At 71.8% G+C, this 54709-nt stretch carries 56 protein-coding genes and 1 tRNA gene (2 of these 57 cut by a window edge); 30 read left to right on the top strand and 27 right to left on the bottom strand.

Annotation, left to right across the window (positions count from 1 at the left end; translation table 11 throughout):
• Positions 1-239, top strand: the end of a protein-coding gene (locus BLT59_RS20180; RefSeq protein WP_091784462.1) for a hypothetical protein. The gene continues 562 nt to the left of window position 1, outside the view; 239 of the gene's 801 nt are visible here — the last part of the coding sequence; its start codon lies off the left edge, out of view; its stop codon occupies positions 237-239.
• An 18-nt stretch (positions 240-257) separates the two neighbouring features.
• On the opposite strand, the gene BLT59_RS31895 is transcribed toward BLT59_RS20180, so the two are convergent.
• On the bottom strand, positions 258-602 hold the full coding sequence (locus BLT59_RS31895) for a hypothetical protein (RefSeq protein ID WP_244514063.1): 345 nt from the start codon (positions 600-602) through the stop codon (positions 258-260).
• Positions 603-612: 10 nt separating this feature from the next.
• On the opposite strand from BLT59_RS31895, the gene BLT59_RS20170 reads away from it, so the two are divergent.
• Positions 613-876 (top strand): adenine nucleotide alpha hydrolase family protein, encoded by a 264-nt coding sequence (locus tag BLT59_RS20170; RefSeq protein ID WP_091784459.1) that lies wholly within the window; start codon positions 613-615, stop codon positions 874-876.
• 91 nt (positions 877-967) lie between these two features.
• Here the strand turns inward: BLT59_RS20170 and BLT59_RS20165 are convergent.
• From BLT59_RS20165 to BLT59_RS20150, 4 genes are all read right to left on the bottom strand, one after another.
• Positions 968-1057 (bottom strand) — tRNA-Ser (locus BLT59_RS20165).
• A 79-nt stretch (positions 1058-1136) separates the two neighbouring features.
• Positions 1137-2255 carry an ATP-dependent DNA helicase gene (locus tag BLT59_RS20160; protein ID WP_091784456.1) on the bottom strand — a complete coding sequence of 373 codons (1119 nt, stop codon included), beginning with the start codon at positions 2253-2255 and terminating at the stop codon, positions 1137-1139.
• Positions 2252-3184 carry an oxygen-dependent coproporphyrinogen oxidase gene (gene hemF / locus BLT59_RS20155; RefSeq protein ID WP_091784453.1) on the bottom strand — a complete coding sequence of 311 codons (933 nt, stop codon included), beginning with the start codon at positions 3182-3184 and terminating at the stop codon, positions 2252-2254. Before hemF ends, BLT59_RS20160 begins: the two co-directional genes overlap by 4 nt.
• A gap of 103 nt (positions 3185-3287) precedes the next feature.
• On the bottom strand, positions 3288-3701 hold the full coding sequence (locus tag BLT59_RS20150) for a PaaI family thioesterase (protein WP_091784450.1): 414 nt from the start codon (positions 3699-3701) through the stop codon (positions 3288-3290).
• A gap of 436 nt (positions 3702-4137) precedes the next feature.
• Here BLT59_RS20150 and BLT59_RS20145 point away from each other — a divergent pair, with 436 nt between their 5' ends.
• The gene (locus BLT59_RS20145) at positions 4138-4653 is read left to right on the top strand and encodes a Ros/MucR family transcriptional regulator (RefSeq protein ID WP_091784446.1); all 516 of its coding nucleotides are present in this window, start codon (positions 4138-4140) and stop codon (positions 4651-4653) included.
• A gap of 76 nt (positions 4654-4729) precedes the next feature.
• Here the strand turns inward: BLT59_RS20145 and BLT59_RS20140 are convergent, their stop codons facing one another.
• Entirely contained in the window at positions 4730-4912 is a 183-nt protein-coding gene (locus BLT59_RS20140) for a hypothetical protein (protein WP_091784442.1), read from the bottom strand.
• Between the two features lie 236 nt (positions 4913-5148).
• Between BLT59_RS20140 and BLT59_RS20135 the strand changes: the two genes are divergently transcribed.
• The 3 genes from BLT59_RS20135 (at position 5149) to BLT59_RS20125 (ending at position 7293) form a co-directional block, all read left to right on the top strand.
• Positions 5149-5610, top strand: a complete 462-nt coding sequence (locus BLT59_RS20135) for a GNAT family N-acetyltransferase (protein WP_091784439.1) — start codon at positions 5149-5151, stop codon at positions 5608-5610.
• A 70-nt stretch (positions 5611-5680) separates the two neighbouring features.
• Positions 5681-6037, top strand: coding sequence for a hypothetical protein (locus BLT59_RS20130; RefSeq protein ID WP_091784436.1), 357 nt, complete (start codon positions 5681-5683; stop codon positions 6035-6037).
• A gap of 125 nt (positions 6038-6162) precedes the next feature.
• On the top strand, positions 6163-7293 hold the full coding sequence (locus tag BLT59_RS20125) for a DUF2336 domain-containing protein (RefSeq protein ID WP_091784433.1): 1131 nt from the start codon (positions 6163-6165) through the stop codon (positions 7291-7293).
• A gap of 11 nt (positions 7294-7304) precedes the next feature.
• On the opposite strand, the gene BLT59_RS20120 is transcribed toward BLT59_RS20125, so the two are convergent.
• A complete protein-coding gene (locus tag BLT59_RS20120) occupies positions 7305-7646 on the bottom strand; it encodes a hypothetical protein (RefSeq protein WP_091784551.1) in 342 nt (113 codons plus the stop codon).
• Positions 7647-7914: 268 nt separating this feature from the next.
• Here BLT59_RS20120 and BLT59_RS20115 point away from each other — a divergent pair, with 268 nt between their 5' ends.
• Together BLT59_RS20115 and BLT59_RS20110 are read left to right on the top strand one after the other, a co-directional pair.
• On the top strand, positions 7915-9792 hold the full coding sequence (locus BLT59_RS20115; protein ID WP_244514062.1) for a sensor histidine kinase: 1878 nt from the start codon (positions 7915-7917) through the stop codon (positions 9790-9792).
• Between the two features lie 27 nt (positions 9793-9819).
• Positions 9820-10563 (top strand): peptidoglycan-binding domain-containing protein, encoded by a 744-nt coding sequence (locus BLT59_RS20110; protein WP_091784426.1) that lies wholly within the window; start codon positions 9820-9822, stop codon positions 10561-10563.
• A gap of 63 nt (positions 10564-10626) precedes the next feature.
• Here the strand turns inward: BLT59_RS20110 and BLT59_RS20105 are convergent, their stop codons facing one another.
• A complete protein-coding gene (locus BLT59_RS20105; protein WP_091784423.1) occupies positions 10627-10917 on the bottom strand; it encodes a hypothetical protein in 291 nt (96 codons plus the stop codon).
• 322 nt (positions 10918-11239) lie between these two features.
• On the opposite strand from BLT59_RS20105, the gene BLT59_RS20100 reads away from it, so the two are divergent.
• Positions 11240-11578: a DUF1491 family protein gene (locus BLT59_RS20100; RefSeq protein ID WP_091784420.1), complete on the top strand. Its 339-nt coding sequence runs from the start codon at positions 11240-11242 to the stop codon at positions 11576-11578.
• Positions 11579-11721: 143 nt separating this feature from the next.
• Here the strand turns inward: BLT59_RS20100 and BLT59_RS20095 are convergent, their stop codons facing one another.
• From BLT59_RS20095 to BLT59_RS20075, 5 genes are all read right to left on the bottom strand, one after another.
• The gene (locus BLT59_RS20095; protein ID WP_091784417.1) at positions 11722-12771 is read right to left on the bottom strand and encodes a ketopantoate reductase family protein; all 1050 of its coding nucleotides are present in this window, start codon (positions 12769-12771) and stop codon (positions 11722-11724) included.
• A 384-nt stretch (positions 12772-13155) separates the two neighbouring features.
• Complete coding sequence (gene dgcA, locus BLT59_RS20090) at positions 13156-14139, bottom strand: N-acetyl-D-Glu racemase DgcA (RefSeq protein WP_091784414.1); 984 nt, start codon at positions 14137-14139, stop codon at positions 13156-13158.
• Positions 14140-14299: 160 nt separating this feature from the next.
• Entirely contained in the window at positions 14300-15313 is a 1014-nt protein-coding gene (gene dgcN, locus BLT59_RS20085) for an N-acetyltransferase DgcN (RefSeq protein WP_091784411.1), read from the bottom strand.
• Positions 15314-15632: 319 nt separating this feature from the next.
• The gene (locus tag BLT59_RS20080) at positions 15633-16184 is read right to left on the bottom strand and encodes a GNAT family N-acetyltransferase (RefSeq protein WP_091784408.1); all 552 of its coding nucleotides are present in this window, start codon (positions 16182-16184) and stop codon (positions 15633-15635) included.
• Between the two features lie 129 nt (positions 16185-16313).
• Positions 16314-17480 (bottom strand): type III PLP-dependent enzyme, encoded by a 1167-nt coding sequence (locus BLT59_RS20075; protein ID WP_091784405.1) that lies wholly within the window; start codon positions 17478-17480, stop codon positions 16314-16316.
• A gap of 719 nt (positions 17481-18199) precedes the next feature.
• Here BLT59_RS20075 and BLT59_RS20070 point away from each other — a divergent pair.
• The 6 genes from BLT59_RS20070 to BLT59_RS20045 all read left to right on the top strand — a co-directional run bounded on the left by BLT59_RS20070 (position 18200) and on the right by BLT59_RS20045 (position 28440).
• Positions 18200-18706: a GNAT family N-acetyltransferase gene (locus tag BLT59_RS20070; RefSeq protein ID WP_091784402.1), complete on the top strand. Its 507-nt coding sequence runs from the start codon at positions 18200-18202 to the stop codon at positions 18704-18706.
• Between the two features lie 102 nt (positions 18707-18808).
• Positions 18809-20251, top strand: a complete 1443-nt coding sequence (locus BLT59_RS20065) for a lipopolysaccharide biosynthesis protein (protein ID WP_091784399.1) — start codon at positions 18809-18811, stop codon at positions 20249-20251.
• Between the two features lie 145 nt (positions 20252-20396).
• The gene (locus BLT59_RS20060) at positions 20397-21584 is read left to right on the top strand and encodes an FAD-binding protein (RefSeq protein ID WP_091784396.1); all 1188 of its coding nucleotides are present in this window, start codon (positions 20397-20399) and stop codon (positions 21582-21584) included.
• Positions 21585-21732: 148 nt separating this feature from the next.
• Complete coding sequence (gene glcF / locus BLT59_RS20055) at positions 21733-23061, top strand: glycolate oxidase subunit GlcF (protein WP_091784394.1); 1329 nt, start codon at positions 21733-21735, stop codon at positions 23059-23061.
• An 835-nt stretch (positions 23062-23896) separates the two neighbouring features.
• Positions 23897-27025, top strand: a complete 3129-nt coding sequence (locus BLT59_RS20050) for an Rne/Rng family ribonuclease (RefSeq protein ID WP_091784391.1) — start codon at positions 23897-23899, stop codon at positions 27023-27025.
• Positions 27026-27195: 170 nt separating this feature from the next.
• A complete protein-coding gene (locus BLT59_RS20045; RefSeq protein WP_091784388.1) occupies positions 27196-28440 on the top strand; it encodes a methyl-accepting chemotaxis protein in 1245 nt (414 codons plus the stop codon).
• Positions 28441-28477: 37 nt separating this feature from the next.
• On the opposite strand, the gene uraD is transcribed toward BLT59_RS20045, so the two are convergent.
• The 4 genes from uraD to BLT59_RS20025 all read right to left on the bottom strand — a co-directional run bounded on the left by uraD (position 28478) and on the right by BLT59_RS20025 (position 30904).
• Entirely contained in the window at positions 28478-28987 is a 510-nt protein-coding gene (gene uraD, locus BLT59_RS20040; RefSeq protein WP_091784385.1) for a 2-oxo-4-hydroxy-4-carboxy-5-ureidoimidazoline decarboxylase, read from the bottom strand.
• 299 nt (positions 28988-29286) lie between these two features.
• A complete protein-coding gene (locus BLT59_RS32260) occupies positions 29287-29586 on the bottom strand; it encodes a DUF2934 domain-containing protein (RefSeq protein ID WP_091784383.1) in 300 nt (99 codons plus the stop codon).
• Positions 29587-29599: 13 nt separating this feature from the next.
• Positions 29600-29770, bottom strand: coding sequence for a DUF3606 domain-containing protein (locus BLT59_RS20030; protein ID WP_091784380.1), 171 nt, complete (start codon positions 29768-29770; stop codon positions 29600-29602).
• A 123-nt stretch (positions 29771-29893) separates the two neighbouring features.
• Positions 29894-30904, bottom strand: a complete 1011-nt coding sequence (locus BLT59_RS20025) for a 2-keto-3-deoxygluconate permease (protein WP_091784377.1) — start codon at positions 30902-30904, stop codon at positions 29894-29896.
• A 182-nt stretch (positions 30905-31086) separates the two neighbouring features.
• On the opposite strand from BLT59_RS20025, the gene BLT59_RS20020 reads away from it, so the two are divergent.
• From BLT59_RS20020 to pdxA, 3 genes are all read left to right on the top strand, one after another.
• Entirely contained in the window at positions 31087-31911 is an 825-nt protein-coding gene (locus BLT59_RS20020) for a FadR/GntR family transcriptional regulator (RefSeq protein WP_091784374.1), read from the top strand.
• Between the two features lie 105 nt (positions 31912-32016).
• Positions 32017-33120: a four-carbon acid sugar kinase family protein gene (locus BLT59_RS20015; protein WP_091784372.1), complete on the top strand. Its 1104-nt coding sequence runs from the start codon at positions 32017-32019 to the stop codon at positions 33118-33120.
• Positions 33117-34142, top strand: coding sequence for a 4-hydroxythreonine-4-phosphate dehydrogenase PdxA (pdxA, locus tag BLT59_RS20010; protein ID WP_175544070.1), 1026 nt, complete (start codon positions 33117-33119; stop codon positions 34140-34142). The genes BLT59_RS20015 and pdxA overlap by 4 nt, the downstream gene beginning before the upstream one ends.
• Positions 34143-34269: 127 nt before the next feature.
• Here pdxA and yidD read toward each other — a convergent pair whose 3' ends face one another.
• Complete coding sequence (yidD, locus tag BLT59_RS20005; RefSeq protein WP_091784366.1) at positions 34270-34602, bottom strand: membrane protein insertion efficiency factor YidD; 333 nt, start codon at positions 34600-34602, stop codon at positions 34270-34272.
• Positions 34603-34606: 4 nt separating this feature from the next.
• On the bottom strand, positions 34607-35050 hold the full coding sequence (locus tag BLT59_RS20000) for an iron-sulfur cluster assembly scaffold protein (RefSeq protein ID WP_091784547.1): 444 nt from the start codon (positions 35048-35050) through the stop codon (positions 34607-34609).
• 241 nt (positions 35051-35291) lie between these two features.
• Between BLT59_RS20000 and folE the strand changes: the two genes are divergently transcribed.
• The 4 genes from folE (at position 35292) to BLT59_RS19980 (ending at position 39288) form a co-directional block, all read left to right on the top strand.
• A complete protein-coding gene (gene folE, locus BLT59_RS19995) occupies positions 35292-36110 on the top strand; it encodes a GTP cyclohydrolase I FolE (RefSeq protein WP_091784363.1) in 819 nt (272 codons plus the stop codon).
• 20 nt (positions 36111-36130) lie between these two features.
• Entirely contained in the window at positions 36131-36553 is a 423-nt protein-coding gene (hisI, locus tag BLT59_RS19990) for a phosphoribosyl-AMP cyclohydrolase (protein WP_091784360.1), read from the top strand.
• Positions 36550-37533 (top strand): patatin-like phospholipase family protein, encoded by a 984-nt coding sequence (locus tag BLT59_RS19985; protein WP_091784358.1) that lies wholly within the window; start codon positions 36550-36552, stop codon positions 37531-37533. Before hisI ends, BLT59_RS19985 begins: the two co-directional genes overlap by 4 nt.
• 183 nt (positions 37534-37716) lie before the next feature.
• On the top strand, positions 37717-39288 hold the full coding sequence (locus BLT59_RS19980) for an alkaline phosphatase D family protein (RefSeq protein WP_091784545.1): 1572 nt from the start codon (positions 37717-37719) through the stop codon (positions 39286-39288).
• A gap of 178 nt (positions 39289-39466) precedes the next feature.
• Here BLT59_RS19980 and BLT59_RS19975 read toward each other — a convergent pair whose 3' ends face one another.
• Both BLT59_RS19975 and BLT59_RS19970 read right to left on the bottom strand, forming a co-directional pair.
• On the bottom strand, positions 39467-39898 hold the full coding sequence (locus BLT59_RS19975) for a CBS domain-containing protein (RefSeq protein ID WP_091784355.1): 432 nt from the start codon (positions 39896-39898) through the stop codon (positions 39467-39469).
• Between the two features lie 131 nt (positions 39899-40029).
• Entirely contained in the window at positions 40030-40851 is an 822-nt protein-coding gene (locus tag BLT59_RS19970; RefSeq protein WP_091784352.1) for a rhomboid family intramembrane serine protease, read from the bottom strand.
• A gap of 361 nt (positions 40852-41212) precedes the next feature.
• Here BLT59_RS19970 and BLT59_RS19965 point away from each other — a divergent pair, with 361 nt between their 5' ends.
• On the top strand, positions 41213-41812 hold the full coding sequence (locus BLT59_RS19965) for a PAS domain-containing protein (RefSeq protein WP_091784348.1): 600 nt from the start codon (positions 41213-41215) through the stop codon (positions 41810-41812).
• 242 nt (positions 41813-42054) lie between these two features.
• On the top strand, positions 42055-42696 hold the full coding sequence (locus tag BLT59_RS19960; RefSeq protein WP_091784344.1) for a PilZ domain-containing protein: 642 nt from the start codon (positions 42055-42057) through the stop codon (positions 42694-42696).
• A 27-nt stretch (positions 42697-42723) separates the two neighbouring features.
• Here the strand turns inward: BLT59_RS19960 and BLT59_RS19955 are convergent, their stop codons facing one another.
• Positions 42724-43305 carry an SCO family protein gene (locus BLT59_RS19955; RefSeq protein WP_091784340.1) on the bottom strand — a complete coding sequence of 194 codons (582 nt, stop codon included), beginning with the start codon at positions 43303-43305 and terminating at the stop codon, positions 42724-42726.
• Positions 43306-43410: 105 nt separating this feature from the next.
• Positions 43411-43914 (bottom strand): PRC-barrel domain-containing protein, encoded by a 504-nt coding sequence (locus BLT59_RS19950; protein WP_091784337.1) that lies wholly within the window; start codon positions 43912-43914, stop codon positions 43411-43413.
• Between the two features lie 178 nt (positions 43915-44092).
• Between BLT59_RS19950 and BLT59_RS19945 the strand changes: the two genes are divergently transcribed.
• The 4 genes from BLT59_RS19945 to BLT59_RS19930 all read left to right on the top strand — a co-directional run bounded on the left by BLT59_RS19945 (position 44093) and on the right by BLT59_RS19930 (position 47196).
• Positions 44093-44542, top strand: coding sequence for a tRNA (cytidine(34)-2'-O)-methyltransferase (locus tag BLT59_RS19945; protein WP_091784543.1), 450 nt, complete (start codon positions 44093-44095; stop codon positions 44540-44542).
• 206 nt (positions 44543-44748) lie between these two features.
• On the top strand, positions 44749-46176 hold the full coding sequence (locus BLT59_RS19940; protein ID WP_091784334.1) for a protein adenylyltransferase SelO: 1428 nt from the start codon (positions 44749-44751) through the stop codon (positions 46174-46176).
• 417 nt (positions 46177-46593) lie between these two features.
• Positions 46594-46821 carry a hypothetical protein gene (locus BLT59_RS19935; RefSeq protein WP_091784331.1) on the top strand — a complete coding sequence of 76 codons (228 nt, stop codon included), beginning with the start codon at positions 46594-46596 and terminating at the stop codon, positions 46819-46821.
• Positions 46822-46839: 18 nt separating this feature from the next.
• Positions 46840-47196 carry a hypothetical protein gene (locus BLT59_RS19930; protein ID WP_091784328.1) on the top strand — a complete coding sequence of 119 codons (357 nt, stop codon included), beginning with the start codon at positions 46840-46842 and terminating at the stop codon, positions 47194-47196.
• Here the strand turns inward: BLT59_RS19930 and BLT59_RS19925 are convergent.
• From BLT59_RS19925 to BLT59_RS19910, 4 genes are all read right to left on the bottom strand, one after another.
• Positions 47132-48325, bottom strand: a complete 1194-nt coding sequence (locus BLT59_RS19925; protein WP_091784324.1) for a GNAT family N-acetyltransferase — start codon at positions 48323-48325, stop codon at positions 47132-47134. The two genes, BLT59_RS19930 and BLT59_RS19925, sit on opposite strands and share 65 nt — an antisense overlap.
• A 10-nt stretch (positions 48326-48335) precedes the next feature.
• Positions 48336-49751: a lipopolysaccharide biosynthesis protein gene (locus tag BLT59_RS19920; RefSeq protein WP_091784320.1), complete on the bottom strand. Its 1416-nt coding sequence runs from the start codon at positions 49749-49751 to the stop codon at positions 48336-48338.
• Between the two features lie 132 nt (positions 49752-49883).
• Entirely contained in the window at positions 49884-51395 is a 1512-nt protein-coding gene (gene gpmI, locus BLT59_RS19915) for a 2,3-bisphosphoglycerate-independent phosphoglycerate mutase (RefSeq protein WP_091784541.1), read from the bottom strand.
• A 243-nt stretch (positions 51396-51638) separates the two neighbouring features.
• The gene (locus BLT59_RS19910) at positions 51639-52706 is read right to left on the bottom strand and encodes a glycosyltransferase family 2 protein (RefSeq protein ID WP_091784317.1); all 1068 of its coding nucleotides are present in this window, start codon (positions 52704-52706) and stop codon (positions 51639-51641) included.
• Positions 52707-53087: 381 nt separating this feature from the next.
• Between BLT59_RS19910 and BLT59_RS19905 the strand changes: the two genes are divergently transcribed.
• Positions 53088-53906 (top strand): ABC transporter permease, encoded by an 819-nt coding sequence (locus BLT59_RS19905; protein ID WP_244514061.1) that lies wholly within the window; start codon positions 53088-53090, stop codon positions 53904-53906.
• Positions 53906-54709, top strand: partial view of an ABC transporter ATP-binding protein gene (locus tag BLT59_RS19900; protein ID WP_091784310.1) — the 5' portion only. Its footprint extends 432 nt past the window's final position; only the first 804 of its 1236 coding nucleotides appear in the window; its start codon is at positions 53906-53908; its stop codon lies beyond the right edge, outside the window. Before BLT59_RS19905 ends, BLT59_RS19900 begins: the two co-directional genes overlap by 1 nt.

Below are 54709 nucleotides of genomic sequence, written 5' to 3'. Positions count from 1 at the left end.
GCTGGCCGGAGACCGCGCAGGAGCACGGCGGAGCGGCTGTCCCGCTCCCTGTGTCCGGCGCCTACGTCGTGAATAGTTCCGTGAACCACTCGGAGGTTCACGGCCCCTTCAGTTCCTGGCGCCGCAGCTTGAGCAAGGCGGTTGGGGAAGCCGGCTTTCCAATGGATGATGATTTTCTGTGTGATTTTGGGCTGACATCACACGAGGTCGCTCAAGCTGTCGGATGTCATCTGCGGTGATTGTCGGTGCAGATCGGTTCAGCCACGAACTCGCTCCGGCCCTGGTCGGCTCGCGGCCACGAGCGAAACTTCGTTTTCGACCGAAAAGCGGCCCTTTCGCCTCGCGCCCAACAGACCAGATCTTGTTATTGAACACTGTGAGGAAGTCCGATCAGCCGGCCGGGCCGCGGCGCGACGGACCGTCGAGCGCGCGGCCTCGATCGTCACCGTGGCGGCGCCGAGCAGCCGCGGCTCCGCCGGTCTGTTCAGGGCGTGGCGGGCGATGCCCGCCGCTAGGTCGTCGACCTCGACCGCGATGGCGTCCAGACGGTCCCGCTCGGTCTCTCGCCGGGCGGTCGAGCGGAGTGCGAGCAGGCGCGCCACGGCAGTCCAGGTGCTGCGGGTAGCCGAGGACGGGTCTGAGGTCGAGGACGTGACGCGCTACCTCGCGCCCCACGACGTGAATGCGACGACGCGGCAAGTCGCAGTCTCGGCTTCGACCGCCGCCGAGGACCTGCAGAGAGCGGCGGTCGACGCAGATGCGAACCTGATCGTGAGCGGCGCCTTCGGTTACAGCCGCCTGCGCGAGTGGTTCTTCGGCGGAATCGCGCGCGACCTGCTCGCCGAGGCGGCGGCCTGCTGTCTGATGAGCCACTGACCGGAGGAGGCCGGCTTCCCATGCGCCGGTGGGGCGAATGGTGCGGCAAACGTCAAATCAGACGAAAAAAACGTGATAAATCAACGGTAACTGGCGGAGAGGGGGGGATTCGAACCCCCGATGCCCTTGCAGGCATGCCGCATTTCGAGTGCGGTGCATTCAACCGCTCTGCCACCTCTCCGCGAGGTGCCTCGATGAGACGGGCGGTGCCTAGCACGCGCGGCCCGGCTTCACAAGCGACGTCACGCGCCTCGGCCGGCTCAGACCACCACGGTGATCGCCTGCGCCGCGCGGGTGAGGCCGGTGTAGAGCCAGCGCGCCCGGTGCTCGCGGAACGCGTAGGATTCGTCGAACAAGGTCACCCGGTCCCATTGCGACCCCTGCGCCTTGTGCACCGTCAGCGCGTAGCCGTAGGTGAACTCATCCGTCTCGCGCCGCAGGAACAGCGGGATCTCCTCGTCCGTGCCGGAGATCATCGCGCGCAGCACCTTGATGTCGGTGGGTTTCCGGCGCAGCCCCGGGTCGTCCTCCGGCACCACGTCGAGGCGGATCAGGTCCGGCCGCGGCGGCGCGCGCAGCGCCTGGACCGTCCAGGTCGAGCCGTTGAGCAGGCCCTTCACCCGGTCGTTGCGCAGGCAGACCAGCTTCTCGCCGATCGCCGGCATCGGATCCGTGTGGCCGGCCAGTTCCCGGAGCCGGGCGTTGTAGAGGCGGCGCGTCTTGTTGAGGCCGACCAGCACCTGGTCGCATTCGAGCACCTCGGCCGGATCCAGGGCGCGGCGCGACACGACCCGGCTCTGCCCGTATCGGCCGAGGTCCAGCCGGCCACCCTCGCGGATCGTCATCGCCATGCGGACGATCGGGTCGTCCTTGGCCTGCCGGTGAACCTCCGTGAGCATCACGTCGGGCTCGGCCTCGGTGAAGAAGCCGCCGCCGCGCACCGGCGGCAGCTGGGCCGGGTCGCCCAGGACGAGCACCGGCCGCTCGAAGGACAGGAGATCGTTGCCGAGGTCGGAATCGACCATCGAGCACTCGTCGATGATGATGAGATCCGCCTTGGCGGCCGGGCCCGACCGGTTCAGCGTGAAGGTCGGGCCGCCCTCCTCCGCCTCCTTGGTGCGGTAGATCAGCGAGTGGATCGTCGCGGCGTCGTAGCAGCCCTTCTGGCGCATCACCGAGGCCGCCTTGCCGGTGAAGGCCCCGTAGACCACCGTGCCGTCGACATCCTCGGCGATCCGGCGCGCGAGGGTGGTCTTGCCGGTTCCGGCATAGCCGAACAGCCGGAACACCTGAGATCCCCCCTCCCGCCGCCACGCGGCGATCGCCTTCAGCGCTGCGTCCTGCTGCGGGGCGTAGGCGGCCGGCAGACCCGCACTCACGGCCAGCGCACGGTCGGCGGCATCGAGGACAGGATCGAGGCGACGTTGCCGCCGGTCTTCAGGCCGAAGATCGTGCCCCGGTCGTAGAGCAGGTTGAACTCGACGTAGCGGCCGCGCCGCACCTGCTGCTCGTGGCGGTCCGCCTCGGTCCACGGCGTGGCGACGTTGTCGCGCACGATCTTCGGATAGGCCTCGAGGAAGGCCCGACCGACGTCACGCGTGAAGGCGAGGTCGGCCTGCGGATCCCCGCTCCAGCGATAATCGTAGAAGATCCCGCCGATGCCGCGCGGCTCGTTCCGGTGCTTGAGGTGGAAATACTCGTCGCACCACGCCTTGTAGCCGGCGTGATCGATGCCGTGCGCCGTGCAGGCCCGCTCCAGGCAGGCGTGGAAGTGCCGGCTGTCCGGATCGTCCTGGTTGCGGCGCCGCTCGAGCACCGGGGTCAGGTCGGCCCCGCCGCCGAACCAGGCCCGCGTCGTCGCGACGAACCGGGTGTTCATGTGCACCGTCGGCACGTGCGGATTCCACGGATGGGCGATCAGCGAGATGCCGGTGGCGAAGAAGCGCGGGTCCTCGGCGGCGCCGGGCATCTGGGCCCGGAATTCCGGCGCGAACTCGCCGTGCACCGTCGAGATGTGCACCCCCGCCTTCTCGAAGACGCGGCCGCGCAGCATCGCCATGACGCCGCCGCCGCCGGGCCGGCCGGTATGGTCGGTCCGGTTCCATGGGGTCTTCTCGAACGTTCCGGGGCCCTCGGGCGCGTCGGGATGGAACGGGCCCGCGGCCTCCGCCTCCAGGGCCTCGAAGGCCGCGAGGATGCGGTCACGCAGCGTCTCGAACCACGCGGCGGCCTCGGACTTCATGGCCGTCACGTCGGCCTCTGAGGGAGGCGCAACCAGGGCTGCGCGCGCATCATCCGGCTTCGTCATGACACAGGCTTTTCCACCCTGCCGGTCGCACGTCAATGCAAACGCGCCCCCCGCACGAGCGCGCAGGGCTCCGGCGCCGTCATTCACGCCGGCGGCGCGCCGTCTAGGCCGTCGCCGACCGCTCGCCGACGGGCTTGAGCAGCCCCGTGGCGGTCGCCACCAGATCCCCGGCCGCATCGCGGATCTCGGCCTCGCAGAAGATCACCGACCGGCCCGCCCGGGTGACCTGACCCTCCGCAATCAGGACGCCGCGCCCGGGCGTGAGGAAGCGGGTCTGCATGTCGAGCGTCACCACGGGGCGCCCCGCCCGCAGCCGGGCCGCCGTTCCGAGGGCGACGTCGAGCAGGGTGCAGAGCGCGCCGCCATGGGCGATGCCGAGATTGTTGGAATGCTCCGGCCGCAGGGCGAGGCGCAGGCGCGTCCGGCCCGCGCGCACGTCGAGGGCCTCGATCCCGCAGTAATCCACGAACGGGATGGCGGCGCCGAAGACGGTGCCCGGTTCCGATTGCTGGTCCACGTCGATCGCCCCGGATCCCGCCCCGTCCGAAACCTTATGGCCCGGACGCGGCCGAGGCCAGGACCGGACCGCTGCAGATCAGGTGACAGTCCGGTCGAAACGTTCGTTCCGCCTGGACGGACTGACGGCACGTCGCAACGGGCCGCGGCGTGAAGTTCCGGGCGTCTCATCAGACCCGAGACCGATCTTCGCAGAGGAAGCCGGCGCCGTGATCGCGGCAGAAGGCATAACCGGCCCCTTCCGCACGCCCCGGTCTCATCCAACCTCGCCTCCGGCGTGTCGGTTTGCTCGACGGTCGATTTCAGCTGGACCGACGGCTTCAACAATATGCGTGTTCACGACCGGGGCATTGTGTAGGGAAATGCTCGACGACGACTTGATTTTGCTGCACAGACGTTAGAACCGTCACACCACGGTCGGATAGAGGGAATCATCGATGGACGACAACGCGACTGAGCAGCAGCAGACCTTTATCGAGCAGGCATCGGACATCGTCTCGGCCTATGTCTCGAACAATTCCGTGCCCATCAGCGAGCTGCCCGGTCTGCTCGCCGGCGTTCACGCGGCGCTGACGAAGCTCTCCGCGCCCGCCGCGACGGTCACCGAGACGGCCGACAAGCCGACCCCGGCCCAGATCCGCAAGTCGGTGACGCCGGACGCGCTGATCTCCTTCATCGACGGCAAGCCGTACAAGACGCTGAAGCGTCATCTGTCGCGCAACGGCCTGACGATCGAGCAGTATCGCGAGCGCTTCGGGCTGCCGCGCGACTATCCGTCGACGGCCGCGAGCTACTCGGCTCAGCGCTCGGAACTCGCCCGCAGCCTCGGCCTCGGTCAGCAGCGCCGCAAATCCGCCGCCCCGGCGCCGGCGCCGGTGCCGGAGCCCGTCGAGGAGGTGGCCGAGAAGCCGAAGCGCGCGAGCCGCCCCCGCAAGGCCAAAGAGACGGCCTGAGATCGGCCTGAGCCCGGCACGGGCACGGGCCGGGCTCCTGGATCCCGGCCGGCGTGCAGCCCGCGCGCCGGCCGGATCACGCGAAATCGGCGAGATCGTCGGCGACGTCGCCGGCGGCGATCTCCGTCTCGGCCTTGTGCCGCTCGACCGGATCCGCTTTCCCGTTCGGCTCAGGCTGCGACACCGTCCGCCCGGTCTCCGGCGGCGGCGGCACGCCTGCCTCCGCATCGTCGGATTGATCCGTCACCCGACCCGCCATTCTGCCGCTCCCTGATCTTCGACAGACAAGCAAAGCCCCAGGTTGCGAGCGCGTTCCGGCCCGGAAACCTTGCGGGCGACTTCGCCGAATGGGGATCCCGAGCGGCCCATCGGCATTTGCGACTCCGCCGCACCCTTTACCCACGGCCCGGATGCCGCCCCTGCGAGCCGCGCCCGGAGGCGACGGATCGCGCTGCGACGCGTTGAACGCCCGGGCAGGCCGATCGGGAGCGGGATTTGAGCAATCGCTACGGGCTGGAGATCCGCGCCGCCGCCGGCGCGGACGCAGCCGGGCTCGCGGCCCTGCTGGGCGAGACGGGGATCGCGGTCGGTGCCGCGGATCTCGCAGCCCGGCTCGAGGCCCTGCAGCGGGACGGCGGCACCGCCCTCGTCGCGGTGGAATGGGGACCGCCGAGCGGCCTCATCACCGTCGCCCCCATCCGGACCCTCGAGGCGCCGCGGCCCTTCGGCCTGATCACCAGCCTCGCGGTCGCGGCCGAGTCCCGTCGGCGGGGCATCGGCCGGGTGCTGCTGAAGGCTGCCGGCCGGGCGGCACGGCAGGCGGGCTGCGACCGGCTTCTCCTGGCCGCGGGGCCCGACCAGGCGGCCCTGCGCGCCTTCTGTGCCGCGGCGGGCTTCAGCGACCAAGGGCAGATGCTCGCACGGCCGCTGCTGAAGCGCGGGGCCGGGGAGAGCTGAGATCCGCGACATCCTGGCCGCAGCCGACCGGGCCGCCCGGGCGTTGACTCCGTAGACTGGAGCCCCGCCGATGACGTTGCGATCCGAGACCCCGCCGCCGCCCGGGAACCTGCCCTGCGATCCGCCGCCGGATTCCGAGGCGCCGACCACCGCCCAGCTCAAGGGCGACATCGACAGCGGCCGCACCGCCGACAAGACCCCGCATATGGATATCGGCGCGGCCCCGCTCGGGACCTGCGAGGAGGCCGGCGGGACGCCGCCGACATCCCAGGAGGTCCGGATCGCCCGGCAGAACGAGCGGGCGCCCTCGGAGCGGGCCGCGAAGGGATACGTGCACCAGCGGCAGCCCTGGGTGCTGCCGCTCTATATCGGCTTCATCGTCGCGGCGGCGGTGGGACTTGGCCTCATGCTCTGGCTGACGCGCTGAGGCCTGGCCCGGATGCGGGCCACCATGATGCAGGACGGCACGGCCGTGGCGGAGGCGGTTTAAAGGTCGATTCACGTCGATGCGGTTAGCGTGACCTTACTGCAGTCTTGCGTAACCGATCCTCCATGCCCTCATCCGTCGATGCTCCGCCGGACCTGTCCGGGCTCCTCGAACTGTCACGCATCGAGAATCTCGATCTCAAGCCGGTGATCCTCCGGGTTCAGACGGATCTGTTCGTCCGGGCCGCAGCCCGGGACAGAACCGAGATCGAGATCTTCGAATCCCTGGCCTGCGGCCTGATCCCGACGGTGGATGAGGAGACGGCCCGGGTGGTGGCCCGCAAGCTGGCCCCCTGCCCAGAGACGCCGCCGGCGGTTCTGGAGGCGCTGGCGCGGCGCGGCGGCGAGGCCCGCGACGCCGTGGTGGAACTGGCCCCGACCCTGAGCCATCGCCTGATCGAGGCGGCCCTGGCCGAGGGGTCGGATATCGCCGCCCGCATCGCGGCCCGGGCCGGGCTGAGCCGCGAGGCGGTGGACGAACTCTCCCGCGAGGGCCGCCCCGAGATCGACCGCGCGCTGGCGGCCAATCTCGGCCATACCCTGCGGGGGGCAGCCCTGGCGCGGCTCGTAAACCGCGGCCGCAGCGCCCCCGACCTCGCCCGGCTCCTCCTGGTCCGGCCCGACGTCTCGGCCGCCGACCTCGTGCCCCTGTACCTGCACGCCGATCCGATGCGCCGCACGGTGATCGGCCGGACCGTCGAGGCGACCGCAGCCCTGCGCCCCTGTCCGCCGCCGCCCCGCGGCCTCGGCGAGACCCTGACCGGCCTGTCCGCCACCCGCGACGTGCCGGCCTTCATGGCGTCCCTGGCCGACGGCCTCGGCCTGCCGCGCGATTTCCTGACCGTGGTGGCCGATCCGAGCGCGCGCTACGACCTGCTGACCCTCGGCCTGCGGGCCGCCGGCCTGCACGAGGAGGAGGCGGTCTACATCTTCCTGACCCTCAATCAGGGGGTGGCCCGCTCGGCCGAGCGGGTGGCCGACCTCGTGCGGCTGTTCCGCACCGTGAGCCGGCCGGCATCCCGGGACCTGATCGCCGCGATCCTCGACCGGCCGCTCGCCGAGCGCGGGCGCAGCGAGGCCCACCAGCCCCTTCACGGCCCGGAAGCCAAGCTGCGCCAGGGCGCCGAGCGCGTCGCCGCGCAGCGGCCGCCCCTGCCGGCGCGGGCGAGGGCGTCGGGCGGAGGGGAGCCGGCCTGACCGGCGGGCCGTCAGCGGGGTTCGAGGCGCGGACCAGGCTGCGGATCGGCCTGCGGATCGGCACCCCGCCAAGCGGGTTGCCGGTCGGTCTCCTGGAGGGTGTCGTTCGAGGGCACCGGCTCAGCGGCGCGGCGGCTCAGCTCCGCCATCAGGCCGCGGGCCAGGACGGCGCGCACCGCCCGCTCGCGGGTTTCGGGCGGCACGGCGTCGAGGGCGGCCGGCAGCGCCGCCTGGGCGCTCGGCACCGCGCCGGCAAGTCTTCGAGCTTCGGCGGCCGGATCCGCACCGGTGCGCAGCAGGGCGAAGTAGGAGAGCACGCCGATCACCAGCGCGGCGCGCAGCAAAACGGTCATGGGACGGTTCCTCCGCTCCAGGTCGAACGGAAGCATTCGACGGATTTCGTGAACCGGGCCTCTACCGAGCCGAGCTTTCCGGCGCGATGGTGAACGAAGCTTGTTCGCGATCGGTTGGTTACCTCGCGGAAAGCATCCCGATCATTCGGACAAGATCCGCAACACTCGTTTAAGCCGGCTCTGCGACCGTCCGGAAGTCGTTCGAAGTCGAACTGGAGGCGCGACGGATGCGGGAACGCATTCTGCGCGGCGCGTGCCAACCTTGACCATGAAGACTGTCCTGACGTCGTTGATCGACGACCGGCTCGCAGGTCTCGTCCACGAATCCGTGGCCGACAATCCGGCTGCCCGCGCGCGCCACCAGCGCTTCCTGGTGTCGCGTCTGGCGACCGGCGCGGTCATGATGGCCGGGCTGCCGCCCTACCTGCTCTGGCGCGGGGTACCGTCGGGCTTCGAGGTCCTGGCGATCGCGAGCCTGCTGCTGCCGGTCTTCGCCGCCGTCCTGCTCGCCCGCACCGGATCCCTCTGGGTCGCCCACGCGGTCTCCTCGGCGGGCCTGACGGGGCTCGTCGTCGCCCTGGCGGGCGTCACCGGCGGTGCCGCCTCGCCCGCCGCGGTCTGGCTGGTGGCGATCCCCCTGGAAGCGCTGGTCTCCGGCTCGCTCCGCGCGACGATCGCGGCCTCCGTCATAGCGATCCTCGGCGTGCTGGCCGTGGTGGCCCTCGGCGCCTGGGCCGATTCCCTGCCGGTCATGGACATCTCGGCCGCCTACGCCCTGCCGGCCTTCGCGATCACGGCGATCGGCCATGTCGCCGCCCAGGCTCTCGAGCACATGCGCAACGAGGGCGTCTGGCGCGAGCGGCTGCGCGACAACGAGGCCCGCGATCGGCTTCTGCTCTCGGCGATCGACGACCTCGTGACCTGGCACGACCGCAACGGCCGGGTGCTGGAAGCCTCCGTCTCGGCCATGCGCCTGCTGGGCAGCGATCCGGTCCGGCTGCGCGGCCACGGGCTGCTGGAGCGGGTCCACGTGGCCGATCGGCCGGCCTTCCTCAAGGCGGTGAGCGACGTGGCCGCGACCGGCCGGCCCGCGACCCTGCCGCTGCGCCTGCATGTCGAGTCCGCAACCGGGCGCGCCGACGGCGCGAGCCTGATCCACGCCGAGATGCGCGCCCACCGGATCGAGCACGGGCCGCACGATGCCGCCATGGCGGTGGTGGCGGTCACCCGCGACATGACCGAGCACCACCGGCACGCCGTGGAGCTGGAACGCGCCCGCGCCGAGGCCGAGCGGGCCGACGCGATCAAGGGCCGGTTCCTGGCCAACGTCACCCACGAGCTGCGCACGCCGCTCAACGCGATCATCGGCTTCTCCGAGGTTCTGTCGGGCGAAGGCGCCGTCAGCCTCGGCCCGGATCAGGCGCGGGAATATGCCGGGATCATCGGCGCCTCCGGCCACCACCTGCTCGGCGTCGTGAACACGCTGCTCGACATGAGCCGGATCCAGAGCGGCAACTTCGACTGCGCGCCGGAATCCTTCGACATCGCGGGCCTGCTCCAGGCCTGCTGCGACCTGATGCGCCTGAAGGCCGACGCCGCCGGAATCGTCCTCACCGCCGCCCCGTCGGGGCCGGTGGAGATCACGGCCGATCCCGCCGCCTGCCGGCAGGTCCTGATCAACCTCATCTCGAACGCCGTGAAGTTCACCCCGCGCGGCGGCCGGGTCGACCTGTCCCTGCGCCGCGGCGCGGGCAGCCTGGACATCGTCGTGGCCGATACCGGCCTCGGCATCGGTGCGGACGACCTGCCCAAGCTCGGCACGCCGTTCTTCCAGGCCGGGAGCGGCGACTACAAGCGCCAGCACGAGGGGACCGGCCTCGGCCTGTCGGTGGTGCAGGGCCTGGTCGGCCTGCATGGCGGCACTCTCCTGATCGAGAGCGCGCCGCAGGCCGGGACCGTCGTGACCGTCACCCTGCCCCTCGTCTGCCGGGCTCCCTCGCTTGCCCATGGCCCGGCGCCGATCCGCACCGCCGTGCGGGGCGCCCCGACACAGCGCCGGGTGGTGCGCCTGCCGCTCGGCCTGTTCGACGCGGAGCCGGGCACCGCCTCGGCCCCGGCCGACCCGGTCCTGCGCCGCACCGGCTGATCCGCAGATCCCCCGGAAGGAGATAGGATGTCAGGCTACCGCGAGATCACCGTACCGGGCGAACCCGGCCGCGCGCGCGCTCCCGGGCCGCGCCGCGCCACCGTCCAGGGCGATTGGCGCGCCGTCCTCGTCGGCGCGCTGAAGGCGACGGGAGCCACCTGCCGGACCAGCCCGGGCACCGTTCTCGGCAGCCTCGTCGCCGTGGCGGCTGCGGGCTTCGTCTGCGTCAACGCCCTCGGTTACCAGTCCGGACGCCATCCGGCGCCGATCCTGCCGAAGCTCGCCCAGAAGGCACCTGCCCCGCGGGAGGCGGTTCCGGCCGCCAAGGAGCCCGTCCGGGACGCGGGGCGGGATCCGGTTCGCGTCATCGAGGCCGACCGCGCCGCCGCGCCGCCCCCCGCCAAGCCGGCGGCCCGGGACGCGATCGGCGAGCTGATCCGGTCGGAGGAGACCACCGCCTCGGTCACCCCGCGAGCGTCGCCGGTCCGGGCGGCGGCCAAGCCCGCTGCGAAGGAGACGAAGGACGCCAAGGTGGCCAAGTCCGAGACGGCTAAGCCCGAGACGGCCAAGTCCGAGACGGACCGCGATCCGGTGCTGCGGGTGCAGAAAGCCCTGTCGAAGCTCGGCTACGCGGTGAAGCCCGACGGCGCGATGGGCCCGGGCACGCGCGCGGCGATCGAGAAGTTCGAGCGCAGTGCCAAGCTGCCGGTGACCGGAGAGGCGACGGGCCGGACCCTGCGCGAGTTGATCGCCCGGGCGGGCCACGGCTAGCGCGATCGGGCGGCCCCCGCGCGGGCGCGGGGGCCGATCATGGGGCGTTCGGAGGCGCAGCCCTCAATATTGCGTGCCGGTGAACCGGCAGATCGTCTTGCAGCGCGGACCGCCATTGGCCTGCCAGGACTTCGCGTGGCCGATCGATCCGGTCATGTCCTGCGTGGGATTACCGCCGGGCCGATGCACGACGATGTTGCAGCGATCCTGCGGCGTGCGCTGGTAGCGCGGGCAAGACGCGGAGTCGCGGTTGTCCAGTAAATTCATGAGCGTCTCCGAACGGGCGTGGGCCGACGGCGCAACACCGCACAGGCAGGCGACGACCAGCGTCGCGAGCGAGGTCATTCTCCACATCGGAGTGCTCCTTAAATCATCGTGACATGCGAATTCGGGCGCCCTTTGCTCAGTTAATCAGCAGGAAATACTATAGATGTGCGCCAACACACATCGTTCAGTTCTTTTTTAATCCCGAAAAATACTGATTTTTTCGGCGGAATATTCTGCGCCTGGAACCGTTGCGGCTTCAGGGAGCCGTGCGGCGCGCCCGAGGTTGCTCGAACGGGCGCTTTCGCGCATGGCGGATGCAGCACCGCTCTGGACCCCGGGGTTCAGGATCCGACCGCCGTATCGGACCGCCCATCCTGCGGCGCGCCGATCTTCACAGGGCCACAGACGCATGCGCCTGCGCTCCGATTTCTGGGTTTCGGCCCATCTGCGGCGCCTGGACGTCGCGGGCATCCCGGCCGTGCTGCGCCGGCGCGGATCCGCGGAGGCGGGCGCGATTTTCGTGAAGGTCGATCGGCTCGACGGCAGCGCCGACCTCTACGGACCGGCGCCGCAGGCCCTGTTCGAGGCCGAGGAGAGCGGTGACCGCCGCTTCGCCGCGATCGTCACCGGCGGCAGCCCGCTCGACGTGGAGGAGCGCCTGACCAAGGAGATCCGGTTCGATTCCGATCTCTGGATCATCGAGATCGACGACCGGCAGGGGCGGCACTTCCTGGATCTGGCGGAGTAGGACGGCTCGCAGGCCGTCTCTGCAAGCGGAGCGAAGCGATCGAGAAGCGCCAGGCCGACTGACGGCGCGCCGTTCCGGGTCACGGCGCTACGCTCGTGCTGACGGCGCGACGCCGCGCGGCGTCGCGCCCGAGGACGCGCCCGTTAGCCCTCGATGATGCGCTCGTCGAGCTTCCGGTCGACGGTCTCGACGGTGCGGTCGATCTCGGCGTTCGGCTCGCCGAGCTGGTGCGAGATCAGCTTCACCAGCAGGTCAACGCGCTCGATGTAGGGCGCCCCGTTCGCCACGGCGCGCGCCGCAGAGGACGGCTTCAGCAGGCTCTCGGCGGCCTTGGCGTATTTCTCGAACGGTACCTGATCGGCGGGATCCGCACCGAGCTTCCGGGCGATCCCATCGACATGGTCGTAGATCGCCCGCGAGCGCGCCAGATCGCCGTGGACGGCGTCGTGGATCGATTGCGGCTCGCCCGGGGTGATGCAGCGGTAATTGCCGGTGAGCAGCATCGACCATTTGGCGAGCGGCACGAACAGCGAGTCGAACACCTTGAGCTTCACCGGCACGTCGTGCCCGTCGAGGCGCACGGCGTCGATATCGGCCTCCAGCTCGCGGAGAAGCGTGTTGTGCGCCTCGTCCTCGAAGGTCGCGGCCTTGAAGTTCGTCGGCAGGCCGACGTGGAGGACATTGGCCTCCTCCTCGGGCGGCCGGAAGGCCTGCGGATCGGGGGAGCAGAGCGACACCAGGCCCGGCTCGAACCGGTCCCACACGCCGGCATTGGTGTAGGCGTCCTCGAGGTCCATGGCGGCGAGCGCCGGGATCCGCTTGAGGTAGGGCAGCGGCGGCATGTTCATGATCGACAGGCACGGCAGCTTCGCCGCCGCGATCTTGATCATGAGGACGCGGATCGTGTGGTTGTTGTATTGCGGCTCCTGCATGGCGAGGCCGACGAGGTCGTAGCGCGACACGTCGACGTCCTCCGGCGGCATCGCGTCGACCTTGCCGGGCAGGTCGCGCGAGTGGATCGCGCGGTGTTCCTTCTCGTCGCGCAGCTTGATGCGGACCTCGGTCCCTTCGCGGTTGATCAGGTCGGCGGTCTTCCTGCGGCAGACCAGGGTCACGTTGTGACCGGCCATCAGGAGCTTGGTTCCGAGCAGCGAGCCGTAGGAGGCCCCCAGGATCAGGATGTTTCTGGCCACGTCGTTCCTCCCCAGCATTGAAGACTGCTGTGTGTTGTCTGGCTGCTGGGAACAGCGCGTCTCCGCCGCGGCCCCCATCGCACCCGCGATGGATGGCAGCCGGGCGGGCGGAACGCAAGCCTTCTGGTATACCTAATCCCAAACCCTTTGTGATGCCCCGGCGGTGACAGCCGGGGCGATCCCTATCCTCGCACCCGGGGATCTCCACAGGGCGGGGCACCGCCTTCCGGCCAGCGACCGGCCATGCCGCCGTCATCCCGGGGCTGCAGAGAGGAGCCCGGATGACGACGTGGCGGAGCGGGTGAAAAGCTTCGGAGGCGCGGCTTAGGACGCGGCCATCGACCCCGTCCTAAGCCGACCGGGAACGGCGCGAGCTTATCTGCCCTACCCCCACAGCTCCGGCGTGGGCGGGTGCATGAGGCTGCCTTCGTAGCGGAGCGGGGGGTCGCGGTCGCGGGCCAGCAGCAGCGGCCCGTCGAGATCCACGAAATCGGCTCCCTCGGCCAGAAGCGCCGCGGGTGCCATGCCGAGCGAGGTGCCGAGCATGCAGCCGACCATGACCGAGAGCCCCCGCGCCCGCGCCTCGCGAGCGAGGAGCACCGCCTCGGTCAGGCCGCCGGTCTTGTCGAGCTTGATGTTGATCGCGTCGTAGCGCCCGGCGAGCGCGTCGAGCCCGGCGCGGTCGTGCAGGCTCTCGTCGGCGCAGACCGGCACCGGATGCGCGATTTCGGCGAGCAGGGAATCGGCATCGGCCGGCAGTGGCTGCTCGATCAGCGCGACGCCGGCCTTCAGGCAGGCGGCGAGATTGGCCTCCACGTTTTCCGGCCGCCACGCCTCGTTGGCATCGACGATCAGCCGGGATTTGGGGGCACCTTCCCGCACGGCGGCGATGCGCTCCGGGTCCCCACCCCCGCCGAGCTTGACCTTGAGCAGCGGCCGGTGCGCCGCCGTGCGGGCGGCCGCGCCCATGCTCTCGGGTGTGCCGAGGCTCAGCGTGTAGGCGGTGATGGCCGGACGCGGCGCCGGCAAGCCGGCGATCGCCCAGGCGGGGCGGCCCTGGAGCTTCGCCTCAAGGTCGAACAGCGCGCAGTCGAGGGCGTTGCGCGCCGCGCCGGCCTTCATGCGCGCCATCAGCGCGTCCCGGTCGATCCCGGAAGCGATCGCCTCCGCCTGCACCTCGATCAGGGCGCTGACGCTCTCGACGCTCTCGCCGTAGCGCGGATAGGGCACGCACTCGCCGCGCCCGATCCGGTCCCCGTCGGTGATCGTCGCCACCACCACGGCGATCTCCGTGCGGCTGCCGCGGGAGATCGTGAAGGCCCCCGCGATCGGGAAGCGCTCGACGGCGAGGGTCAGACGGCGGGCCATGGCGTCGGGTTTCCCGGTTGGAGCCTTCGGTCGATGCAGTCCGCGCCGTCATCGCGAGCGAAGCGACCCGGTGATGCGCGGCGCTGGAGCCCGTGGCGCTACCCTGGATCGCCTCGCTGTGCTCGCAAAGACGGTGTCGGAGCCAGCGCAGGCAGCGGTATCAGATCGCCGGGAAGTCGGCGACGATCCGGTCGACCAGCCCGTCGACGCCGAAGCGCACCGGGTCGGTGGCGGGGAGGTCGTGCTCGGACGCGAGTGTCTCGAGGAGCGCCCGGGCCTCCCCCTCGGCGAGCGCCTGGGTGTTGACCGCGATGCCCACCGGCTTGATCGCCGGGTTGGTCAGGCTGCCGAGCTGCACGGTGAGGTCGATGACCTGCCGGATGGTCGGCAGGGGGTGCTTCACGCCGCGCATCGTGGTGCGGGTCGGCTCATGGCAGACCACGAAGGCGTCGGCCTGCGCGCCGTGCAGCAGGCCGAGGCTCACGCCGGCGAAGGACGGGTGGTAGAGCGAGCCCTGACCCTCGATCAGATCCCAGTGGTTCGGGGCGGCCTCCGGCGAGATCGTCTCGACGGCCCCGGAGATGAAGTCGGCCACGACGGCGTCGATGGCGACGCCCTTGCCGGAGATGAATACGCCGGTTTGGCCGGTGGCGCAGAAATCCGCGTCGAGGCCGCGCTCGCGCATGCCGCGCTCCAGGGCCAGCACGGTGTACTTCTTGCCGACCGAGCAATCGGTCCCGACGGTGAGCAGGCGCCGCCCCGCCCGCTTGGTACCCTTGCCCGTGGGGAAGCGCTCGTCGGTGTGGCGGACATCGTGGAGCTGGCGGCCGCGCCGGGCGGCGGCCTCCGCGATGGCCGGCACCGCGCCGAGCTTGACGTGCAGGCCGCTCGCCACGTCGAGACCCGCCTCGATCGCCGCGACGATCTCCTTGACCCAATGGTCCGGCAGCACGCCGCCGGCATTGACGACGCCGATCACCAGGGTCCGGCAGCCCTTCGCCAGGGCCTCGGGCAGGGTCATGTCGGGGATGCCGAGATCGGCGGCACAGCCCGGCAGGCGCATCTGACCGACGCACCATTCGGGGCGCCAGTCCTTGATCCCGTAGGCGGTCTTGGCCGCCAGCGTGTCGGGCACGTCGCCCAGGAACATCAGGTAGGGCGTGGCGATCTGCATCGGTCGAACAACCTTCTCCGGAGGCCGGCGCCCCGTCTATGCGGGATCGCGGGCGCCCGGCGCAATGCATGAGGCCGGCCAGGGCCGTGGACGCGGCCATCGACGGGCGCATGCCGGGGCTGCGCCATCCGGGGCGGGCGCCCGTCCAACCCTCTCCCTCGTCCCGAGGCGCCGGAGCGCGGCGGAGGCCCCGGAGGAGGCCTCCAGGGATCGCGCGCCTGGCGGGAGGGCTCCTTCGAGGCCCGCTCACGCGGGCACCTCAGGATGAGGTCGCGTTTGGGAGAGCCGATCTGACCCCGGCGGCGCGTGGCGTCCGCGCTCAGGCGGCGCGTCGTCGCGCGACCTGGGCCTCGTTCGCCACCGCCTCGACCGGCGACAGCACGCCGGTCGCCCGGACCAGCCCCTCGGCCCCCGCCAGGGCGCCCGCGCGCAGTTCCAGCCCGAGGAAGCGCGCGCGCTCGAACGGGCCCGGCAGGGTCAGGCCCTCCGCGAGCGCCCGGTCGAAGCCGAAGCGGGCATAGTAGGGCGCGTCGCCGACCAGCAGCACGGCGCCGTGGCCCAGCGATTCGGCCCGGCCGAGGGCCGCCTGCATCATCACCGAGCCGAGCCCCTGCCCCTGGATCGCCGGATCGACCGCGAGCGGGCCGAGCAGCAGCGCCGGCCGGGCGAGCCCGGCCTCGACGTGCCACAGCCGCAGGGTGCCGACGAGCCGCCCGGCGCGCATCGCCGCGAAGGCGAGGCCGCGGGCCGGCAGACGGCCCTCGCGCAGGCGCTCCGAGGTCTTGGCGCGTCGGTTGCCGGGAAAGCACGCGTCGAGCAGGCGCTCGCGCGCCGGGACGTCGTGGCAATGCTCCGCGCGGATCTCGATCATGGCTGTGCCCTCCCCGGGCCGGAAAGCGGGAGAAGCGACGGTGTGACGGACGGTCGAGCGCCTTCCGTCAGTGCGGCAGCGGGAGATCAGTCCCGGCAGCCGAGGGCTGCCGGGATCTTCTGCAGCAGGTCAGATGACGATCTGCTGAAGGGGCGGGAAGCCGTTGAAGGCCACCGCCGCGTAGGTCGTGGTGTAGGCGCCCGCGCCCTCGATCAGCACCTTGTCGCCGATCGAGAGCGAGACCGGCAGCGGGTAGAGCTGCCGCTCGTAGAGCACGTCCACCGAGTCGCAGGTCGGACCGGCGATGACGCAGGGCTCGGTCGCGTCCCCGTCCCGCGCGGTGCGGATCGGGTAGCGGATCGCCTCGTCCATGGTCTCGGCCAGGCCGCCGAACTTGCCGATGTCGAGATAGACCCATCGGACCTCGTCGGCTTCGGCGGACTTCTTCGAGACCAGCACGACCTCGGCCTCGATCAGGCCGGCATTGCCGACCATGCCGCGGCCCGGCTCGATGATCGTCTCGGGGATCTGGTTGCCGAAATGCTTGGTCAGGCCCCGGAAGATCGCCTCGCCGTAGCTCTCCACGCCCGGCACCGCCTTGAGGTACTTGGTCGGGAAGCCGCCGCCGAGATTGACCATCGACAGGCCGATGCCGCGCTCCGCGCACTCGCGGAAGATCGCCGCCGCCGAGCCGAGCGCCCCGTCCCAGGCCTCGGTGTTGCCCTGCTGCGAGCCGACGTGGAACGAGATCCCGTAGGCCTCGAGCCCCTGGCGATGGGCGTGTTCCAGCACGTCCGCGGCCATCTCGGGCACGCAGCCGAACTTGCGCGAGAGTGGCCAGTCGGCGCCCGCGCCGTCGCACAGGATGCGGCAGAACACCCGCACCTCGCCGGCCGGCACGCCCAGCGCGTCGGTGGCCCGGGCGATCTTCTCGACCTCGGCCTGGCAGTCGACCGCGAACAGGCGGATGCCGAGCTTCAGGGCGCGGCCGATGCAGCGCTCCTTCTTGATGGTGTTGCCGTAGGAGATCCGGTCGGCGGTGGCGCCGGCGGCCAGCACCATCTCCATCTCGGCGACCGAGGCGGTGTCGAAGCAGGAGCCCATCTCGGCGAGCAGGCGCAGCACCTCGGGGGCCGGGTTCGCCTTCACGGCATAGAACACCCGGGTGTCCGGCAGGGACCGCGCGAAGGCGGTGTAGTTGTCGCGCACGACGTCGAGATCGAGGACCATCACGGGGCCTTCGTCCTGACCGAGGTCGCGGCGCACGCGCAGGAAGTCACGGATGCGGTCGGTCATGGTCGTCTCCCGGCACGGGTTCGCGAGCGCCCTTACGCGGGGCGCGCTGTCGAAGATGACGGCCCGAACGGGCCGCCGGCGTCAGGGGGCGATGCGTCGCGCGGACCCACGCGCTTTGGAGACGCGTGCATCAGTGCGGGCGCAGAGCACCCGGAAGCTGCCGTGGATTGGAAGGGAGGACCCCCACCGCACGCCGGGCAAAGAGAAACAAGCCTCTTCGGTGCCGGCCTGTGGAGGGCCGACGAGACCAAAAAAGCCCGTTCGTCGTTGCTTTAAGCTGCGTCCCCCGTGGAGAGCGGGGTTCGCCGGTTTCGCCTCCGGCTGCCGGTTGTTGTCGGGGTCCGGTGTTGCCACCTGGATGCCGGCCGTAGGGATCCACCCTTGCGACCATCGATCCTTTAAGACCCCTGGCGGCTGTCCGGCAGTTGACCGGATGCCCACCAACCGACACGCGGCCACAGGCACGTGCGAAATTGGGCAGGGCGCATATACGGAGACGAGCCCCGCGCGGCAAGGGGAAGAGGCTCCGCAACGCCCGCTTTTCCGCCCGGAATTCACACCCTGCGCGGCCCGTTGCAAAAACGCCGCATCTCGCTGGCGCCGATCCGGCCGTCCGGACTTCCCAAGCGGGGCGGAAGCGGGCATCTGACCGGTCGGGCAGAAGACGCAGGCGAGCACAAGATGGCCGGGCCGATCAGATCCTCCGCAACGGCGCGGGCGTGAGCGCGCCCCTGCGCAATCCAGTCGGCGACGGGTGCCCCGAGCCGAGGATCCGCACCGCCACGCTCGCCGATCTCGACGCCCTGGTCGCCCTGGAGCACGCCGCCTTCGCCACCGACCGGGCCGAGCGCCGGGCGATCCGCCACGCGATCCTGTCGCCCACCATGGACGTGCTGGCGGCGCTGATCGATGCGCCGGACGGGGATCCGACCCCGGTCCTGGTTGGTGCCGCAGTGCTGGAGCGGCGGCGCAGCAGCCGGATCGCCCGCCTGGCCTCGATCGCGGTGGCGCCGAACCGCGGCGGCCTCGGCCTCGGCGGCCGGCTCCTGGACGCCGCGGAGGCCCGCGCCCGCGCCCAGGACTGCGATCGGCTCCGGCTGGAGGTGCGCGCCGATAACGGCGCCGGCATCCGCCTCTACCAGCGCCGGGGCTATACCCGCTTCGCGGTGCGGCCCGATTATTACGAGGACGGGATGGAGGCTTGGCGCTACGAGCGGGCCTTGTGAGGCCGTCCGCCCTGATCCCGCCCGGTTAGGAGAGTTTTACGGCTCCCGCGCTACAGCGCGCGGGATGACCCGAGAGATCCCGCAGCTCATGAGACGCCGTCCATGGCCGTGATCGTCGCCTTCGTCATCAATGCGGGGCTCAACTTCGTCCTCGGCCTGCTGATCGCCAAGCTGCTGGGGCCGGCCGATTTCGGCCGGTTCGCCTTCGCGACCACCGGCGCCATCGTGCTGAACACGGTGCTGTTCGAGTGGCTGCGCCTGTCGGCGACGCGGTTCTACTCGGGACGCGTGCGCGTCGACGAGCCCTGGATCCGCCACGGACTCGACCGGGCCTATCTGCGCATCGGCCTGCTGCTGCTCGCCGCCGCCGCCCTGTGCGGCGCCTTCGGCTTTGCCGGCGGCGCCGACGGGCGCGAGGCGGTTCTGTGCGGCACCGGCATCGCGGCGCTGGGGATCGGCGTGTTCGACTACCACGCGGCCCTCGCCCGGGCGCGGTTCGACGGCAAGCTCTATCTCGGCCTCGTCGCGGTGAAGAACGTCCTGTCCTTTGCCCTGATGGCGGCGGCGGCCTGGTGGCTGCCCCAGCCGGCCTGGGTTCTGGCGGCCGCCGGGCTCAGCCAGCTCCTGGCGGTGCTGCTGCTGCGCCACCCTCTGCGCGATCCGCGCACGCCCTTCGAGCGACCGCGCCTGTCGGCGACCTGGCGGGTCTTCGCGCGCTACGGCCTGCCGCTCATCGCCGCCAACACCGCCTATCAATGCCTCGCCTTCGTCAACCGCGGCGCCATTGCGGGCCATGCCGGCTTCGCCGAGGCCGGCTATTTCGCCCTGGCCGCCGACGTCACCGGGCGCGCGCTGATGACGCTGGGCACCGCCCTCGACCTGCTGCTGTTCCAGCTCGCCGTGCAGGCCGAGGAGCAGAGCGGCCGCACCGCCGCCGAGGCGCAGGTCGCAGCCAATGCCGGCACCGTGTTCGCCCTGCTGGCCCCCTGCGCGGTCGGCTTCTGGGCCGTGCTGCCGGCGCTCCAGGGGCTGGTTGTGCCGGACGCCTATCGCGGGCCGTTCGAGACCTACAGCATCGTGCTGATGCCGGGCCTGTTCTGCCTGTCGATGATGTTCTACGCCCTCAATCCGGTCTTCCAGATCCGCCGCCGGACCCTGCCGGTGGTCGCCGCCGCCCTGGTCGGTCTGGCGGTGAACGGCGCCGGCCTGCTGGTCCTGCCGGATCGGATGGGCGGGATCGGCGTCGCGCTGGCGCAGAGTGCGGGCCTCGCGGCCGCCGGTTTGTGGCTCGGCTGGCGCGCGCTCGCCGGCCCGGAGCGCATCGCGCTGCCCTGGGGGGAGATCGGGGTGGCGGCCCTCGCCTGCGCGGCGATGGGCCTGGCCCTTGCCCCCTTCCGGCACCTGCCGCCCGCCCTGGCGCTGGCCATCCTGGTTCCGGCCGGGATGGGCCTCTACGGGGCGCTGGTCTGGCTCTTCGACATCGCCGGCCTGCGCCGCGAGGTCCTGGCACGTCTGCGTCCGCGCCGGACGGCGGCGGCGGAGTAGGCTCACGGCGCGCGGGCGCCGCACAGCGGCGGCGCAGTGGAAACCCGGCCGCTGAAACCCCGCGACTCCACCTGCGCTTGAATCCGCCGCCGGATCCGGCGACACCCGTCCTGGAATGGATACAAACAGGACCGGGACGGAAACGATGGGCGTCTACGAGCCCGGCACCGAGGCGGAGGCCGGGGAGATCGTGCGGGCGGCCGCCGGGCGCGGCGAGCGCCTGCGGCTCGCCGGCGGCGGCACCGCCGCGGGGCTCGGCCGGCCCGCGCAGGACAACGCGACACTCTCCGCGAAGGCACTCACCGGGGTCACGCTCTACGAGCCCGCCGAGATGGTGGTGGGGGCCCGGGCCGGGACGCCGCTTTCCGAGGTCGAGGCGCTGCTCGCCACCCGGGGCCAGATGCTCCCCTTCGAGCCGATGGACCTGCGCGGCCTCTACGGCAGCACCGGCGAACCGACCCTCGGGGCCGTGGCGGCGATCAACAATGCCGGTCCCCGGCGGATCAATGCCGGGGCGGCCCGCGACAGCCTGATCGGCGTGCGCTTCATCAACGGACGGGGCGAAGCGATCAAGTCGGGCGGCCGGGTGATGAAGAACGTCACCGGGCTCGACCTCGTGAAGCTGATGGCCGGCGCCCACGGCACGCTGGGCCTGCTGACCGAGGTCACCTTCAAGGTGCTGCCGGCCTGCGAGCGCGTGGCGACCCTGATCTTCCCCGGCCTGGACGATGCCCGGGCGGTGACGGCCCTGTCGGAGGCCCTCGGCTCGCCCTTCGAACTCACGGGCGCCGCGCATCTGCCGGCGGGGATCGGCGGCCCGGAGGCGCGGACCCTGATGCGCCTCGAAGGCTTCTCCGACTCCATCGCATACCGCACGGGCGAGCTGCGCCGCCTGCTCAAGCGCTACGGCCAGCCCGAGATCGTGGACGGCGAGGACGGCGCCGCCCTCTGGCGGTCCGTGCGCGACGCCGCGCCCCTGGCCGAGCCCCGGGAGTCCGCCCTCTGGCGGATCTCCACGGCGCCAACCCACGGGCCGGCCCTGGCGGCGGCGGTCGCGGCGGAGCGCGATGCCCGCTGGTTCTTCGACTGGGGCGGCGGCCTGATCTGGCTCGCCACCGGTGCCGAGGGCGATGCCGGCGCCGATGCAGTGCGCCGGGCGGTGGAGGCGCAGGGCGGCCACGCCACGCTGGTCCGCGCGCCCGACGCCGTGCGCGCCGCCGTGCCGGTGTTCCAGCCGCTGGCCGAGCCGCTGATGCGGCTCACCGCCGGCATCAAGGCGGCGCACGATCCCGCCGGGGTGCTCAACCCGGGCCGGATGTACGCGCAGGTTTGAGGTTCATCCCCTCCCCCTACGGGGAGGGGCCAGGAATGGGGCGGCTGAGGACCGGGCGCAACGGTGCCTCCTGCGCCACCCCCTCGCGGGATCCGCGATCCCGAAACTCCGCCCCGCAAGGGGGGAGGAGAGCAGGCAGGAAGAGACCGTGCAGACCAATTTCGCCCCCGCCCAGCTCGCCGATCCCGCCATGGCGGCCTCGGAAAAGATCCTGCGGACCTGCGTGCATTGCGGCTTCTGCACGGCGACCTGTCCGACTTACCTGCTGCTCGGCGACGAGCTCGATTCCCCGCGGGGCCGGATCTACCTGATCAAGGACATGCTGGAGGGCGGCAAGCCGGCCTCGCCGGAGGTGGTCAAGCATGTCGACCGCTGCCTCTCCTGCCTGTCCTGCATGACCACCTGCCCGTCGGGGGTGCATTACATGCACCTCGTCGACCATGCCCGGGCTCATATCGAGGCGACCTACGCGCGGCCGGCCGGCGACCGGTTCCTGCGTGCCGTGCTCGCCCAGGTCCTGCCTTACCCGAACCGCTTCCGCCTCGCGCTCACCGCCGCCAAGCTCGGCGCGCCGTTCCGGGGGCTGGTGGCGCGGCTGCCGCGGGTCGGCAACCGCCTCGCCGCCATGCTCGACCTCGCCCCCGCCGGGATGCCGCCCCGCGAGCCGACCAACCGGCCGGGCCGGTTCCCGCCGGCCGGCGGACAGGCCGTCAAGCGCGTCGCCCTGCTGCGCGGCTGCGCCCAGAGCGTGCTGCGGCCGGACTTCAACGCCGCCGCGATCCGGCTGCTCAACCGGCACGGCATCGAGGTGGTCCACGCCGCGGAGGGCTGCTGCGGGGCGCTGACCCACCACATGGGCAAGGAGGATTCCGCCCACGCCCACGCCAAGCAGACGATCGACGCCTGGGATGCGGAGATCGCCAAGGGCCTCGACGCGATCCTGGTCACGGCCTCGGGCTGCGGCACGACCATCAAGGATTACGGCTTCATGTTCCGCGACGACCCGGCCTATGCCGAGAAGGCGCGGCGGGTCTCGAGCCTGGCCAAGGACGTCACCGAGTACGTCGCCCAGCTCGACCTCGCGCCGGTTGCCGAGAGCGATCTCGTGGTGGCCTACCACTCGGCCTGCTCGATGCAGCACGGCCAGGGCATCCGCACCGAGCCGAAGACGCTGCTCAAGCGCGCGGGCTTTACCGTGAAGGACGTGCCCGAGGGCCATATCTGCTGCGGCTCGGCGGGGACCTACAACATCCTGCAGCCGGAACTGGCGCTGAAGCTGCGCGCCCGGAAGGTCGCCAATATCGAGCGCGTGCGCCCCGACGTGATCGCCACCGGCAATATCGGCTGCGCGACGCAGATCGGGAAGGGCACCGGCATCCCGATCGTCCACACGGTCGAGCTGCTCGACTGGGCGACCGGCGGCCCGAAACCCGCGGCGCTCGCCGGGGTGGCGCCGCGGCTGGAGGCGGCGGAGTGACGGATGCCGTCGGTCGAGCGCTCGCCACGAACATGCACGATGCGCGACAGCGCTCTCCGGACAGGATGACCGGGTGATCCCACCCGCCCCCTCATCCTGAGGGGCCCGCGTCAGCGGGTCTCGAAGGCGGGCTCCAGGGATCGCGCGGCCGGCCGGAGGGCTCCTGCGGGGCCTGCGCTGCGCCTCCCGCACCTCGGGATGAAGGCGTGGATCGGACAGCCGATCCGAACCTGCCGGGCATGGAATCGCTGCGTTCGGCGCAAAAGGACCGCGCGCCGTGACAGCCCCGTGACATCTATTCACGCTTGACCCTTGCCAAATCCGCGCAGCCGTCTGTAATGATGAGGACCCTCTCCGGTCCCGCCGGTCGCCGCAACGGCCCGCGGACGCGACCGAATTCCTTGCGAAAACGGTCGCGGTGTCGCGGTGGGCCCAGTCGGTCCGCTTGGCGGCGACGGGTGTCGCCCGCGATCGGGCAGGTGTCGCACGACGCGGCGGAGCTTCTCCGCCGCACCCCAGAATTCACGGCCGGTCCCCATCCGGCCGAGATTGTTTCGCGAGGTCGGGACCACGATGGACGGACGCACGGCCCAGCATAGCGCTGCGCGTGCCCCGGAGGCGCAAGAGGCGCGTCGCACCGGTCCGTCCCTCCTCCCGGCCTGTTTCAACCCCAGGCGCCCAGGGCGCCGAACGGCGGTTGACGGCAATTTCCCCTCGAACCCATCCGCCTCGGCGACGAGGCCGGCACCCCACCCGACAGGTTTGACGTCGGGCGAGGCGCCGCCGGGACCACGGGCACGGAGAACGACGTCGGCCGCCATGCCGAGAGTCCGACATGGCCAACAAAATGCTGATCGACGCGATGCACCCGGAGGAGACCCGGGTCGTCACGGTCCACGGGTCTAGGGTCGAGGAGTTCGACTTCGAGGCCGCCAACCGGCGTCAGCTGCGTGGCAACATCTATCTCGCCAAGGTCACCCGCGTGGAGCCGTCGCTCCAGGCGGCGTTCGTCGAGTATGGCGGCAACCGCCACGGCTTCCTGGCCTTCAACGAGATCCACCCCGACTATTACCAGATCCCGCTCGCCGACCGGCAGGCGCTCCTCGAGGAGGAGGCCCGCGACGCCGAGGAGCACCGCGATCGCGAGGAGCGCCGCCGCCGGTCGCCGCGCCGCTCCCGCGGCCGCCGCGCCGAGGCCCGGGCCCGCGGCGCCGACGAGACCGTGAGCGCCGAGGACGGGCACGAGGTGTCCCGAACCGAAGATCTGGCCGAGGATCACGCCGAGATCCGGACGGAAGCGGGGATCGACCCGGCCGTCGAGCCCGATACCCTCGCCGAGAACCCCGAGGCCGTGCGGGAGGCCCTCGCCTCCGAGACCGCCGCCGGCGACATCGCCGCTTTCCATGACGAGCCGGCACAGGCCGCCGAGCCCGCGGCCGAGGCGCCGTTCGAGGCCGCCCCCGCCGAGGGGCAGGCGGCCGACAGGGGCGCACCGGTGGCCGACGAGCCCGTCGCCTCCGAGGAGGACGCCACCGATCAGGACGCGCCGGTCGAGCCCGAGGCCCGCATCGCCGTGGCGGAGGCGCTGACCGTCGCCGACGCGCCGGCCGGGACCTTCGCGGAGGAGACCGCCGAGCCGGTCGACGACGAGGCGGATGAGGCGTCCGACGAGGACGACGAGGAATCCGACGACGATGAGGATGAGGACGAGTCGGAGGACGACGAGGACGAGTCCGACGAGGATGAGGATGAGGATGAGTCGGACGAGGATTCCGACGACCCCGACGCCGAGCCCAAGATCGCCCAGGTCGGCGGCAACGGCGACGCGCTGGCCGAGATTCCCGAGCGGCCCCGCCACTACCGCCGCCAGTACAAGATCCAGGAGGTGATCAAGCGCCGCCAGATCATCCTGGTGCAGGTGGTCAAGGAGGAGCGCGGCACGAAGGGCGCGGCGCTCACCACCTACCTGTCGCTCGCCGGCCGCTACTCGGTGCTGATGCCCAACACGGGCCGGGGCGGCGGCATCTCCCGCAAGATCACCTCGGCGGCCGACCGCAAGCGCCTCAAGGAGGTCGTGCAGGACCTGGAGGTGCCCGAGGGGATGGGCGTCATCCTGCGCACCGCCGGCGCCTCGCGCTCCAAGCCCGAGATCGCCCGCGACTTCGAGTACCTGATGCGGCTCTGGGAATCGGTCCGCGAGCTGACGCTGACCTCGATGGCCCCCGCTCTGGTCTACGAGGAGGGCTCGCTGATCAAGCGCGCCATCCGCGACCTCTACAACAAGGATCTGGACGAGGTTCTGGTCGCCGGCGAGGACGCCTACCGCGAGGCCAAGGACTTCATGCGGATGCTGATGCCCGGCCAGTCCAAGGTCGTGAAGCCGTACCGCGACCCGACGCCGATCTTCGCCCGTTTCGGGGTCGAGCAGCAGCTCGACGCGATGTTCTCCAGCCACGTCTCGCTGAAGTCCGGCGGCTACCTCGTGATCAACCCGACCGAGGCGCTCGTCTCGATCGACGTGAACTCGGGCCGCGCCACCCGCGAGCACGATATCGAGGACACGGCCCTCAAGACGAACCTGGAGGCCGCCGAGGAGGTCGCCCGGCAGCTGCGCCTGCGCGACCTCGCGGGCCTGATCGTCATCGACTTCATCGACATGGAGGAGAAGCGGAACAACCGCGCCGTCGAGAAGAAGCTCAACGAGTGCCTGAAGAACGACCGCGCCCGCATCCAGGTGGGCCGGATCTCGCCCTTCGGCCTGATGGAGATGAGCCGCCAGCGCATCCGCACCGGCGTGCTCGAATCCTCCTCGATCCCCTGCGCCCATTGCGGCGGCTCGGGCTTCGTGCGCGCCACCGCGTCGGTGGCCCTGCACATCCTGCGCTCCATCGAGGAGGCGCTGCTCAAGTCGGCCTCCCACAACCTCGTCCTGCGCACCCGCACAGAGGTCGCCCTCTACATCCTCAACCAGAAGCGCGGGCACCTGCGCGAGCTGGAGCTGCGCTTCGGCGTGACGATCACGATCGCGGCCGACGAGCGGCTGGCCGCCACCGCCGCGTTCCAGCTCGACCGCGGCGAGCCGGCCCAGCGGGCAGAGGGTCCGGTGACGGGCGTGCGCGCCCAGGCGATCTCGCCGACCACCGAGTTCGAGGACGAGGACGAGGAGGCCGACGAGGCCGAGGCCGAGACGGAATCCGAGGGCGAGGCCGACGAGGGCCGCGCCGAGGCCCGCGAGGACGGGCCGCGCGAGGACGGCGACGGCCGCCGCCGCCGCCGCCGCCGTCGCCGCCGGGGCGGCCGACAGGAGGGCCGTTCCGAGGATGGCCGCTCCGAGGAGGAGCGCGGCGACGACGAGCGCCAGGACGACGGCCAGGAGGACGGCCAGGACGACGGCCGGGACAGCTCGGACGAGACCGGCCGGGGCGAGGCGTGGGACGGCGAGCAGCCGGCCGGCACCGAGGCACCGGTCGAGGCCGTCGCGGCGGAAGCCGGGGAAGCCGACGAGACCGTGGCGGGTGCCGACGAGGCGTCCCGCACCGACGATGAGGGCGGGCGCCGCCGTCGTCGCGGACGCCGGGGTGGGCGTGGACGCAGCGAGGGCCGGTCGCGCGACGGCGCCGAGAAGGACGAGGCGCCCGAGGCGGCGGGCGATGCCGTCGCCCTCTCGGCGGAGGAGCCGGTGAGCGCTCAGGCGGTGGCCGAGGCGGTCGAGGCAGCCGAGGCCGCCCCGGCCTCGGGCGGCACCGAGACGGCGGTGGACCTGCCGGTGGCCCCGGCCGAGACCCCGGCGCCGGCCGATCGGGAGAGCGCAGGCGCGCAGGCTTCCGCCGCGCCGCCCGAGGCTGCGCCCGCCGAACCGGTCCCCGAGCCCGTGGCGATCGTGCTGACGCCGCCCACCGATCCGGACCGGCCCAAGCGCGCGGGCTGGTGGTCGCGCACCAAGGCGGCTCTGACCGGAGAATAAAGCATTGCGCCCCCTGATAGATCGCTATCCGGGGGCGCAACTTCTCGCAGAGAACGCGCTGCACCGCACCAATGCGGTGCAAGGGTCTTTGAGAGACTAGTCTAGCCTTCACCTTTGGTTGAAGGTTCTGTGTGACCATGCCGGCCGATTAAGATGTCGGAGAGGCCCGCATGTTCAGTTTGCGCCGGCAGCGTCAGACCCCTGACGCGCTTGCAATCCCGGTGTCGGCGACCGCGCCCGTTGAGGCGGCGGTGGCGGTTCCAGTCGCTCCGGCGCCGAATCCCGCCGCAGAGCCGGCCTTCGATCGAGAGTGGCTGTCCCTCCTGGCGCGCCTGTCCGCTTCGGCGTCCGATGCCGGCACCTCGATCGGCTGGATGACCCACGACGCCTCCGGGACCGCCGAGCAGGCCCGTCTCATCGCGGCGGCCAGCGAGGAACTCGCGGCGACCACGGGTGAGATCGCCGCCCGCTCCTCCTCGGCGGCCGAGACCGCCGAGACGGCCCGGGCCGGCATCGCCACCTGCGTGGGCGACCTCCACCGCGCCACCGCCGGCATGCGCGGGATCGAGGAGGGCACCGAGGAAATCGGAAGCCGGCTCGACAGCTTCTCGACCGCCGCCCTGCGCATCGAGGAGATGGCCGGCACCATCGCGGCGATCTCGGCCCAGACCAACCTGCTGGCGCTCAATGCCACGATCGAGGCGGCGCGGGCCGGCGAGGCCGGACGCGGCTTCGCGGTGGTCGCCGCCGAGGTGAAGACGCTCTCGGCGCAGACCGCCAAGGCGACCGACGAGATCCGGGCCCGGGTCAGCGGCCTGCGCGAGGAGATGGCGGCGATGCAGGCCGCGGTGACGCGCAGCCGCGGCGCGGTCGAGGCGGGCGCGGCCGCGATGGTGCGGGCCAATGCCCGCGTCGAGGCGGAGAGCGGCGCCGTGGCCAATGTCGCGGCGCAGATGCGCGAGGCTTCGGAGATCCTCGGCCAGCAGATGCAGGCCACCGGCGACATCGCCCAGAATGTCAGCCGCATCGCGGAAGGCACCGACAAGGCGCGCCGGGAGATCGGCGACGCCCTCGCGCAGCTCGGACGGATCGAGGATCTCGGCCGCACCCTGCTCGACCGTCAGGCCGGCGCCTCGGCGGATGAGCGGGTGATCCGCCTGGCGGCGGATTGCGCCGCCTGGCGCCGCGCCATCGCGGCGACCCTGGTCGGCATGCGGTCCACGGACACGCCGCCGGAGGGGATCCCCGCCGACGCGACGCGGCCGGCCGCCATCGAGAAGCCCCTGACCCAGGCCCGCGAACAGGCGGCGGCCCTGGTCCGCCACGTGCGCAGCCAGGCCTGGGATTCGGCGACCACGGCGTTCGTCGCCTTCGAGGCGGCTGTGAAGGAAGCCAGGGCGGCGATCGAGGCCTGAGGCCCGGCCGGCTCCGGCAAAGCCGCGCGGCGCCGTCTCACGGCGTGATCAGGCGCTCCAGGCGCATCCGGGTGATCTGGGCGACCTCGCCCAGCGCGGTCGCCTCCTCGGCCTCCGGATCCTGTCCGAGCCGGGCCTCGAAGACGGACCGGATCTCGGCCCGTCCCCGGCCCCGCACCGCGATGATGAAGGGGAAGCCGAAGCGCGCGCGATAGGCGGCGTTCAGGCGGTCGAACGCCGCGGCGTCGGCCGCCTCCATGCGGTCGAGGCCGGCGCTTCCCTGCTCGCTCGCCGAATCCGCGGTGAGAGTTCGGGCGCGTGCCTCCGGCCCGGCGAGCTCCGGGTGACCGTTGAGGAAGGCGCGGCGGGTCTCGGCGGGCGCGGCGCGCAGCACCGCCATCATCGCGGCGTGCAGATCCGCAATCCCGGTGAAGGGGCGCCGGGCCCAGGCGCCCCGTGCCACCCAGGGCGCGTGCTCGAAGACGGGACCGAGGAGCGCTTCGAAGGCCGGCGCGTCCATGCGGTTGAGGGTGGCGAGATCGGTCATGGACTCAGCGGCTCCGACGGCAGGCCTGCCTGCGAAGCCGTAGGCCTTACACCAAGGGCGGGCTCGTCGGCCTGCAGAGCCAGCAACCCGTGTGCCATCCCGGGCCTGGAGGGCGTGCCGAATGCGGGTTCCTGCCGCACGGCGCCGCGCCTGAGCGCCGGGCGAAGCCTTCACGGAAGGCTTGCAGCCGGAGATTCGTCGCGGTGCGCGGGCGGCAGCAGCGGCCGACGGCGTGCCGGGACGAGCCGTGAGCACGCCCCCTCGGGCACCGTCAGGATGCGCGCTCCGACCGGACCTCGTCAGGTCGGCTGCGCATCGGATCTCGGGGCTGTCGGTGCCTCGCCGGCCTTCCGGCGATCGCGCTCCTTGCGCAGTTCCCGCTCGGCCAGAAGCCAGAACTCGATCTCGAAGCCCTCGGGCCGGTGGTTGCGCTCCCAGAGTTCGTAGGCCCGCTCGCGGATCTGCTCGAACGTGATGGCATCGGGCGACGGGGCCGGAGGCTGAGGCGCAGCCTCGTCGGGACCGGTCGCGGGTTCGGGCAGCGTCGTCCCCGCCGCCGGAAGATCCGGAGGCGGACGGAAATCAGGGGGCACGTCCATGACGCGGCCGATCTCAGGAGGCCGGCTTGTCGAGATAGGCGGCCACGCTCGTGATCCGGCTCCCGACCATGGTCACCGCCTTGCGCAGCCTCTCCTCGCTGACGCCGAAACGCTGCGCCCATTCCTCGCGGGTGGGACGGTCGTAGATGTCGATATGCGTCTTGCCCCTGAATTCGGTGGACATGCTGTGCCCGCTCCGGTTCGCCGTGAGCCGCGGCCATACCGGGCTCTTCGAAGGGACAACCGGACTCGGGCCCTTCGGTTGCCGCCGGTCGCGGCCGGCACGCGGTGCGCCGCGGGATTCGCCTCAGGGCGCGCTCGGCGCGGGCGGCGGGACCGGCTCGTGCCCCGGCTCCAGCCCGTCTGCGTCCGAACCGACGCGCGCCGCCACGAAGGCGGTCAGGAGCGGCACGAGCAGCGCCGTGACCACCACGCTCGCCGCCACCAGCACGGTGGCGGGACCGGCAGCCTCCGCGTAGGCCGGATTGGCGGCCGCGATGATCGCCGGCACGGCGGCGGCGTTGCCCGCGGTGGAGGCCGCCGCGACCCCGGCGACGCCATTGCCTCCGGTGAGCCGGTCGGCGACGAACAGGGCCGCCCCCGTGACCGCCACCACCGCCACGCCGAGGCCGATGCCGAGCAGGCCCGCCTGCCAGATCTTGGCGAGGTCGAGCCCGAAGCCGAGGGCGAACGCGAAGAACGGGATCATCACCGGCGCCGCCCCCGACAGGAAGGCGCGCATGTCGCGGTCGAGGTTGCCCAGGATCATCCCGATCACCAGCGGCAGGATGCTGCCCACCAGCGTCGGCCACGGGAAGGCGGACAGGCCCGCCAGCCCGAGGGTGACCATGGTGAGGAACGGCCCGGATTCGAGGCTCATGATCGCGTAGGCGCCCGCATCCTTCGGGCGGCCGAACTGGCCCATCAGGGCGAGGTAGAGCCCGCCATTGGTGTCGTTCATCGCGGCGACGATCGCCAGCGTCGAGATTCCCGCGAAGGCGCCCCCGACCACCGGCGCCTCGCCGAGGACATGGCCGAACACCACGCCCATGAGCGCCGCGATGCCGACCTTGGCGGCCAGCAGAACGCCGCCCTTGCGGGCGATCGCCGGGGTAGCGCGGAAATCGATGCCCGCGCCCATGCAGACGAAGAACACCGCCAGGATCGGCAGGGCCCCGTTGAAGAGCGCACCGGTGAACGAGCCGAAGAACGTCGCCGTGTTGGGAAAGAGCGTGTGGAGGATCGCGCCGAGGAACAGCGGCACCACCATCAGGCCGCCGGGCACGCGCTCCAGGGAACGCTTGATGGGAATCTGCATGGTTCGCCCTCCCGGTGCCACCCTGTTCCGGGCCTTCGGCACCCGCTCATCCCCCGGGCCGGCTGCTACAACCTTTTGACAAGCAGGCGCAACTCGCGCCCCGGATCGTACAAATGTTGACAAGCGGCGCGGTTCATCGCTGACTTGACGCAGCCTGGCTCGATCCCTGGAGGCAGCCCCGGATGTCGTCGGCGGTGTCCTCATCCCTGTCCGGTCCGCCCGACCGGGCGGAGGCGCCGGAGCGGCCGGCGCGCCGCGGCGCGGATCCGAACCGGCCCGGCTCCCTGGCCGACGGCATCTATCACGCGCTCCTCACGGGGATCGGGAACGGCACCTACGGACCCGACACGCGGCTACCGAGCGAGCACGACCTCGCGGCGCGCTTCCAGGTCTCGCGTCCCGTGGTCCGGGCGGCCCTCGACCGGCTGCGCCGGGAGGGCGCCATCGTCTCGCGGCAGGGGGCGGGCAGCTTCGTGCGGCCGCGGGTGGCGCCTCCGCCCCTGGGCTTCGCCCCGGTGGAGAGCATCGCGGACATCCAGCGCTGCTACGAGTTCCGCCTCTCCCTCGAGCCGGATGCCGCCTTTCACGCGGCTCTGCGCCGCGATGCCGACGCCCTCGGCCGGATCGCGGCAGCGCTCGACCGGCTCAGTGTGGCGACCCGGCAGGAGCAGCACCGGGCGGATGCCGATTTCGCCTTTCATCACGCGATCGCAGCCGCGTCGAACAACCACTATTACGCGGCTTGCCTGGAGGCGCTGCAACCGCACATCGCCGTGGGCATGACGATCCACGGCCTCGCCCTGCAGGGTCCGCGATCCGGACTGCGCGGCGTGCTGGAGGAGCATCGCGGGATTTTTTCGGCGATCGCGGATCGCGACGCCGAGGCCGCCCGGACCCGCATGGAAGCCCATATCGCCACGTCCCGCGACCGGCTGTTCGAGGGGCGGCTGCTCGATCTTTCCCTCGGCCGGCCTGCCGAACCCGGCCCCGGGAAGCCGCGTGCTTGACCGCGGCGCCGGGGGGTCTGTATGCCTGCCGACAACCTGACAACAAGCTTTCGAGCCGCGGCCTGGCGGAGTGGCCGATGATGGTCCTGCCATGATCCGCTCGACATGACCCGCCTGCGCCTCATCGCCGACGATTTGACCGGCACCCTCGACACGGCCGCGGGCTTTACCGGCCTGTGCGGGTCGATCCCGGTGGCGTGGCCGGAGATCCTGGCGGCGGAATCCGCCGGATGCCTGGCGATCGATTCCGGCACCCGTGAGCGATCGGCGGAGGCCGCCGGGCGGATCGTCGGCGCCCTCGCCCCCCGGCTGGTCGGCGCCGGCATCGCCTTCAAGAAGGTCGACAGCCTGCTGCGCGGCCCCTGGGCGGCGGAACTCGCGGCGGTGCTGCGGCAGGGTGCCTGGGATCGCTGCGTCGTGGCGCCGGCCTTCCCGTACCAGGGCCGCCGCACGGAGGCCGGATGCCAGCTCGCCCGGCGCGGTGGCGGCTGGGAGCCGGTCTCCGGCGACATCGCCGAGGCCCTGCGGGCCGCCGGACTGCCGGCGCGCCGGGCCAGCGTGGCCGACGGTCCCGTGGCCGGCGTGGCCGTCTACGACGCGGCCAGCGATGCCGATCTCGCCCGGGTGGCCGATCTCGGCGGCGCGGATCCGGTGCTCTGGTGCGGCAGCGGCGGCCTCGCGGCGGCCCTGGCGCGGGGCGCGGACGCGCCGGGCGACGACCGGCTCGCCGGCCCGGTGCTCGGGCTGTTCGGCTCCGACCGGCCCGAGACCGCCGCGCAGCTCGCGGCCTGCGGCGGCCACCACCTCGTCCTGTCGCCGCAGGACCCGGACCATGCCGGCGCGGTGGCGGCGCGCCTCGACCGGCACGGCGTCGCCCTGGCGAGCCTCGCGCTGCCCGAGGGGATCGCCCGCGAGGCCGCCGCGGCGCGGATCGCCGCGGCCTTCGCGGGCGTGATCGACCGCATCCCGCAGCCCGGGACGCTGCTGGTGGCCGGCGGTGAGACCCTGAAGGCGCTCTGCCTCGCGCTGGGTGTCACGCGCCTCGACGTCACCGGGCAGATCATCCCGGGCCTGCCCCGGTCGACCCTGCGGGGCGGCCGCTGGGACGGGCTCGCGGTCGTATCGAAATCCGGCGCCTTCGGAACGGAGGGCGTCTGGCGCGATCTACTTCACGGCAACGGCTTTCCGCCCGAGAGGAGCGACGCGTGACCCCACATCTCGCCATCACCATGGGCGATCCCGCCGGCATCGGCCCGGAGATCATCGTCAAGGCCGCCGCCCGGCTGAAGGAGCGGATCGACGCGGGCGATCTGCGCCTCATGGTCATCGGCAGCGCCCCGGCCCTGCGTCGCGCCGAGGAAGCGCTGGGCCTCCTACCGGAACGGATCCCGGAGGTTGCCGAAGACGACGACTGGCCGGCGCTGTGCTGCCTCCAGGCGGATGCCGAGGGTGCGCCGATCGAGCCCGGCCGGCTCTCCGCCGATGGCGGTCGCTTTGCCTACAAGGCGATCGAGGCCGGGGTGCGTCTCGCCATGGCCAACAGGATCGGCGGCATCGTCACGGCGCCGCTCAACAAGGAGGCGCTCAACAAGGCCGGCTACCACTATGCCGGCCACACCGAGATGCTCGCGGAGCTGACCGGCGTGCGCGGCTCGGTGATGATGCTCGCCCACGGCAACATGCGGGTCTCCCACGTCACCACCCACGTGGCGCTGGAGGACGTGCCCAAGCGCCTGACTCCGGAGCGGCTGCGCCTCGTCATCGACCTCACCGACAAGGCCCTGAAGGGGCTGGGTCTGGCCAAGCCGAAGATCGCCGTGGCGGCGCTCAACCCCCATGCCGGCGAGGGCGGCCTGTTCGGGCGCCAGGACATCGACGTCAGCACCCCCGTGATCGCGCAGGCCAATGCCGACGGTCTCGACATCCACGGGCCGGTGCCGGGCGATACGGTGTTCGTGAAGCTGCGCGCCGGCCAGTACGACGCGGTTGTCGCGATGTATCACGACCAGGGGCATATCCCGGTGAAGCTCCTGGGCTTCGAGATCGACCCGGCCACGGGGAAGTGGATGGACCTGTCGGGGGTGAACGTCACCCTGGGCCTGCCGATCATCCGGACCTCGGTCGATCACGGCACCGCCTTCGACATCGCCGGAACGGGCATCGCCAACGAGCGCAGCCTGATCGAGGCGATCGAGTTCGCGGAGCGGCTCGCCGCCAATCGCGCGGCGTGAGGCGCGGCGGATGAAGGGGCGGTTGGATCGAAGGGGCCAGCCTCTCGATCCGGCCGCATCGCGCCCGACCCTGCGAGACGCCCGTCCGGTCAGGCGTGTTTCACGTGAAACAAATCGGGAACGCGGCCTAGCGCGCGTCGGCCTCCCGCCCCACCGCGTCGCAGGCGAACGGTGACGGCGGCGCCTCGACGCCGCGCCAGCGGCCATAGGTCCAGGGCCGGTACCAGGCACAGCCCTCCGGCAGCCGCTCCGGCACGAGGTCGATCCCGTGGGTCCCGAACGGGCCGCAGCGGCAGATCCGGGCGAAGCCCATCCAGCCGCCCGGCCAGAACCCGTGCCGGGCGATCGCCGTGTCGGTGTATTCGGAGCAGCTCGGCCAATGCCGGCACTGGCGGCCGATCAGGCCGGACAGGGTGAGCTGATACAGGCGGATCGCCCCATGGGCGGCGCGCCGGACCATGCCCTCAGGCGGCCTGCCGCTTGGCGGCGATCTGGTCGAGGGCGTCCACCACCGCGTCGAAGGTCAGGAGCGTCGAGGCGTGGCGCGCCTTGAACTCCCGCACCGGCTCCAGCACCGCGAGGTCCGACCACACGCCCTCGGGCGCGGGACCGTTCGCCTTGAGCATCGCCCGCATCGTCTCGCGGACGCCGCGCAGCTCCTCCGCGCTGGCGCCGACCACGTGCCGTCCCATCAGCGACGCGGAGGCCTGACCGAGGGCGCAGGCCCGGACCTCCTGGGCGAAATCCGCCACACGGCCATCGTCGCCGAGGACGAGATCCACCGTCACGGTCGAGCCGCACAGCCGCGAATGGGCCGTGGCGCTGGCATCCGGGCTCTCGAGCCGGCCGAGCCGCGGGATGTCGGCGGCGAGTTCCAGGATACGGCGGTTGTAGATGTCGTCGAGCATCGGGTCCTCGGCCGGAGGCGCAATGTCCATCGGGACTCTGCCGCGTGCATCGCGCATTGCGCGTTGCCCCGCGAACGATGATATAGGCGCGATACGGTCGCTTCGCGAGGAGGCGGGCCGTCGACCAGGGTCGCGCCCACGGCCACGGTGGTTCCCACGGCCTTTCGTCCATCCCAGGGCGCCGGCTTGAAACCTTTTCGAGCCCGGGATCTTCCCTCGAACGCCCGACGCGATTCCGACGATGTATGCCAAGCCCGACAGCACCCCGATGAAGTCCCGCATCGCGCGGGCCGGAGATGCCATGGATGCCGCGCTCAAATCCTTGTCCTACCAGGGCGATGGCCAGGGTTTCGACCGGAACGGGATCGACCGGCAAGGGCTGAACGGCATGCGCAATGACAATCGGCCGGTGGATGATGGCCGTCCCGTCGAGGTCGCGCCCGTGCCGGCCTCCGCCACCCGCGTCCCGGACGGGATCGAGACCGGCCGCCCGAGCCGCGCCGAGGCCGAGGCCGCGGTGCGCACGCTGCTGCGCTGGGCCGGCGACGATCCGGCCCGCGAGGGCCTGCTCGACACCCCGGCCCGGGTCACCAAGGCCTACGAGCAGCTGTTCGGCGGCTACAGCGTCGATGCCGAGAAGCTGCTGGAGCGCGTCTTCGAGGAGGTCGAGGGCTACTCGGACATCGTGCTGGTGCGCGATATTCCGTTCCACTCCCATTGCGAGCACCACATGGTGCCGTTCATGGGGCTCGCCCACATCGCCTATTACCCGACCCGGGGCGTGGTCGGCCTGTCGAAGCTCGCCCGCGTCGTCGACACCTTCGCCCGCCGCCTGCAGACGCAGGAGACGATGACCGCCCAGATCGCCGACGTCATCGAGAGCATCCTCAAGCCCCGCGGCGTCGCCGTGATGGTGGAGGCCGAGCATCTCTGCATGGCGATGCGCGGCGTCCAGAAGGCCGGCGTCTCGACCATCACCAGCCAGTTCCGCGGCGTCTTCAAGGACAATGCCAACGAGCAGGTCCGCTTCCTGACCCTGGTGCGCGGCGGCGCCAAGTAGTCCCAGACGACGTCTCGACCATGACCGCGCGCGACTTCGCCTTCGCTCCCCCCGGCACCCGCGCCGAGGTCGAGGAGGGCCATGCCCTCACGCCCCGATTCGACCGGGACGGTCTCGTCGCCTGCATCGCGGTGGATGCGCGGGACGGGCAGGTGCTGATGCTCGCCCACATGAACGCCGAGTCGCTGGCGCGCACCCTCGAGACCGGCGAGGCGTGGTACTGGTCGCGCTCGCGCCAGGAACTCTGGCACAAGGGGGCGACCAGCGGCCAGGTCCAGCGCGTCGTCGAGATGCGCGTCGATTGCGACCAGGACGCCCTGCTGATCCGCGTCGAGGTCGGCGGCGATGGCGGCTGCTGCCACACCGGGCGGCGGGACTGCTTCTACCGCAGCGTCGTCCGGGAGGCGGACGGCCAGGTCGTCCTGAAGGCCGCCGGGCGATGAACCGCCCTCTTGCCACACGCTGGCAAGACGAGTCCGCCGATCCGCATTTCCTTCCCGGCACCGTGGAGCCGGTCCGGCCGCCGCCGAGCGCCGGTCCGCGGATCGGACTCGCGCTCGGCGGCGGCTCGGCCCGCGGCTGGGCCCATATCGGCGTGCTGCGCGCCCTGGAGGAGGCCGGCATCCATCCGACCGTGGTGGCGGGCTGCTCGATCGGTGCGGTGGTCGGCGCCTGCTACGCCGCGGGACGGCTCGACCGGCTGGAGACGTTCGCCCGGGCGCTGACCCGGCGCCGGGTCGTCGGGCTCATCGATCCGCGCCTGCCCGGCTCCGGCCTGATCGCCGGCAACCGCCTGCGCCAGCGGCTCTTCGCCGACCTCGGCACGCGCCGGATCGAGGATCTGCCCATCCGCTTCGGCTGCGTCGCCACCGAGTACGGCACCGGTCACGAGGTGAGCCTCACCGAGGGGCCGGCGGTGGAAGCGGTGCGCGCCTCCTACGCGATCCCCGGCCTGTTCCCGCCGGTGACTTACGCAGGCCGGGTGCTGATGGACGGGACCCTGGTCAACCCGGTCCCTGTGGGGCTGGCCCGCACCCTCGGGGCCGATCTCGTGCTCTGCGTGAACCTCAACGGCGATACCGGGGGACCGGTGGTGCACGAGGTACCGGCGCCGGTGCCGCGTCGCAGCTTCCTGCAGGTGATGCGCGGGCGCCGGCAGGGCTTCGAGAGTGCGGAGCCCGAAATCCCCGTCCCCAGCATCGCCCGGGTGGTGCTCGGCGCCTTCAACATCACGCAGGACCGGATCTCCCGGGCGCGGCTGGAGCGGGACCCGCCGGATGTCGCCATTGGCCCGGATGTCGGCGCCTTCGGCCTGTTCGACTTCCACAAGGCCGCCGAGGGAATCGCCATCGGCTACCGGGCCGCCCGGGCGGCCCTGCCCCGGATCCGCGCCGTGGTCGAGGGCGCGGCCGCGCGGGCGTGACGGATTCGGGGATCGCGCGGCCGGATTGAGGGCTCCTTCGAAGCCTCCGCTGCGCCCCGGCAGTTCAGGATGCGGATGCGGGCCGGCGGTTTCCGGGCCGAGATCCTGCCGGGCTTCGGTCAACCCGTCATCCGGCTGTCGCGACCGCCTGCGATGGGCGCCGTGCATGCTGGAGGACCTCCAATGTATACCAGTCGCCGTCAGATCCTGCTGTCCGGAGGCGCGGGCCTCGTCGGGCTGGCTTCCGGCCTCGCGCGTCCGGGGCTGAGCCGCGCCGCCGACCGGCCGCTCCTGAGCCACGGCCTCCAGTCGGGCGATGTCGGCACCGACTCGGCCATGGTCTGGGCCCGGTCCGATCGGCCGGCCCGGGCGATCATCGAGTGGGCGACCACCGAGAGCTTTTCCGATATCCGCGGCGGCGTGTTCGCCGACGCCCTGCCGGAGACGGACGGCACCGTGAAGGTGGCGCTGACCGGGCTTCCGGCCGGCCAGGACGTGTTCTACCGGGTCCGGCTCCAGGACATCGCCGCGCCCACGATCGTGGGCCCGAGCCAGGTCGGACGGTTCCGCACCGCGCCGGCGGACCGGCGCTCCGTGTCGTTCTGCTGGTCGGGCGACACGGCGGGCCAGGGCTGGGGCATCGACGAGGCCCGCGGCGGCATGACGATCTATGCGGCCATCCTCAAGAACCGGCCGGACTTCTTCATCCATTCCGGCGACACGATCTACGCCGACGGGCCGATCCAGTCCGAGGTGAAGCTCCCCGACGGCAGCCTGTGGCGCAACCGGGTCACCGAAGAGGTGGCCAAGCCCGCCGAGACGCTCGCGGAGTTCCGGGGCCGGCACAAGTACAACCTCACCGACCGGAACGTGCTGGCGATGAACGCCGCCGTGCCGATCCTGGCGCAGTGGGACGACCACGAGGTCACCAACAACTGGTGGCCGGGCGAGCCCCTCACCCGGGCCGAGCACCTCAAGAAGAAATACGCCGACCCGAACGTGCTGGCCCTGCAGCTGCGGGCCGCCAAGGCCTTCCATGAATACATGCCGATGCGCTTCGAGCCGTCCGAGCCCGGCCGTGTCTATCGCAAGATCGGCTACGGCCCGCTGGTCGACGTGTTCATGCTCGACATGCGCTCCTACCGCGGCCCGAACGGCGAGAACCGGCAGACGGAATACGGGCCCGATTCCCACTTCCTCGGGCCGCAGCAGATCGCGTGGCTGAAGCGGGCGCTGCTCGAGTCCCGGGCGACCTGGAAGGTGATCGCCGCCGACATGCCGCTCGGCCTCGTGGTGACCTACGACGGCGACCGCAATTTCGGCTCGGAGGCGGTGGCGCAGGGCGACGGGCCGCCGCTCGGCCGCGAGTTGGAGATCGCCGACCTGCTGCGCTTCATCAAGAGCGCGGGGATCCGCAACACGGTGTGGCTCACGGCCGACGTGCACTACACGGCCGCCCATTACTACGACCCCAACAGGGCGCAGTTCCAGGATTTCGACCCGTTCTGGGAATTCGTCTCCGGACCGCTGCACGCGGGCACCTTCGGGCCGAACGCGCTCGACAACACGTTCGGGCCGCAGCTGCGCTTCGTGAAGGCGCCCGACAAGGGCCAGGTGAACCTGTCCCCGGCCGCCGGCTACCAGTTCTTCGGCCACGTGGCGGTGGACGGCGCCACCGAGCAGATGACGGTGACCCTCAAGGACGCCACCGACACCGACCTCTGGCACGTCACGCTCGATCCCGTGAAGGCGTGAGACGGACCGTGGATGATGCGGGCTTGAGCTGTCGGCCCGCTCGTCCCTCGACGCGAAGGAGCGCGGGTCCCCCTCCCGTGCGGGAGAGGGAGCGCGGTCGCGCTCCGGCACCGGCCGCCTGCCCTGAACCGGGGACGCCCGGAGGCGGAGGGCAGGAGAAACGTGGGGCTTCGCGCGCCTACGCCATCGTGATGTAGTCGCGCAGGGCCTGATGCTCGGCCTCGACGGTGGCGATCTTGCGCGCCACCACGTCGCCGATCGAGACCAGGCCGATCAGCCGCCCATCCTCGCAGACCGGCACGTGGCGGAAGCGCCCGTCGGTCATCAGCGCCATGACCTCCTCGATCGTGGCGCTCCGGCCGCAGGTCGTGACCGTGCTGGTCATGTGGGCCGAGACCGGCGCGTCGAAGGCCGAGCCCCCGTGCCGGGCGAGCGCCCGCATGATGTCGCGCTCGGAGATGATGCCCGCCACCGTCCCGTCGGCATGGGCGACCACCAGGGCGCCGATCCGCTTGTCGGCGAGGATCTGGATTACCTCATCGAGGCTCCTGTCAGGGCTCACCGTGACGACGGAGCTGCCCTTCTCGGCGAGGATGCGTGCGACGGTCATGGCTCTCTCCCTTGTGACGCGTCCGGTCCGCCGTCAGCCCGCGGCGGCCTTGTTGCGCTGTCGTCCGGGTGGGCCCCGGCTCGTTCACATTGTGGCGAGTGTGTGACCGATCCGGCCCGTTGGCAAGGTGCTCAGTGCCGGCGCGGCTCCCGGGGGTCCACGAGGGGGAACAGGAAGAAGCCCGCGATGAAGCCGCCCAGATGCGCGTCCCAGGCGATCGCGGCGTTCTCCCCGACCAGCGGCATGCTGACGAGGCCGAACAGCAGGTTGGTCAGGAGCCAGATCGCCAGGAACGACACCGCCGTCCGGTTGCGCAGCAATTCCGGGATCGTCTCGGCCGGCCGGGGCGGCGGCAGCTGCCAGGCCGGCGCGCCGTAGCCGGAGACCGGCGGCTGGAACACGAAGCGGGCGGCGGCCGCCATCAGGGCCGAGATCCCCGCCGAGGCGCCGACCAGCGGCCCGGCGCTCAGCGGGTCGATCAGGATGTGGAGCAGGCCGCCGGCCGCCGTGCCGGCCAGCGCGAGCACGCACCAGCGCAGGGCGCCGCAGCGCCGCGCCACCGGCGCGCCGAAGGCCGCGAGCCAGACGCTGTTGAAGATCACGTGCATCCACGAGCCGTGCAGCAGCGCGTAGGTGACGAGCGTCCAGGGCAGGAGCGCGTGCTCGCCCGCGATGTAGCGGGCGAAGGCCTCGCGGGCCGCCTCCAGGCCGGGATCGCCCGTGCCGCCGGCCGCGCGGATCACCTCGGAGGCCTGGCCGGGATCGAACCAGAGGGTCCAGCGCGCCGGCACCAGCGCGAGATCGAGGACGAGGCGGATGTCCCAGGTATCCGGCAGCAGGAACTCGCGGACCGCCTGGATCGCCAGGAGCAGCCCGATCGCGACGGTGACGATCCCCGGCATGTTGAACACGGGCACGCGGCTCTGCCGCGGGAAGTCGGGGGAGGCATCCATCGCGGCACCATGTCGGGGCGCGGGGCGCCTGGGCAAGCCCCGGCGACGTATTGAAGCTCGCGAATACCGGCCGGATCCCGGACCATGACACCGCATCGATCCGTCTTCCGGCCGGATCCGCCCGGAACGACCGAGGCGCGCCGAGGAGGATGCGACGGGGGTGCGACGATTGTGTCGCCGGCCACGACGCGCTACCCCCGCACGGTGCGTCGCCGGCGGGCCCGGCGCCGCACGGGTGCGGGGGGGCCGGCACGGCCCGTGCGCCCAGACGCGGTGAACGCCCGGATCGGCCGGTCACACCCGCTCGGATGTGCCAGATTGATCCGGGGATGAACCACAGGCGTTGAGAATCGGGACACCGATGAAGCATCCCACCAGCCGCATGCTCCATGCCTACTGGGAGCGCCTGCGCGGAGAGCGGGCCGCACCGGAGCGCTCCGAGATCGAGCCGGGCGAGATCCGGCACCTTCTCGCCGACAGCCTGATCCTGGAACTCGACATGCCGAGCCGCTCCGCGAGCATCCGGCTCGCCGGGACGCGGGTCTGCGCCCTGTACGGCCGCGAACTGAAGGGCGAGCCCTTCGCCCGGCTGTGGGGCTCCCGCGCGCCGGATCCCTGGCGGATCGTCGAGATCGTCGCCAGCGACACCCTCGGCGTCGTGGCGGGCCTGCGCGGCACCAACGCCGAAGGCGAGGCGGCGGATCTCGAACTCCTGCTCCTGCCGCTCCGTCATCGCGGTCGGACCCAGGTCCGCGCCCTCGGAACCCTGAGCCTCGACGGCGCCCCGCACTGGCTCGGCCTGCGCCCGCTGGTGGAGGCCGAGACCACCTCCCTGCGCATCCTTCCCAGCCGCCGCCCGGAGGCGGGACCGCCTGCCCGCGCGGCCGTCCGGACGAGCGCCGGTTATCCCGGTCCGGTGCGCCACGGCCACCTCCTCGTCCATGCCGGCGGACGCGCCTGAAGACTGTATTCATTCAATCTTACGCCCGGATTGCGCCGGCTCATCCGATCGCAGCGCCGCGCGCGCGCGAGAAGATCTTCGGCGTGCAAGTCGATCGCGCAAGTCGACCGCGCAGGGCGCAGCGCTCCGCGCGCGTGAATGTTTCAGCAGCGCCGCTCCGCGCGGAGGCCGGAAAAAGGGTTTCGTAACAGTCCGCGCCTAGTCTGCACCGGCCCTCATGCCGGCGCAGGACTATTCTCGGAATGATCGCGGTCGAGGCCACCGCCGGAACAGATCGACACGCGGTGCCCCCCGAGCCGGCGCGCGGCGCGGCCGACCAGCGCCGGCACCAGCGCGTCCGGGTCGCCGTGCTCGGCCGCTACATGCTGGCCGACCGGCGGGAATATCCCTGCCAGACGGTGGACATGTCGCCGGGCGGCGTGCGGCTGACCTGCGCGGTTCCGGGCGCGGTCGGCGAGCGGGTGGTGCTGTATCTGGAGCATATCGGCCGGATCGAGGGCGTGATCGCCCGCATCTGCACGGACGGTTTCGCGGTCCAGCTCAACGCCACGCCGCGCAAGCGCGACAAGCTCGCCTCCCAGCTCACCTGGCTGGCGAACCGGGAGATGCTGGGCCTGCCGGAGGGTCGCTCGCACGAGCGCCTCGTGCCGACCAGCACGGCGGTGATCCTGCGCCTCGAGGGCGGCCGCGAGATCAAGGCCCGCATCATCGACATCTCGATGTCGGGCGTGGCGATTTCCTGCCCGGTGCCGCTGGCCCTCGGCGCCGCCGTCACGGTCGGCAGCACGCCGGGGCGGCTGGTGCGCTACTTCGAGGGCGGCTTCGGCGTGCAGTTCCTGCTGCCGCTCTCCCCCGACCGCTTCCATGCCGGGATGACGCTGTAGCGCGTCCCCGGCCCGATCCTGCCCCGGTCAGATCTTCCTGGCGAGCTGCGCGGCGACCTCGTCGGCCGGCCGGGTCAGATCGAGGGCGCCGAGGAAGCGGTTCTGCGCGTCCATGACGTAGACCAGGGCGGTGTGCTCCATCGTGTAGTCGCCGTCCTTGGCCGGCACCTTGCGGGCATAGGCGCGATACGCCTTCTCGGTGGCGGTGACCTGCTCCTGGCTGCCGGTGAGGCCGGTGATGCGCGGGTCGAAGCTCGACAGGTAGGTCTTCAGGCTCGCCGGGTCGTCGCGCTCGGGATCCACCGTGATGAAGGCGACCCGCATCGCCCGGCCCTTCGGCCCCAGGGCGGCCAGCACGTCGGAGATCTGCTGCAGGGTGGTCGGGCACACGTCCGGGCAATGGGTGAAGCCGAAGAACACGAGATGCGTCGCGCCGGCGAAATCGCGCTCGGTGACGGTGCGTCCGTCCTGGTTCACGAGGGTGAACGGGCCGCCGACTCCGGGCACGCCCACCGGCGCCCTGTCGGGCAGGAAGGCGAACACCGCCGCCCCGGTGAGGCCGAGCAGGCCGAGGCAGAAGGCGAGGAGCGGGACGAGGGCGCGGCGCATGGGACGGGTTCCGACCTCCGGGGAGGCCGGCACAGCACACAACCGCGCGCGGAGGCAAGCCGGCGCGGTGCCGCCGGCCGCCCGGCGCCACGCCGCCCGACCCCGTCAGGGCTTCGGCGCCGGCTCCCCGGCCGGGCTCGCCGGGGTGGCGCCCTTCGGCGGCTCCTTGCCGAGATAGACGTATTCCGGTGCCGCGCGGAGCTGGTCCTTGGTCGTGTCGATCCGCGCCTGGAGGGTCTTGCCGTCGGTGCGGTCGAGCTTGAGCACGGACGGATCGACCGCGACGTATTTCGAGCCGATCCCCAGGAAGCCGCCGACCCCGATGATCCAGGCCTTCACGGCGCCCTTCTGGTCGAGGACGAAATCGGCGATCTGGCCGATCGTCTCGTTGGCGCCGTTGACGACGCTGGAGCCGATCAGCTTGCTGGCGACCATGTCGTCGGGGGTCTGGGCCACGAAGGTCGGGCGCAGGTTGTCGGCCATGGTGGCGGGCGCGCCCGGGACCGGGGTCGCGGCGCTGCCGCTATCCGGCTTGGCGCCGTCGGTCTGCGCCGAGGCGGTGGCGAGGCCGGCCAGCAGGAGGGCCGAGGCGAGGAGCGGGGTGCGCATCGGAGCAGGTCTTTCAGACGGGGCCGAACATCGGGGTGGCGCCGCCTCAAGGTTCTGGCGGGGCTTAAGTTCCGCGCGGTCTCGGCATCGGCCGGGGCCGCCCCGGCGGTTTGCCGGCCGTGTGTCGCCGCCGCCGGCCTTTGACGGCGCGGCATCCGCCCCGCACAAGGCCGGCGCCATGCTCCGCCTCGCCCTCTACCAGCCCGACATTCCCCAGAACACCGGCACGATGCTGCGCATGGCCGCCTGCCTCGGGCTGGCGGTGGAGATCGTGGAGCCCGCGGGCTTCGACGTCTCGGACCGGCACCTGCGCCGCTCGGGCCTCGACTATCTCGACCACGTGGCGATCACCCGGCACCGCTCCTTCGCGGCCTTCGCGGCGTGGCGGGCCGAGGCCGGGATCCGGCTCGTCCTCGCCACCACGGCGGGCGCCCTGCCCTACACGGATTTCGCCTTCCGCCCGGACGATTGCCTGATGGTCGGGCGCGAATCCGCCGGCGTGCCGGAGGCGGTGCACGCGGCGGCCGATGCCCGGATCGTGGTGCCGATCCGGCCGGGCCTGCGCTCGCTCAACGTCGCGGTCGCGGCCGCGATGATCGCCGGCGAGGCCCTGCGGCAGACGGGCTGACCGTCGCCGACGGACAGCCAGCCCGATGCCGGTTTCCTGCCGTCATTGCGCGCGGAGCGAAGCAATTCAGGGCCGCGCGCCCTCCGTGACCGGGGCGCGGACTGGCTTGCTTCGCTCCGCTCGCGAAGACGGACGTCGCAACGGATCCCGTTCCGCCGGCTTGGTAGGACGAGGTCTACCTTCCGACCGGAGAGACGCGCCGCCGCATGGACGACACCGCCTTCAAGCCTTCCCGGCGCCACGCCGATCTCGGGCCCGCCTTCTTCGATCCGGTCACGCCGGCCCGGTTCCCGCAGACGATCCTGCGCTACCGCAATCAGGCCTGGGCGGAACGGATCGGCCTGGGCGGCCTCTCGGAGGCGGCGTGGATCGCCCATTTCGGCCGGTTCGAGCCGCTGCCCGGCAGCTTCGAGACGCCGCTCGCCCTGCGCTATCACGGCCACCAGTTCCGCTCCTACAATCCGGAACTCGGCGACGGCCGCGGCTTCCTGTTCGCGCAGGTCCACGACCGCCTGGACGGGCGCCTCCTCGACCTCGGCACCAAGGGCAGCGGCACCACGCCCTGGTCGCGCGGCGCCGACGGGCGGCTGACCCTCAAGGGCGGCGTGCGCGAGGTGCTGGCGACCGCGCTCCTGGAGGCGCAGGGCGTCACCACCTCGAAGAGCTTCAGCCTGATCGAGACCGGCGAGGATCTCGTGCGCGGCGACGAGCCCTCGCCGGCGCGCTCCGCCGTGCTGGTGCGCCTGTCCCACGGTCATATCCGCATCGGCAGCTTCCAGCGCTTCCTGGCGCTCGGCGAGCCGGACAACATCGCCCGGCTGCTCGACCACACGATCGAGACCCACAGGCCGGATCTCTGGCGCGACAGCCTGGAGGATCGGGGCGTCGCCTTCCTGGAGGACGTGGTCGCCCGGGTCGCCCGGATGGGCGCGCAATGGGCGGCGGCCGGCTTCGTCCACGGCGTGCTCAACAGCGATAACATCAACGTCACCGGCGAGAGCTTCGATTACGGCCCCTGGCGCTTCCTGCCGCACTTCGACCCGGACTTCACCGCGGCCTATTTCGACGAGACCGGGCTCTACAGTTTCGGACGCCAGCCGGAGGCGCTGTTCTGGAACCTCGCCCGGCTGGCCGATTGCCTGCTGACGCTCGCGCCCCAGGCGCGCCTGGAAGCCGCCCTCGCCGGCTTCGGGCCAGCCCTGCAGGAGGCGTTCGCCGAGGCCCTGTTCCGCCGGCTCGGCCTCGCCGCGGCGCCGCAGCCGGAGACCGACCGGCTGGTGTCGGCGGTCTGGCGGTTCCTCGCCGAGACGCGCGCGCCCTTCGAGCGATTCTTCTTCGACTGGTACGGGGGCCTCGCGAGCGCCGGGCGCGCGGAGGCCGGCCCGGCCGCCGCGTCGTACCGCTCCGAGGCCTTCGCGCCGGTGCGGGCCGCGCTGGAGCCGCTCGCACCCGCCCCGGGCGCGCGGCTCGACCATCCCTATTTCGCGGGGGCGCCCTGCACGCTCCTGATCGACGAGGTGGAGGCGTTGTGGGCGCCGATCGCCGCGGTGGATGACTGGTCCCTGTTCGAGGCCAAGCTCGCCGGGGTCGCCCGGATGGCCGAGGCCTGCGGGACGACGCCCGCCTCGGCCTGAGCGGCCTCCTCGGCCAGCCGCTGCCGCTCCTCGGCATAGCCCCCCGCGATGGCGAGATCGACCAGCCGCCGCGTCAGCCGGAAGGCCAGCCAGAACAGGGCGAGGCAGAGAAGCGTCGCGGCGGCGGCCTTGAGCGGGTCCAACGGGTTCTCCGGTGATCTCTCCTCGGGTGGAGCGGCTCTCTTAGAGCCGAGGCCGGGCGTGGGGCAATCGGACTTGGTGCCGAGGACGGTGCCATCCGGCGGCGCCGCGATCGGGCGCGTGGAACATCCCCGAATCGCTTCGCTCCGTCCGCCATGCGCGGTCGATGGGCTGAAGGCCGCAATCCGGACCGACACAGGACTGGAACATGCTATGGCGCCCGCCGGCCGGATCCCGATATCCGACCCTGTAAGCCCCTCGATCAGGCGGATTCCCTTGCGCGAGACCTTCCATATCGAAGTCCTCGGACCTGAGCCGAACGAGATCCAGACGCGGATCTCCGTGCGGGTCGGCAGCCTGGAGAGCGCGCAGGAGCGGGCCCTGCGCCTGTTCGCCCGCGCCCGGGTGCCGCAGCGCTCGGGCGAGCCGGCCGAGGCCGTCCGGGTGATCGACGGCGCCGGCCGCGAGGTGTTCTATCGCACGCGCTTCGACGCCGGGGATTGAGGCGTCCGGAATCCGCCGATGCGCGCAGCCCTGATCCTGCCGGTTCTGCTCCTCGCAGCCTGCGCGCTGTTCCTGCGCAGCTACACCCTGCCGCCGGCCCCCGACCGCCGGGGCGGCACCACGCTCCTGCTGACCTGGCCGAACCGCCCGGCCTTCGGCAGCCCCCGGGCCGACTGCCTCGGCGGCCCTCCGGACGGGCCGGTCCTGCCCTGCCTGATCGCCTCCGTCGCCCGGGCGCGCGACGACGGGTACACGCTGCTGCAGCTGCCGTTCTGCGCGGCCTGCTACGACCTGTCCGGGCGGATCGCCGTCATGGGCCGCGACCCGGCGGCGACGCGGGCGCGGCTGGAGCAGATCGCCCGCTTCGGATGGTGAGACGCGCCCGGGCGACGCGCTCGCGGGCGCGTTCCAGGGTCCGGGCGACCGGGAACAGGGGATCGCGCCCCGCCTCCACCAGGAGATGGGCGATCGGGCGGCGCTCCGTCCAGAAGGTGGTGCCGAGGGCGAAGCCCGGGGGGGCGCAGGAATCGATCCGGTCGATCGGCGCGTCGCCGGCGGCCAGGGCCTCGGTCAGCCGGTGGACGAGCTGGACCCCCGGCGCCGTCTCGGGCCGGGTCTCGTCGTTGGCGATCTTCAGCACCCAGGCCTCCCGGCCGGTGACCGGAAGGATCAGGGAGGCCAGGAGGTCTTCCCCCCGGCGCAGGCGCGCGATCCGCACGGCGTCCGCGGCGCCGAGATCGGCCAGGGCGGTGCGCAGGAACGCGATTTCCGCCGGCCGCTGCACCAGGCTCGTGCCGGCCTGGCCCTTCCAGCCGGCGGCTTCGAGGGCGATGTGGGCGTCGAGGGCGGAGCCGAGGGACTCGGGTGCCGCGAGGATCTCGAAGGTCACGGGCCCTGCCGCCTCCAGGCGCGCGCGGGCGCGGCGCAGCTTGCGCCGGCGCTGGCCGGAGAGGTGCCCGAGATAGGTGGCCCGCGCCTCCGGCCCGAGCCCGGTCAGGTCGAGCAGGCCCCGGTCATGCGGCCAGTAGGCGGCGCGGCGTCCGCCACAGGCCGTCAGGAGGTCCGGCAGGGGGCCGTCGGCGGGGGCGTTCGGCAGGAGGAGGCGCGGCGGCAGGCCGAGCGCGCCCGGCGCGGCGAGGAGCCCCGCCAGCGCGGCCTCCGGCGCGGCGCCGTCGAGAAGCGGCGCGCCGAACGGGCTGTAGCCGTGGGTCCAGCCCATGAGCAGCGGCAGCGGCAGGCCCCAGCGGCGCCGCGATGGCCGGAACGGCCAGGCGGCGGCGAGCCGGGCCCCCGGCGCCTCAGGCGGCCGGTCGGCGACGAGGAGGAGGCGGACGCCCGCCCCGAAGGCGTCGCGGGCGGCCAGGGCGTAGCCCGCCTCGTAGAACGGGTTCCGGATCAGGGCGGCCGCGCCCAAGGCCCTCCAGGCCGGGATCCAGGGGGCTCCGGGATCGAGGGGCCGGACCGCCGCCACGAAGCCCCCCGGTAGCGCGACGGTGTCCGCCATGGCGGGACCGTCAGGCCGCGAGCCGGTCACGGATCGCGCCGGCGAAGCCGAGCACGTCGTAGCGCCATGCGGTCACGCCGGCGGCGACGGCGAGCAGGACCAGCCGCAGGGCCTGCCCCGGCGGCATCAGCCCGCCGGGAACCAGGGCGATGCCGGCATTCACCGCGCCGCAGGCCAGCGCGATCCCGGCGATCCCCGCCATGTCGGCGAGGGGCAGCGGCATCATCGTGCCGGCCCGGCGGGCGCCCAGCACCAGCACGAGGCAGGCCGCGCTCTGGCCGCCCGCGAAAGCGAGGGCCGCCCCGGCGGCGCCGAATCGCGGGATCAGCAGGAGCGACAGCGCGGCGACGGCGGCGAGGGTCGCGAAGGCGGCGGCCGCCTCCAGGCCGCTGGATCGGGTGAAGTAGATCACCTGCCCGAAATAATAGGCGCGGAACATCATCAGGATGGAGGCCAGGATCAGCACCGGGGCGAGTGCCCGCGCCTCCGCCCGGTAGGCGGGCCCGAGCAGCACCGCGACGACCAGATCGTCGAAGCACAGGAAGAACACCGCCCCGAAGGCCGCGATCAGCGTCATGGCCCGGGCGGCGTCGCCCAGAACCCCGGAGGCCGCCGCCATCCCGCCGACCCGCGCCTCGCGCTTGGCGATCGAGATCAGCGACAGGGCGATCGCCTCGCCGAACACGATGAAGCTCTGCTTCAGGAAGTCGGCCAGTGCCCCGTAGGCGCCGAGCCCCGCCGGCCCCACCGTCTTGGCGATGATCAGTCGGTCGAGGCTCTGGGCGAGCGCCGCCGTCCCGAAGGACAGGACCAGCGGCCAGCCATAGGCGAACAGCCGCAGGGCCTCGGCCCGGCTGCCGCGACCGGGCATCATCGGGGCGATCGTGGCGGCGGCCGGGAGCGAGGCCAGGGCATTCGCGGCCGCCACCGCGAAGGCGAGATGCAGCGGATCCTGCGAGAGATGCAGCGCCAGACTACCGAGGGCGAGGATCAGGACCGCCCGGCTCATCACCGAGGCCGCCACCGCCCCGGCCCGCAGGCGCGTCCGGGCGATCTCGGTGGAGCCCTCGAACAGGGTGGTCCCAAAGGCGAGCGCCAGGATCGCGGCGGCCATGCGCGCCGGCATCAGTCCGAGGGCGGCGGCCAGCGCGCTGCCGAGCCCGGCGAGCAGCAGCGTGCCGCCCAGGATCCGCACCACGGTGCCGACCTGCGCGGGCTCCCGCGCCTCGTCGTAGAGGGCGAAGAACGCGAATTTCGGCCACTGGCAGGTCGCGCCGTAGAGCACCAGCGCCCAGGACAGGACGTACAGGTAGGTGCCGTAGCTCTCCACCGGCGCGAGCCGCGTGAACACCGCGACGGAGGCCATGTTCAGGGCGGCCGCGAAGCCCCGCGAGCCGACATAGATCAGGCTGTGCCGGGCGATCATGTCCTAGAACCGGTCACACGCACCACAACCTCGCACCACGCTGGGACAGACCGGCCTCGTGGCGGGGGGTAACGCAGGGACGGCATGCATGACAGCCCGGGCAGTGCAGGCGGCGTGCCGCCGGGCCGTCGGTCAGCCCTCGCCCCGCTTCCGGATCAGCGACGTGCCGGTCATCTCGGCCGGCTGGTCCAGTCCCATCAGGGCGAGGAGCGTCGGCGCCACATCCGCCAGGCGGCCGTCGGCCAGGGACACACCGTCGACGCCGACGAGCATGGCGGGCACCGGGTTGAGGGTGTGGGCGGTGTGGGGCTCACCGGTCTCGGGATTGCGCATCATCTCGCAATTGCCGTGGTCGGCCGTCACCAGCAGCGCCCCGCCCTGGGCCGTCACCGCCTCGACCACGCGGCCGAGGCAGGCATCGACGGTCTCCACCGCCGTCACGGCGGCCGCGAGGCTGCCGGTATGGCCGACCATGTCGGGGTTGGCGAAGTTCAGGATGATGAGGTCGTAGCGGCCGGAGCCGATCGCCTCAACGGCGCGGTCGGTAAGTTCCTGTGCCGACATCTCCGGCTGAAGGTCGTAGGTCGCGACCTTCGGCGAGGGCACGAGGACGGCGTCCTGCCCCGCGAAGGGCTCCTCGCGGCCGCCATTCATGAAGTAGGTGACGTGCGGGTACTTCTCGGTCTCGGCCATACGCAGCTGGGCGCGGCCGGCCCGAGCCACGGTCTCGCCGAGGCCGTTGGGCAGGTCGAGGGGCCCGAACAGGGTCTCGGCGAAGGCGTCGATCTCGACGCTGTACTGGACGATCCCCAGGGCGGCGGCGAAGCGGATCGTGCGCGGGCGGTCGAAGCCCGCAAAGGCCGGGTCGAGGAGCGCCTCCAGGATCTGCCGGGTCCGATCGGCGCGGAAGTTGAAGCTCAGGATGCCGTCGCCGTCGTGCATGCCGGCATAGTCGCCGATGATGGCGGGCCGCATGAACTCGTCGGACACGTCCTGCGCGTAGGACGCGGCGACCGCCTGCCCGGCCCGTGCGAACCGGGTTCCCCGCGCATCAGTGAGGGCGTCATAGGCCGTCTGAACCCGCTCCCAGCGCCGGTCGCGGTCCATCCCGAAATAGCGACCGCACAGGGTGGCGATGCGGGCGCCCTTCGGGAGGGTCGCCTCGACGTCGGCGATGCAGGTGGCGGCGGAGCGGGGCGGCATGTCGCGCCCGTCGGTGAAGCCGTGGAGCCGGACCGGGATCCCCGCCCCGACCAGGACGCGCGCCAGCGCCACGGCATGGTCCTGGTGCGCGTGGACGCCGCCGGGCGACAGAAGGCCGACGAGGTGGCAGGTGCCGCCCGACGCGCGCAGCGCGTCGATGAACCGGGTCAGGGCCGGGTTCCGGGCAAGGGAGCCGTCTGCGACTGCGGCATCGATCCGCGGCAGGTCCTGCAGGACCACCCGGCCGGCCCCGATATTGAGGTGGCCGACCTCGGAATTGCCCATCTGCCCCTTAGGCAGGCCGACATCGGTGCCGAAGGTCTTCAGCCGCGCCCGGGGGCGCTCCCGCATCAGCGCGTCGAAGACCGGGGTCTTGGCCTGATGGACGGCGTTGTCGGCCACCTCGTCCCGCAGACCCCAGCCGTCGAGGATCACGAGCATCACGGGACGCGGTGTACTGTCGGGCACGGTCACAACTCTCCTGGGCTGCCACGCGCGGCGCGCGGCCGGTCTCCGAGCCCTGTGCGGCCGGATCGTTGCGCGTTTCGATAATCGCCTTGGCCGCACGAGACCACCGCCCTGAAGGACCAACGGGCGACGGATGCGAGAGAGCGTTGGGCTTCTGACATGCCTGGACCGCGCCCCGCTCATTGCCGAGGGTGCGGCCGACCGGGCTTCTACCTGTCAATTGACTCGGGCCGCGTCGGATCCCGGCGGGACGCCGAGGAGGGGCCGCTTTCGGCGTAGGGCGGCCCGGAGCAGGGTCCTGCGGTAGCCCGGATAAGACAGGAACCCCGCCGCCCAGGACAGGTGCATGGTCACGGCCGCCGGGCCGCTCATGACAAGGATGGGTTCCCGCGCCTTGAACGCGAGGGCGAGGCCGCTCAGGGTGCAGCCTCCGGCATAGACCAGCAGGGGGATCAGCAATGTGGGCACCAGGGCCGCCAGGGGCAGGGCCGCGCCGGCGTAGAGCAGGACCAGGGCCGGCAAGATCTGGCGCGGGCGCGGCAGGCTGGCGTGCTTCTCAAGGGTCCGCGCGCAGCCACGCCCGTATTGGAGGTACTGCCGGGCGAGGCTGACGAGGCACGCGCGCGGGAAGTAAGTGATCGCGAGTTCGGCGGCGAGATAAATCCGCCCGCCCGCCGCGCAAAGCCGCCGGTCAAGTTCGGCATCCTCGTTGTGGGTGAAAGTCTCGTCGTAGCCGCCCACCCGCAGGAACTCGCGCCGGTCGAAGGCCGCGTGGTGACCGTGGGCGACGTAGCCCGAGATGCCGCCCTGACGGTGGGCCGCGCCGCCGTTGCCGAGCCGGCTGTTCTGCGCGGCTGCGATGGCCCGCTGCAGCGGCGTCACCCCGACGGTCCGGAGCGGTACGACCACCGAGGCGGCGTCCCACAGGCGCATGGTGCGGATGAGATTCTGTACGAACCCCTCGGGATAGATGGCGTGGCAATCGGCGCGGACGAGGTAGACGGAGGCCGGATGCGCCAGCCGTGCGGCGAGGTTGATGGCTGCGGCCTGGATGCGGCGCTCGTTGTGGATGAGCCGGATGCGTGGATCCCGGGCGCTCAGGGCGGCGACGATCGCGCAGGTCTGGTCGTGGCTGCCGCCGTCCAGCACCAGCAGCTCACAGGCGACCGCATCCCGATCAGGTAGCACTGACGCGATGGCGTCGGCGATGTGAGCGGCCTCGTTCAGGGCCGGCATGGCGATCGTCACGAGCGGAGCGCCGGCGGCGCTCACGGGGTCCTGCATGGCGGTTCTCCCGAAACCTGGACCCGGTCGCCTGCGGATTGGAGCCGGCGGTCCTGGGCGGAAGCGGAAGCCGAAAGCGGCGCGCGTCCGAGGTCTCATTTGTGGTGATTGGCAGCGATTACCGTTGCTGATCACAACCACCACTTCAGTCGGCAGCACCGATACGACGAAAGTTGTAATTCTGAACGCCTCTCGGCGATGATAGCCCGTTTCGGCGGGACGGCCGGCTGGCTCACAGGCCGATTCGAACCAGATCCCGCGAGCTGGACCACCGGCTCAGAGCGTCATGCGGGACGACCTCGAATGATGAAATCTTTGAATGCGATTGGCCTCGGCTCGTCAGAATGCGGGTTGACGGAACGGCGGACCGATCCGTCGACGATGCGGGTCACTGAGATCGCGCCAGACGACCGAATCGTCGCCTTCGATGCGGCGGGCTTGGCGCAGTACAAGGGTCTCTTGCGCGTCCTGATCTTGCGTGACCTGAAGGTCCTCTATCGGCAAACCGCCCTCGGCGCCTGCTGGGCGATTGCGCAGCCGCTCTTCACTGTCCTGATCTTTACGGTGATCTTCGGCCACTTCGCAAAAATCCCAACCGACGGTGCGCCCTACGCACTCTTTGCCGGCAGCGCGGTCGTCCTGTGGACGTACTTCTCCGAGGCGGTGCGGCGCAGCGCCAACGGTCTCGTGGCGGAGGCCGAACTCATCCGCAAGATCTACTTCCCGCGGCTGGTTATTCCGCTCGCGACGGTTGTGTCGCCGATGGTCGATTTCGCAATCGCGCTCGCCGTGATGCTGGCCCTGATGCTCTGGTACGGGGTGGTGCCGGACTGGCACTTGGTGCTGGCCGTCCCGACCCTGATCGTCACGGCCATGCTCGCCCTCGGCGTCAGCCTCTGGCTCGGGCCGATCAATGTCCGGTTCCGGGACGTCAAGCACACGCTGCCGTTCCTGATCCAGATCTGGATGTACGCCTCGCCGATCGTCTACGCGTCGAGCATCGTGCCTGCCTCGGTGCGCTGGGTCTACGCGCTGAATCCCATGGTCGGCCTGATCGAGGCGTTCCGGTTCGCCATCCTAGGTGGATCCCCGCCTGATGCCTTTGCACTCGTGGTCTCGGTCACTGCCGCGCTGGCCCTCCTCGTCAGCGGATTGATCTTCTTCCAGCGCATGGAGCGCTCTTTCGCGGATATAATCTGATGTCGATGGCAATCAGCGTACAAGATATCGGCAAACAGTACTGGCGCGCACCGCGCGCCGCCCACCAGAACTCGCTGCGCGACGCGCTCAGCGAGGGCGTCCGCGGCCTGCTGAGCCGCCGCTCCGAGGCACGCCCGTCGCAGGAGAGCTTCTGGGCGCTAAGGGAGGTGAGCTTCGGCATCCGGCACGGCGAGAATGTCGGCATCATCGGCCTCAACGGCGCCGGCAAGAGCACGCTCCTCAAGCTCCTGTCGCGGATCGCCGCGCCGACCACCGGCCGGATCCGCCTCGAGGGCCGGGTCGGGGCCCTGCTGGAGGTCGGCACCGGCTTCCACCGGGAGCTGACCGGCCGCGAGAACATCTTCCTCTACGGCTCGATCCTCGGGATGGACCGTCGGGAGATCGCCGCGAAGTTCGACGCGATCGTCGCCTTCTCGGAGATCGGCGAGTTCATCGACATGCCGGTGAAGCGCTATTCCAGCGGCATGTATGTCCGGCTGGCCTTCTCGGTCGCCGCGCATCTCGAGCCCGACATCCTGCTCCTCGACGAGGTGCTAGCGGTGGGCGACTACACCTTCCAGCGCAAGTGCATGGACTTCGCCCGGCGCCTCCAGGGCAAGGGTTCGACGATCCTGCTGGTCTCGCACAACATGTTCAGCATCAAGACCATGTGCGAGCGGGTGATCTACATCAAGGGCGGCCGCGTCGCCTATGACGGCCCCACCGACGAGGGCCTGACCCACTACGAGCGGGACAGCTATCTCGCCGACACCGCGTGGTTCCGCCCGGACACCGGCGACCTG

The sequence above is a fragment of the Methylobacterium sp. UNC378MF genome (assembly GCF_900103195.1).
In the GTDB taxonomy this organism is placed as follows: Bacteria; Pseudomonadota; Alphaproteobacteria; order Rhizobiales; family Beijerinckiaceae; genus Methylobacterium.
This window is presented reverse-complemented; position numbering and strand designations above follow the sequence as displayed.

What these genes read in the sequence shown, in the direction of transcription:
- hemF (WP_091784453.1), bottom strand. Translation starts at nt 3,184, where the DNA reads ATGACGAAGCCGGATGATGCGCGCGCAGCCCTGGTTGCGCCTCCCTCA.
- BLT59_RS20145 (WP_091784446.1), top strand. Translation starts at nt 4,138, where the DNA reads ATGGACGACAACGCGACTGAGCAGCAGCAGACCTTTATCGAGCAGGCA.
- BLT59_RS20140 (WP_091784442.1), bottom strand. Translation starts at nt 4,912, where the DNA reads ATGGCGGGTCGGGTGACGGATCAATCCGACGATGCGGAGGCAGGCGTG.
- BLT59_RS20130 (WP_091784436.1), top strand. Translation starts at nt 5,681, where the DNA reads ATGACGTTGCGATCCGAGACCCCGCCGCCGCCCGGGAACCTGCCCTGC.
- BLT59_RS20125 (WP_091784433.1), top strand. Translation starts at nt 6,163, where the DNA reads ATGCCCTCATCCGTCGATGCTCCGCCGGACCTGTCCGGGCTCCTCGAA.
- BLT59_RS20120 (WP_091784551.1), bottom strand. Translation starts at nt 7,646, where the DNA reads ATGACCGTTTTGCTGCGCGCCGCGCTGGTGATCGGCGTGCTCTCCTAC.
- BLT59_RS20115 (WP_244514062.1), top strand. Translation starts at nt 7,915, where the DNA reads ATGAAGACTGTCCTGACGTCGTTGATCGACGACCGGCTCGCAGGTCTC.
- BLT59_RS20110 (WP_091784426.1), top strand. Translation starts at nt 9,820, where the DNA reads ATGTCAGGCTACCGCGAGATCACCGTACCGGGCGAACCCGGCCGCGCG.
- BLT59_RS20105 (WP_091784423.1), bottom strand. Translation starts at nt 10,917, where the DNA reads ATGTGGAGAATGACCTCGCTCGCGACGCTGGTCGTCGCCTGCCTGTGC.
- BLT59_RS20100 (WP_091784420.1), top strand. Translation starts at nt 11,240, where the DNA reads ATGCGCCTGCGCTCCGATTTCTGGGTTTCGGCCCATCTGCGGCGCCTG.
- dgcA (WP_091784414.1), bottom strand. Translation starts at nt 14,139, where the DNA reads ATGGCCCGCCGTCTGACCCTCGCCGTCGAGCGCTTCCCGATCGCGGGG.
- dgcN (WP_091784411.1), bottom strand. Translation starts at nt 15,313, where the DNA reads ATGCAGATCGCCACGCCCTACCTGATGTTCCTGGGCGACGTGCCCGAC.
- BLT59_RS20080 (WP_091784408.1), bottom strand. Translation starts at nt 16,184, where the DNA reads ATGATCGAGATCCGCGCGGAGCATTGCCACGACGTCCCGGCGCGCGAG.
- BLT59_RS20075 (WP_091784405.1), bottom strand. Translation starts at nt 17,480, where the DNA reads ATGACCGACCGCATCCGTGACTTCCTGCGCGTGCGCCGCGACCTCGGT.
- BLT59_RS20065 (WP_091784399.1), top strand. Translation starts at nt 18,809, where the DNA reads ATGGCCGTGATCGTCGCCTTCGTCATCAATGCGGGGCTCAACTTCGTC.
- BLT59_RS20060 (WP_091784396.1), top strand. Translation starts at nt 20,397, where the DNA reads ATGGGCGTCTACGAGCCCGGCACCGAGGCGGAGGCCGGGGAGATCGTG.
- BLT59_RS20050 (WP_091784391.1), top strand. Translation starts at nt 23,897, where the DNA reads ATGGCCAACAAAATGCTGATCGACGCGATGCACCCGGAGGAGACCCGG.
- BLT59_RS20045 (WP_091784388.1), top strand. Translation starts at nt 27,196, where the DNA reads ATGTTCAGTTTGCGCCGGCAGCGTCAGACCCCTGACGCGCTTGCAATC.
- uraD (WP_091784385.1), bottom strand. Translation starts at nt 28,987, where the DNA reads ATGACCGATCTCGCCACCCTCAACCGCATGGACGCGCCGGCCTTCGAA.
- BLT59_RS32260 (WP_091784383.1), bottom strand. Translation starts at nt 29,586, where the DNA reads ATGGACGTGCCCCCTGATTTCCGTCCGCCTCCGGATCTTCCGGCGGCG.
- BLT59_RS20030 (WP_091784380.1), bottom strand. Translation starts at nt 29,770, where the DNA reads ATGTCCACCGAATTCAGGGGCAAGACGCATATCGACATCTACGACCGT.
- BLT59_RS20025 (WP_091784377.1), bottom strand. Translation starts at nt 30,904, where the DNA reads ATGCAGATTCCCATCAAGCGTTCCCTGGAGCGCGTGCCCGGCGGCCTG.
- BLT59_RS20020 (WP_091784374.1), top strand. Translation starts at nt 31,087, where the DNA reads ATGTCGTCGGCGGTGTCCTCATCCCTGTCCGGTCCGCCCGACCGGGCG.
- BLT59_RS20015 (WP_091784372.1), top strand. Translation starts at nt 32,017, where the DNA reads ATGACCCGCCTGCGCCTCATCGCCGACGATTTGACCGGCACCCTCGAC.
- yidD (WP_091784366.1), bottom strand. Translation starts at nt 34,602, where the DNA reads ATGGTCCGGCGCGCCGCCCATGGGGCGATCCGCCTGTATCAGCTCACC.
- BLT59_RS20000 (WP_091784547.1), bottom strand. Translation starts at nt 35,050, where the DNA reads ATGCTCGACGACATCTACAACCGCCGTATCCTGGAACTCGCCGCCGAC.
- folE (WP_091784363.1), top strand. Translation starts at nt 35,292, where the DNA reads ATGTATGCCAAGCCCGACAGCACCCCGATGAAGTCCCGCATCGCGCGG.
- hisI (WP_091784360.1), top strand. Translation starts at nt 36,131, where the DNA reads ATGACCGCGCGCGACTTCGCCTTCGCTCCCCCCGGCACCCGCGCCGAG.
- BLT59_RS19985 (WP_091784358.1), top strand. Translation starts at nt 36,550, where the DNA reads ATGAACCGCCCTCTTGCCACACGCTGGCAAGACGAGTCCGCCGATCCG.
- BLT59_RS19980 (WP_091784545.1), top strand. Translation starts at nt 37,717, where the DNA reads ATGTATACCAGTCGCCGTCAGATCCTGCTGTCCGGAGGCGCGGGCCTC.
- BLT59_RS19975 (WP_091784355.1), bottom strand. Translation starts at nt 39,898, where the DNA reads ATGACCGTCGCACGCATCCTCGCCGAGAAGGGCAGCTCCGTCGTCACG.
- BLT59_RS19970 (WP_091784352.1), bottom strand. Translation starts at nt 40,851, where the DNA reads ATGGATGCCTCCCCCGACTTCCCGCGGCAGAGCCGCGTGCCCGTGTTC.
- BLT59_RS19965 (WP_091784348.1), top strand. Translation starts at nt 41,213, where the DNA reads ATGAAGCATCCCACCAGCCGCATGCTCCATGCCTACTGGGAGCGCCTG.
- BLT59_RS19960 (WP_091784344.1), top strand. Translation starts at nt 42,055, where the DNA reads ATGATCGCGGTCGAGGCCACCGCCGGAACAGATCGACACGCGGTGCCC.
- BLT59_RS19955 (WP_091784340.1), bottom strand. Translation starts at nt 43,305, where the DNA reads ATGCGCCGCGCCCTCGTCCCGCTCCTCGCCTTCTGCCTCGGCCTGCTC.
- BLT59_RS19950 (WP_091784337.1), bottom strand. Translation starts at nt 43,914, where the DNA reads ATGCGCACCCCGCTCCTCGCCTCGGCCCTCCTGCTGGCCGGCCTCGCC.
- BLT59_RS19945 (WP_091784543.1), top strand. Translation starts at nt 44,093, where the DNA reads ATGCTCCGCCTCGCCCTCTACCAGCCCGACATTCCCCAGAACACCGGC.
- BLT59_RS19940 (WP_091784334.1), top strand. Translation starts at nt 44,749, where the DNA reads ATGGACGACACCGCCTTCAAGCCTTCCCGGCGCCACGCCGATCTCGGG.
- BLT59_RS19930 (WP_091784328.1), top strand. Translation starts at nt 46,840, where the DNA reads ATGCGCGCAGCCCTGATCCTGCCGGTTCTGCTCCTCGCAGCCTGCGCG.
- BLT59_RS19925 (WP_091784324.1), bottom strand. Translation starts at nt 48,325, where the DNA reads ATGGCGGACACCGTCGCGCTACCGGGGGGCTTCGTGGCGGCGGTCCGG.
- BLT59_RS19920 (WP_091784320.1), bottom strand. Translation starts at nt 49,751, where the DNA reads ATGATCGCCCGGCACAGCCTGATCTATGTCGGCTCGCGGGGCTTCGCG.
- gpmI (WP_091784541.1), bottom strand. Translation starts at nt 51,395, where the DNA reads ATGCTCGTGATCCTCGACGGCTGGGGTCTGCGGGACGAGGTGGCCGAC.
- BLT59_RS19910 (WP_091784317.1), bottom strand. Translation starts at nt 52,706, where the DNA reads ATGCAGGACCCCGTGAGCGCCGCCGGCGCTCCGCTCGTGACGATCGCC.
- BLT59_RS19905 (WP_244514061.1), top strand. Translation starts at nt 53,088, where the DNA reads ATGCGGGTCACTGAGATCGCGCCAGACGACCGAATCGTCGCCTTCGAT.